This window comes from Bacillaceae bacterium S4-13-56 (assembly GCA_040191315.1).
Lineage (GTDB): Bacteria > Bacillota > Bacilli > Bacillales > JAWJLM01 > JAWJLM01.
In genome coordinates this window covers 1-47,173 of sequence record JAWJLM010000043.1, presented here as the reverse complement: position 1 = coordinate 47,173, position 47,173 = coordinate 1, and the positions used below count along the sequence as shown (strand labels likewise).

The 47,173-nt window shown below is 38.6% G+C and carries 44 protein-coding genes and 1 pseudogene; 4 read left to right on the top strand and 41 right to left on the bottom strand.

Going from position 1 to position 47,173, the window contains the following annotated elements; genetic code table 11:
* Positions 1–660 precede the first annotated feature (660 nt).
* The 9 genes from prfB to flaG form a co-directional block, all read right to left on the bottom strand.
* Positions 661–1,762, bottom strand: a protein-coding gene (gene prfB, locus RZN25_12290) for a peptide chain release factor 2 (GenBank protein MEQ6377595.1) whose coding sequence is annotated in 2 segments (ribosomal slippage) — positions 661–1,689 and positions 1,691–1,762 — 1,101 coding nt in all. Because the reading frame shifts where the segments join, the coding sequence is not laid out codon by codon here.
* A gap of 151 nt (positions 1,763–1,913) precedes the next feature.
* Positions 1,914–4,418 (bottom strand): preprotein translocase subunit SecA, encoded by a 2,505-nt coding sequence (secA, locus tag RZN25_12285; protein ID MEQ6377594.1) that lies wholly within the window; start codon positions 4,416–4,418, stop codon positions 1,914–1,916.
* 706 nt (positions 4,419–5,124) lie between these two features.
* A complete protein-coding gene (locus RZN25_12280; protein ID MEQ6377593.1) occupies positions 5,125–5,313 on the bottom strand; it encodes a hypothetical protein in 189 nt (62 codons plus the stop codon).
* A 507-nt stretch (positions 5,314–5,820) separates the two neighbouring features.
* Positions 5,821–6,378 (bottom strand): ribosome-associated translation inhibitor RaiA, encoded by a 558-nt coding sequence (gene raiA / locus RZN25_12275; GenBank protein MEQ6377592.1) that lies wholly within the window; start codon positions 6,376–6,378, stop codon positions 5,821–5,823.
* Between the two features lie 806 nt (positions 6,379–7,184).
* A complete protein-coding gene (locus RZN25_12270) occupies positions 7,185–7,571 on the bottom strand; it encodes a hypothetical protein (protein MEQ6377591.1) in 387 nt (128 codons plus the stop codon).
* Positions 7,572–7,579: 8 nt separating this feature from the next.
* Positions 7,580–7,933, bottom strand: a complete 354-nt coding sequence (locus RZN25_12265) for a hypothetical protein (protein ID MEQ6377590.1) — start codon at positions 7,931–7,933, stop codon at positions 7,580–7,582.
* The gene (fliS, locus tag RZN25_12260) at positions 7,933–8,331 is read right to left on the bottom strand and encodes a flagellar export chaperone FliS (GenBank protein ID MEQ6377589.1); all 399 of its coding nucleotides are present in this window, start codon (positions 8,329–8,331) and stop codon (positions 7,933–7,935) included. The genes RZN25_12265 and fliS overlap by 1 nt, the downstream gene beginning before the upstream one ends.
* A 12-nt stretch (positions 8,332–8,343) precedes the next feature.
* Positions 8,344–9,894 carry a flagellar hook-associated protein 2 gene (locus tag RZN25_12255; GenBank protein ID MEQ6377588.1) on the bottom strand — a complete coding sequence of 517 codons (1,551 nt, stop codon included), beginning with the start codon at positions 9,892–9,894 and terminating at the stop codon, positions 8,344–8,346.
* A 17-nt stretch (positions 9,895–9,911) separates the two neighbouring features.
* A complete protein-coding gene (gene flaG / locus RZN25_12250) occupies positions 9,912–10,310 on the bottom strand; it encodes a flagellar protein FlaG (protein MEQ6377587.1) in 399 nt (132 codons plus the stop codon).
* A gap of 169 nt (positions 10,311–10,479) precedes the next feature.
* Here flaG and RZN25_12245 point away from each other — a divergent pair, with 169 nt between their 5' ends.
* Positions 10,480–11,529, top strand: a complete 1,050-nt coding sequence (locus tag RZN25_12245) for a DNA endonuclease (GenBank protein ID MEQ6377586.1) — start codon at positions 10,480–10,482, stop codon at positions 11,527–11,529.
* A gap of 388 nt (positions 11,530–11,917) precedes the next feature.
* Here the strand turns inward: RZN25_12245 and RZN25_12240 are convergent, their stop codons facing one another.
* The 15 genes and pseudogenes from RZN25_12240 to RZN25_12170 all read right to left on the bottom strand — a co-directional run bounded on the left by RZN25_12240 (position 11,918) and on the right by RZN25_12170 (position 25,571).
* The gene (locus RZN25_12240) at positions 11,918–13,192 is read right to left on the bottom strand and encodes a flagellin (GenBank protein MEQ6377585.1); all 1,275 of its coding nucleotides are present in this window, start codon (positions 13,190–13,192) and stop codon (positions 11,918–11,920) included.
* 271 nt (positions 13,193–13,463) lie between these two features.
* A pseudogene (locus RZN25_12235) lies at positions 13,464–13,670 on the bottom strand (flagellin).
* 128 nt (positions 13,671–13,798) lie between these two features.
* Entirely contained in the window at positions 13,799–14,029 is a 231-nt protein-coding gene (gene csrA / locus RZN25_12230) for a carbon storage regulator CsrA (protein MEQ6377584.1), read from the bottom strand.
* Positions 14,030–14,032: 3 nt separating this feature from the next.
* Complete coding sequence (gene fliW / locus RZN25_12225; GenBank protein MEQ6377583.1) at positions 14,033–14,473, bottom strand: flagellar assembly protein FliW; 441 nt, start codon at positions 14,471–14,473, stop codon at positions 14,033–14,035.
* A 15-nt stretch (positions 14,474–14,488) separates the two neighbouring features.
* Positions 14,489–15,079, bottom strand: coding sequence for a DUF6470 family protein (locus RZN25_12220; GenBank protein MEQ6377582.1), 591 nt, complete (start codon positions 15,077–15,079; stop codon positions 14,489–14,491).
* Positions 15,080–15,145: 66 nt separating this feature from the next.
* On the bottom strand, positions 15,146–16,030 hold the full coding sequence (gene flgL / locus RZN25_12215; protein MEQ6377581.1) for a flagellar hook-associated protein FlgL: 885 nt from the start codon (positions 16,028–16,030) through the stop codon (positions 15,146–15,148).
* A gap of 8 nt (positions 16,031–16,038) precedes the next feature.
* Positions 16,039–17,553 (bottom strand): flagellar hook-associated protein FlgK, encoded by a 1,515-nt coding sequence (gene flgK / locus RZN25_12210; protein MEQ6377580.1) that lies wholly within the window; start codon positions 17,551–17,553, stop codon positions 16,039–16,041.
* 15 nt (positions 17,554–17,568) lie between these two features.
* Positions 17,569–18,072, bottom strand: a complete 504-nt coding sequence (locus RZN25_12205; GenBank protein ID MEQ6377579.1) for a flagellar protein FlgN — start codon at positions 18,070–18,072, stop codon at positions 17,569–17,571.
* 40 nt (positions 18,073–18,112) lie between these two features.
* The gene (flgM, locus tag RZN25_12200) at positions 18,113–18,376 is read right to left on the bottom strand and encodes a flagellar biosynthesis anti-sigma factor FlgM (GenBank protein MEQ6377578.1); all 264 of its coding nucleotides are present in this window, start codon (positions 18,374–18,376) and stop codon (positions 18,113–18,115) included.
* Positions 18,377–18,449: 73 nt separating this feature from the next.
* Positions 18,450–18,884, bottom strand: coding sequence for a hypothetical protein (locus tag RZN25_12195; protein MEQ6377577.1), 435 nt, complete (start codon positions 18,882–18,884; stop codon positions 18,450–18,452).
* Positions 18,885–19,004: 120 nt separating this feature from the next.
* Positions 19,005–19,694, bottom strand: coding sequence for a ComF family protein (locus tag RZN25_12190; protein ID MEQ6377576.1), 690 nt, complete (start codon positions 19,692–19,694; stop codon positions 19,005–19,007).
* Positions 19,672–21,120, bottom strand: coding sequence for a DEAD/DEAH box helicase (locus tag RZN25_12185; GenBank protein MEQ6377575.1), 1,449 nt, complete (start codon positions 21,118–21,120; stop codon positions 19,672–19,674). The genes RZN25_12190 and RZN25_12185 overlap by 23 nt, the downstream gene beginning before the upstream one ends.
* 1,088 nt (positions 21,121–22,208) lie before the next feature.
* Positions 22,209–23,051, bottom strand: coding sequence for a DegV family protein (locus tag RZN25_12180; protein MEQ6377574.1), 843 nt, complete (start codon positions 23,049–23,051; stop codon positions 22,209–22,211).
* Between the two features lie 298 nt (positions 23,052–23,349).
* Complete coding sequence (locus RZN25_12175) at positions 23,350–24,030, bottom strand: response regulator transcription factor (GenBank protein ID MEQ6377573.1); 681 nt, start codon at positions 24,028–24,030, stop codon at positions 23,350–23,352.
* Positions 24,031–24,404: 374 nt separating this feature from the next.
* Positions 24,405–25,571 (bottom strand): sensor histidine kinase, encoded by a 1,167-nt coding sequence (locus RZN25_12170; GenBank protein ID MEQ6377572.1) that lies wholly within the window; start codon positions 25,569–25,571, stop codon positions 24,405–24,407.
* A gap of 172 nt (positions 25,572–25,743) precedes the next feature.
* Here RZN25_12170 and RZN25_12165 point away from each other — a divergent pair, with 172 nt between their 5' ends.
* Complete coding sequence (locus tag RZN25_12165) at positions 25,744–26,382, top strand: YigZ family protein (GenBank protein MEQ6377571.1); 639 nt, start codon at positions 25,744–25,746, stop codon at positions 26,380–26,382.
* Positions 26,383–26,434: 52 nt separating this feature from the next.
* On the top strand, positions 26,435–27,451 hold the full coding sequence (locus tag RZN25_12160) for an LCP family protein (GenBank protein MEQ6377570.1): 1,017 nt from the start codon (positions 26,435–26,437) through the stop codon (positions 27,449–27,451).
* A gap of 27 nt (positions 27,452–27,478) precedes the next feature.
* On the opposite strand, the gene RZN25_12155 is transcribed toward RZN25_12160, so the two are convergent.
* Positions 27,479–27,634 carry a hypothetical protein gene (locus RZN25_12155; protein ID MEQ6377569.1) on the bottom strand — a complete coding sequence of 52 codons (156 nt, stop codon included), beginning with the start codon at positions 27,632–27,634 and terminating at the stop codon, positions 27,479–27,481.
* 391 nt (positions 27,635–28,025) lie between these two features.
* On the opposite strand from RZN25_12155, the gene RZN25_12150 reads away from it, so the two are divergent.
* Complete coding sequence (locus RZN25_12150; GenBank protein MEQ6377568.1) at positions 28,026–28,814, top strand: zinc ribbon domain-containing protein; 789 nt, start codon at positions 28,026–28,028, stop codon at positions 28,812–28,814.
* Positions 28,815–29,041: 227 nt separating this feature from the next.
* On the opposite strand, the gene RZN25_12145 is transcribed toward RZN25_12150, so the two are convergent.
* The 16 genes from RZN25_12145 to RZN25_12070 all read right to left on the bottom strand — a co-directional run bounded on the left by RZN25_12145 (position 29,042) and on the right by RZN25_12070 (position 46,672).
* Positions 29,042–29,659 (bottom strand): hypothetical protein, encoded by a 618-nt coding sequence (locus RZN25_12145; GenBank protein MEQ6377567.1) that lies wholly within the window; start codon positions 29,657–29,659, stop codon positions 29,042–29,044.
* Positions 29,652–30,230 carry a hypothetical protein gene (locus RZN25_12140; protein MEQ6377566.1) on the bottom strand — a complete coding sequence of 193 codons (579 nt, stop codon included), beginning with the start codon at positions 30,228–30,230 and terminating at the stop codon, positions 29,652–29,654. The genes RZN25_12145 and RZN25_12140 overlap by 8 nt, the downstream gene beginning before the upstream one ends.
* 300 nt (positions 30,231–30,530) lie before the next feature.
* Complete coding sequence (locus RZN25_12135; GenBank protein MEQ6377565.1) at positions 30,531–31,556, bottom strand: MraY family glycosyltransferase; 1,026 nt, start codon at positions 31,554–31,556, stop codon at positions 30,531–30,533.
* Positions 31,557–31,685: 129 nt separating this feature from the next.
* A complete protein-coding gene (locus RZN25_12130) occupies positions 31,686–32,801 on the bottom strand; it encodes an AraC family transcriptional regulator (protein ID MEQ6377564.1) in 1,116 nt (371 codons plus the stop codon).
* Positions 32,802–32,948: 147 nt separating this feature from the next.
* Complete coding sequence (locus RZN25_12125) at positions 32,949–33,851, bottom strand: ROK family protein (GenBank protein ID MEQ6377563.1); 903 nt, start codon at positions 33,849–33,851, stop codon at positions 32,949–32,951.
* A 26-nt stretch (positions 33,852–33,877) separates the two neighbouring features.
* A complete protein-coding gene (locus tag RZN25_12120; GenBank protein MEQ6377562.1) occupies positions 33,878–34,396 on the bottom strand; it encodes a VanZ family protein in 519 nt (172 codons plus the stop codon).
* A gap of 529 nt (positions 34,397–34,925) precedes the next feature.
* Positions 34,926–36,002, bottom strand: coding sequence for a hypothetical protein (locus RZN25_12115; GenBank protein ID MEQ6377561.1), 1,077 nt, complete (start codon positions 36,000–36,002; stop codon positions 34,926–34,928).
* Positions 36,003–36,269: 267 nt separating this feature from the next.
* On the bottom strand, positions 36,270–36,872 hold the full coding sequence (locus RZN25_12110) for a response regulator (protein MEQ6377560.1): 603 nt from the start codon (positions 36,870–36,872) through the stop codon (positions 36,270–36,272).
* Positions 36,856–38,226: a HAMP domain-containing sensor histidine kinase gene (locus RZN25_12105; protein ID MEQ6377559.1), complete on the bottom strand. Its 1,371-nt coding sequence runs from the start codon at positions 38,224–38,226 to the stop codon at positions 36,856–36,858. Before RZN25_12105 ends, RZN25_12110 begins: the two co-directional genes overlap by 17 nt.
* 15 nt (positions 38,227–38,241) lie before the next feature.
* Positions 38,242–38,844: a DUF6305 family protein gene (locus tag RZN25_12100; GenBank protein MEQ6377558.1), complete on the bottom strand. Its 603-nt coding sequence runs from the start codon at positions 38,842–38,844 to the stop codon at positions 38,242–38,244.
* Between the two features lie 254 nt (positions 38,845–39,098).
* The gene (locus RZN25_12095) at positions 39,099–40,007 is read right to left on the bottom strand and encodes an ABC transporter permease (GenBank protein MEQ6377557.1); all 909 of its coding nucleotides are present in this window, start codon (positions 40,005–40,007) and stop codon (positions 39,099–39,101) included.
* Positions 40,008–40,024: 17 nt separating this feature from the next.
* The gene (locus tag RZN25_12090) at positions 40,025–41,029 is read right to left on the bottom strand and encodes an ABC transporter permease (GenBank protein MEQ6377556.1); all 1,005 of its coding nucleotides are present in this window, start codon (positions 41,027–41,029) and stop codon (positions 40,025–40,027) included.
* A 310-nt stretch (positions 41,030–41,339) separates the two neighbouring features.
* Entirely contained in the window at positions 41,340–43,001 is a 1,662-nt protein-coding gene (locus tag RZN25_12085; protein MEQ6377555.1) for an ABC transporter substrate-binding protein, read from the bottom strand.
* Between the two features lie 90 nt (positions 43,002–43,091).
* A complete protein-coding gene (locus tag RZN25_12080) occupies positions 43,092–44,084 on the bottom strand; it encodes a dipeptide ABC transporter ATP-binding protein (protein MEQ6377554.1) in 993 nt (330 codons plus the stop codon).
* Positions 44,081–45,094 carry an ABC transporter ATP-binding protein gene (locus RZN25_12075; protein ID MEQ6377553.1) on the bottom strand — a complete coding sequence of 338 codons (1,014 nt, stop codon included), beginning with the start codon at positions 45,092–45,094 and terminating at the stop codon, positions 44,081–44,083. Before RZN25_12075 ends, RZN25_12080 begins: the two co-directional genes overlap by 4 nt.
* Before the next feature lie 591 nt (positions 45,095–45,685).
* Positions 45,686–46,672, bottom strand: a complete 987-nt coding sequence (locus RZN25_12070) for a DUF2325 domain-containing protein (protein MEQ6377552.1) — start codon at positions 46,670–46,672, stop codon at positions 45,686–45,688.
* Positions 46,673–47,173: the final 501 nt, after the last annotated feature.

Sequence of the window (47,173 nt, the reverse complement as noted above, 5' to 3'; positions counted from 1 at the left end):
GCTTTTGGATGACCTCCCCAATTCTGCGTCAATAGACGGATTCTATTCACTCCTTTTTGGATGGCTTCCCCAATTTTGCGTCAATAGACAGCTTCTATTCACTCCTTTTTGAATGGCTTCCCCAATTTTGCGTCAATAGACAGCTTCTATTCACTCCCTTTTGGATAGCATCACCAATTTTGCGTTAATAGACAGCTTCTATTTACTCCCTTTTTGGATGACCTCCCCAATTTTGCGTTAATAGACAGCCTCTATTCACTCTCTTTTGAATAACCTCCCCAATTTTGCGTCAATAGACGGATTCTATTTACTCCCTTTTGAATGGCTTCCCCAATTTTGCGTCAATAGACGGATTCTATTTACTCCTTTTTGAATGGCTTCCCCATTTTTGCGTCAATAGACAGCTTCTATTCGCTCTTTTTGGATGGCCTCCCCAAGTTTGCGTCAATAGACAGCTTCTATTCACTCTTTTTGGATGGCCTCCCCAATTTTGCGTCAATAGACAGCTTCTATTCACTCGCTTTTGGATGGCATCCCCAATTTTGCGTTAATAGACAGCTTCTATTTACTCGCTTTTTATAAAGAACCATGCAATTTGAGTGAATAAACACTCCATAATAACAAAAAACAGAGCCCCCAAGTAAGCTCTGTCTCCAAAGATTATTTAATTTGTGATCGTAGATAAGCGTCGATGAATGGGTCTAGGTCGCCATCCATTACTCCTTGCACATTCCCAACCTCGACGTTGGTGCGGTGGTCTTTAACCATTGAGTAAGGGTGGAAAACGTAAGAGCGGATTTGGCTGCCCCAACTAATGTCGTTTTTCTCCCCGCGAATGTCATTGACTTCCTGTTGTTGGCGCTCAATTTCTAATTGATACAATTTCGCCTTCAACATATTCATAGCTTTTTCTCGGTTTTTAATTTGAGAACGCTCTGACTGGCAGGTTACCACCGTGTTCGTTGGCGTATGAGTAATACGAACAGCAGAGTCAGTTGTGTTGATATGCTGCCCACCGGCTCCAGTGGAACGGTAGGTATCAATTTTTAAATCCTCCGTGCGAATGTCAATCTCAATATCATCATTTAATTCAGGGATGACATCACATGAAACGAAAGAAGTATGACGGCGGCCTGACGCATCAAAAGGAGAGATACGAACTAATCGATGAACACCTTTTTCAGCTTTTAAATAGCCATAAGCATTGTGGCCTTTAATTAATAAAGTAACACTCTTTACACCCGCTTCATCTCCAGGTAAATAATCGAGCGTCTCCACCTTAAAGCCCTTATCCTCAGCCCAACGCGTGTACATTCTTAGGAGCATGCTCGCCCAGTCCTGGGATTCCGTTCCACCGGCACCTGGATGAAGCTCAAGAATGGCATTATTTTTATCATGGGGTTCACTGAGAAGCATCTGGATTTCAAATTCAGCCAAGGCATCCGATAAAGTTTTCACTTCAGACTCTAACTCTGCTCTTAAATCAGCTTCTTCTTCCTCTTTCAGAAGTTCATATGTCAACTGAAGATTTTCAAACGTTTCTTCATGCTCTTCAAAAACATGTACTTGGTCCTTCAGTGCATTAGATTCATTGATGACCTGTTGTGCTGCTTGCTGATCATTCCAAAAGTCGGAATCCACCATTTGCTCATCTAGTTCTTGAATTCGAGCCTTTTTCTGATCGAGGTCAAAGAGACCCCCTAAAATTCGTAATTTGTTTTGACATACGGTTTAGCTCTTGCTTGATTTCTACTAGATCCATTTCTTTCACCTCGGCAAATAATCTTTCTAAAATTTATCCTAGGAACCGGATAATCCATTTTTCCTTAAAACACTACCCATAATATCTTTTTACCACTAAAAATAAGGGAGCTTTCACCTTTAAACGAAAAGCGAAAGCCAGCCTATCATATCTATTTTCCATGACAATTCTTATACTTCTTACCACTACCACATGGACATGGATCGTTTCTACCAACGTCCTCTGTCTTTACGAATGGCTTACGCTTCTTCTGTTTCGTTTGGTCCCCAGAAACAGCCGTTGCACCCTTTGCCACTTCTTGACGCTCCAGATTCGAACGAATTTGAGCCTTCATCACATACTTAGCGACTTCCTCTTCAATAGCGGCAATCATTTGCTCAAACATCGCGAAGCCTTCCATTTGGTATTCACGAAGTGGATCGGTTTGACCATAAGCACGCAAATGGATACCTTGACGCAATTGATCCATTTGGTCAATGTGGTCCATCCACTTGGAATCTACAGAACGGAGTAGGATAACTCGTTCGAATTCGCGCATTTGCTCATAGCCAAAGTCCTGCTCTTTTTCATCATACTTCTTCTTAACTTTTTCCATAATAAGCTCGATGACTTCTTCAGGTTCCTTGCCTTTAAGCTCAGATTCGTTAAGGTCTTCCTCCTGTAAAAGGGTTGCATGAACAAAATCAACAATTTTATCAAGCTCCCATTCCTCTTCCAATTCTCCTTGAGTATGAGATTCTACCACACGGGAAAGTGTAGATTGGATCATTTGCTCAATGATTTCACGAAGATTTTCGGAATCAAGAACTTCAAAGCGTTGTTTATAGATAATTTCACGTTGTTGACGTAAAACATCATCATAGGCAAGTAAAGTTTTACGAGCATCGAAGTTGTTACCTTCCACTCGTTTTTGAGCAGATTCTACGGCACGAGAAACCATCTTACTTTCGATCGGTTGGTCATTCTCCATACCGAGACGATCCATCATGGACTTCATATTGTCAGATCCGAAACGACGCATAAGCTCGTCTTCCATGGAAAGATAGAACTGGGAAACCCCTGGATCCCCTTGACGTCCAGAACGACCACGCAACTGATTATCAATACGGCGTGATTCATGACGCTCGGTACCAATAACAGCTAGTCCTCCAAGCTCTTTCACACCTTCCCCAAGCTTAATGTCCGTTCCGCGACCAGCCATGTTGGTTGCGATCGTAACTGCACCCTTTTGACCTGCTTCCAAAATAATTTCAGCCTCACGAAAGTGGTTTTTCGCATTCAATACATTATGCTTAATGCCTTTTTTCTTCAGATAATTTGAAATCAATTCTGAAGTTTCAACGGCAACTGTACCAACTAGAATGGGCTGACCTTTTTCATAACGATTTTGAATTTCTTCAACAACCGCTTTAAACTTTTCATCCATCCCTTTATAAATTAAATCAGGACGGTCATCACGCATAATCGGTTTGTTAGTAGGAATTACAACTACGTTCATGTTATAAATATTACGAAATTCTTCTTCCTCTGTTTTTGCTGTACCAGTCATACCAGAAAGCTTTTGATACAGACGGAAAAAATTCTGGAACGTGATGGTGGCAAGAGTCATACTTTCGTTTTGAATTTGCAGACCCTCTTTTGCCTCGATTGCCTGGTGCAATCCATCACTATAACGACGACCCTTCATAAGACGTCCAGTGAATTGGTCAACGATAATTACTTCCCCATCTTGCACCACATAGTCCGTATCACGATGCATGGAAGCATGAGCCTTTAATGCTTGGTTAATATGGTGTGTTAACTGAACATTGGAAAGATCAAACAAGTTCTCAATGGAGAAAAATTGCTCCGCCTTATTGATTCCTTCCTCAGTCAATTGAACACCTTTTGTTTTCACATCATAGGTGTAGTCTTTATCTAGGGTTAAAGTTCTAACAAAAGAATCGGCTGTTCTGTATAGGTTTGCCGATTTAGAAGCCTGACCAGAAATGATTAATGGTGTACGGGCTTCGTCAATTAAAATGGAGTCAACCTCGTCAATAATCGCAAAATTCAGTGGACGTTGAACCATTTTTTCCTTATATAAAACCATGTTATCACGAAGATAGTCGAAACCAAATTCATTATTGGTTCCATACGTAATGTCAGCTTCATAAGCTTCCTTCTTTTCTTCCTTAGAAAGGGCATTTACATTGAGTCCTACCGTTAACCCTAGGAATTTGAAAAGCTCTCCCATTTCGCGAGAGTCACGATCAGCAAGGTATTCGTTAACTGTGATGATATGAACACCTTTTCCAGAAAGGGCATTAAGGTAAGCTGGCATTGTAGAAGCAAGGGTTTTACCTTCCCCGGTCTTCATCTCTGAAATGTTTCCTTCGTGTAAGGTAATGGCACCTAATAGCTGTACATAAAAAGGACGCATTTTCAAAACGCGCTTCGATCCTTCACGAACAACAGCATAGGCCTCCACTAGCATATCGTCTAAGGATTCTCCATCCTGATAACGTTTTTTAAATTCTTCCGTTTTTTTGCGCAGTCCATCATCTGAAAGCTTTTCGATTTCAGGCTCAAGTGCCTCAATTTCATCAGCAATTTTCTCCAAACGCTTGAGCTCACGCTGGTTTCCATCAAAAACCTTTTTTAGTAATGCAAGCATAAACGAACGCTCCTCATTATGAAATAGATGTCTCCATTATTACTCGAGATTATACAAAATACCACCTTTAATCCTACCACTTACCCCCACTACTGACAAGTTATTCGGGAGCCAAATTTGAAAGAACAGGGTATATGTCCCAATTAGAAAAGAGAAAGCGCCCTTTGAAACAAGAAACCCACTTGTTTCAGCGATGAATTTTCTTAGGAGTTTTCCTTATGCTAATCGACGTAAGGAGGGGAGGCTCACAGGACACCGAATGCTACAACAGAGGAAAAATACGGCAAGCAACAGATGAATTTCTCCACACGAAGAAAAAGCTTACTTTTTCGAGGATGCGGGTCACGTAAACGTTACCAATCTTTGCAGGAAGGGGCTGAGTTACCGCAGGCCTAGGACGCTGCGCTTTTAACCGAACCTCCTTCATTGATGTTGACTTATGGCAGCGAAAGGAGGGAACCCTCTAGTCGATAGGCTACCCCTCGAAACAAGAAAATTATTTGTTTCTCCGAAGAATCTCTAAGTAGCTTTCCTTACTGCGATGACTCGCGGCCGCGGCAAAACTGTGATTAACATTAGTGAACCTTTTTTACTGATGCAGAAATGATTATTGGATTGTACCCGGGGTAGAAGCGAAAAAACAGCCCGGGGATGGACTGTTTTCTCTAATGAGGAGTGACACGTGGATTCGGAGGAAAAGGCAGTTTCAATTGAGGGGATTTTTTATTGAAGTCTTTTTGGAATATTGTTCTTGCTGTAACCAGTTCATGATCGTTTTCACATGCTGGTTCGTCATAGCTAAAATCTTTGTTAGCTCTGCTATGTATGCTTCCTGTTGAAGGACTTTGCGTTGTAGCTCTTCAAACTCTTTGTTATTGACCTGTGAAAATGTCATTCTATCCCTCCTATCTCTTCTAGATTCTTTATACCACGCTTGATCCGAAGGTGTAAACTTGCAGAAATGCTTATTATGAATGGGGTTTTTTGTCGAAAAATGAAGATTTACAGTATGGGTTTTTCGTTTTTTGTGGGGAAATCTAGGGATGTTTTTCAAAAATTGTAGTTTTTAAAGTTTTTTTGTGATATTTGGGATGATCCTGTAATGAGGGTGTGCAAATAAAAAAAGTGAACCTTCAATTAGTGACCGTCCCACTGATTGTTAGCACCCACCTGAAAGCCCTTGAAACACCCGGACATTAAGGGCAGCCACCCATGAAGCAAGCTTCACCAACAAGGATGAAAAAATTAATATTTTATTTTCATAGCAGTTTACCCCCAACTACTCTTTTCGTTTCACTTAAGACTTCAGGTTGGGGGTATTGCTGCCGTTCATGCGGATAAACAGTTCTTAATATTGAAAAAGCCACCTCATAATGAGATGGCTTTGGGTTAGAGAATGCTTTTAACTAGGCTCGATGAGACCATAGCGGCCGTCACGACGACGGTAGACAACGTTAGTGTCGCCTGACTCTGCGTTGGTAAAGACATAGAAGTTATGTCCAAGAAGATCCATTTGGAGGATAGCCTCTTCTGAATCCATTGGTTTTAAATCGAAACGCTTTTGCTTAACGAGTTCGAATCCTCCCTCATCGTCACTGTCACGCTCGAAATCACGAGATTCTTTTTCTAACTCAGCAAAAACATATTTAGGTGCATTTTCTTGTTTGAATTTACGGTTTACTTTCGTTTTATACTTGCGGATTTGACGCTCTAGTTTATCAACTACCAAGTCAATAGCCGCATACATATCAGTGTGTTGCTCTTCTGCACGAAGCAGAAGGTTAATCATTGGGATGGTCACCTCAATTTTTTGCTCGTCATTATACACGCTTAGGTTTACATGTACCTCAGAGGATGGCGGGGTATCAAAGTAACGTTCTAGCTTCCCAATCTTTTTTTCAACATATTCTCTGATTGCTGGGGTCACCTCAATATTCTCACCACGAACGTTGTACTTCATAGCAGTGTCCTCCTTTCAACTTATGTATATTTATTTCTATTTTCCCCATCCAAAATCCTGCTTAAACACCCATTTATTTTTTGTCATATATTATATTTCGGTGTCGAAGCAAATATTGGATTGAGGATATCTTACCAAAAGTCTATTCAATATGCTAGTACGGTTATGCCTGATTTCACAAGTTTTTCCAATGCTCGTACAATTTTGTGAACGTTTCCACTGTGAATACATTACTTACGCATATTTCGACACCGAGAACTTCCTAATATAACACCGCTTGGAGACAGTGTTTTTGCAGAAAGGCTAATATTGCAAAGTTGTATTTTTTTTGGGCGTGGAGACAAAGGATTATCTCCTTACGTGAAAATTATTGGTGGATAATGGTTTTCTTCGTTCTAGTTTGATTGCTTGGGGGTTTTCAGTGCTATTTCCTCTAATTGAGTAAAAATTTTATTGGTTTGGTGCTAACTTTTATGGTTAGGTGATGGTTTTAAAAACTTAAGTGCTACCGGAGGGGATTTAAGTGACGGTTTGAAATGGGGTAGTGATGATTTCCTTAGTTGAGTGCTGGCTCAGGGAGTTGAGAGCTAATAGACCTGTTTCCTAAATTCCTATGTGACGGTCGGCATCATTAAAGTGATGATTTTTGATGAGATTTTCTCTTTAAGTGACAAGTTAATCAGTTGAGTGCCAAAAAAGCCATTTTGCGTGTCACCCAAAACAAGTTATGTGACATTTCCCCCTTTTACGTGACGTTTTTTCAATAGAAACCAAAAACTCGCACCACATCGGCACGAGTTCCATTTTTAATGTGAAATATAAGGTTGCAATAGACTTCCAATACTCTGGCGCCAGTCCGAAAACTTTGGGATGACACGTTGAACTAGGGCGTTTTCTTTTTCATGGTTGGTTTCTATCTCCATCCACTGAAACAACTCATTAATCACGCTCTCAAAATCATCTATATAAGGAGAAAATTCAATTCCTTGAGATTTCATTATGTCCTTAATTTGTTTATGACTTTGGTTTAGCTGCTGAAAGGAATGAATGATATCTGTGAGGACTCTTTGCGTTTCAACAGGAGGCATTGGCCCCCATTTCTCCTCTAAATAGTCAAATCCTTCTTGCATGACTTCCAACAGGTAATTGTATTGTCTTAAAAAATATAAGTCTTCTTCCTTGATAGCCGACATGTGATCACCTATTTCTTTTTATCTAAAAACATCCCGTCACTGACAGACACCTGGTTGTAGGGATTGGTATATTTTTTGTTTGATTGCTTGGATCTTTGTAAATTTCGAATATCACCCTTAATTTCCGAAAAAATCTCTTCTAATTTCGGTTTCGTTTCTTTATCCCACAAAATGATTTGTTCCATGAGCTCTCTATCTTCACCTTCAAAAGAGGAAGGGAGGCCTTCTAAAAGTGGGCCACGCTGTTCAATTAGTGATGATATATCACTGATGACTTTTTCACGCTCATTTTTACTTGTAGCATTTGTAATCAATTCTCTTAATTTGCAAGTGACTCTATGAAGTTCTTTAACTGAACTCATCAGGCATGCTCGCTTCCTGTCGCTTCATTAGCACGAACTGTTTTTAAAAGTTCCTTCCAAGTATCTCTGAATTCAACAACAAGCTCTTCCACTTCATCCAGAATGGCAGGATCATTTTTTATATTAGCGTCTATCATTCGACGATAAATATAGTCATACAAAGGTAACATTTCCTTAGAAATTTCCACCTCAGGATTTAAGGTTACCATAAGCTCTTGAATAATCTTTTGTGCCTTTTGGAGATTGATATTTTTCATTTCAATATTTTGTTCTACCATTCCTTTACGAGCAAAACGAATAAATTTCAGACACCCATTATAAAGCATGAGAGTCAGTTCTCCAGGAGATGCGGTTTGTATGGAATTGTTTTGATAGGCTTGATATTGATTTACTGACATTTTCTACACTCCTTAAGCTCCACCGTTGAATTGTTGTAACATGTATGCCGATTGTTCGTTCATACGTTGTATAGCCTTCTCCATAGCAGTAAACTGCTTCCAATAACGATCCTCGACATCGGTTAACCGTCTTGTAAAGGCGGCAATTCGATCATCCATATCCTTTAAGCGACGTCCCATTGTATACTGTTCTTGTGACAGTGTGGATTTTCCAGCTTTCTCTTCAATATTCGATGTTGTTTTTTCAATAGAATCTTCTAATCGATTGATGATCCCTCTACCTTCACCCTTACTATCGTTAGAAAATAGTTTAAAAACTGACTCAGGATTATTGGATAAGGCTTGTCTTAAATCATCTTCGTCAATTAATAGTTTTCCTGCATCTAAGTAATTTGAGCTTGTTGTAATTCCAATCTCTGAAAGATGAGTAAACTCACTAGTATTGTTTACGGTTCCATACCAACTTTGACGCATTCCAGTCAAACCCGAACTCAGAATTGTTTCACCTTTTAAAAGACCACTTTTTGCTTTTTCTTCCCAAAGCTCAATATCCTTATCGGACATCTCTTTTTTCTGTTCTTCGGTAAGAGGTTTATAATCGCGATACTTATCTTCATTCAGCTTTCCATTAATCTTTTCGATGACTTCATTATATTTATCAACGAAGGCCACAATCTTGTCTACAGCAGCATCGACATTATTAGAAACAGTAACTTTTGCTGGCTGCCCGGTAGGTGTAGTATTTGAAAAATTAAATGTGATACCGTTCAATGTATAATTATTAGTAGTGGATTCAAGCTCTAAGGCATTGTTGTATTTAAACCTTGCATTAGATCCACCCGTTTCAGAGGCTTGACTTAAGCCCAGTGTCCCAGTAAAAAAGTCAGACTCCCCAGCCTTAAAGACAATTTCCTTACCACCGTAGTTAGCAGTATCCTTATTAAAATCTCCTGTGGTAGTCCTCTCCATAACCACTTTTCCGGACTGTGTGTCATAAAAAGCACGTACCCCATTGTCAGCTTTAGTAATCCTGTTCAAAACACTGTTTAGTGTATCTGTATTTGAAACAGTTACTTCATGCGGAACTTCTACACCTTTTTCATCAAAGGTATAAAACTTAAAAGTACCGGTTTGAATTCCTCCTGCGAAACTACTTGGCTGCTCTGCAAAGGTTTTGTTTGGGTCTAGAGTCTGACCTGTAGCAACAATAGTACTATCACTCACATTAATTGCTGCCGTCGCTAAATCAGACACCTCAATAGAGTATGTTCCATTGGAAGAACTCGCTGCTGCACTTGCCGTAACAGCCAATGAATTTGTTGAGGTAGTAGATTTAGAGGTGTATGTTTTTTCTAGTTTCATATCTAGAATTTTTTCATCTAACTCTAGTAAAAGTTTATTGACGTCACGGAAGGCATCCCTTTGCCACTCCATCCACGTCTTGTCCTGTTGCAATTTGTCAAGTGGCATTCTCTCAGCCTTCATTAGGTCTCCGACAATTTGATCAATGTCCATACCAGAGGCTAAGCCACCAATTCGCATATTATTTACGCCACCAACCATGTTTTTATCACCAGCCTTTAAATCTTCTCGTCAATAATGAACCCCATGAATTCTGCCATTGCTGCATAAACATCTAATAGTTTCTTAGGTGGAATTTCTTTAATGATTTCTTTCGTATCTGAATCGACTACCTGAACATAATACTTGTCCAACTTATCATGGAGTTCAAATTTCATGGATGTGTGGGTTGGCTTCAAAAAATCATTAATCCCCTCCACCATACTCTTCACCTGTTCACGATCATTTTCCATGGTATTTGCTTCATTTTCCACTTTTTTATTGATAACATTTTGATTCTGAATAGCTACATTTCCTTCGTTCTGAGACCTTTCTCTTGCAGCTGTAGAATACTCGATGTGTTCCGCCTTTTGCAGGAGTTGGGATCCAGAAATCAGTCTCCCCACGTTCATGGCCATTGCCAACCCCTTTAATGGTATTTCTTTTTATATCGGATAAATATTAAAAATATGAAGCAATTATAGTAAAAAATGTCGAAAAAACGTATTGCAAAAAATTAGAGTTCATATGAGGTATATGATACAATAAGATTATCAGAACGTATGTTCTAATTAAGGGGTGAATAACTTGGATGACGAGTTTTTATTGGACTATATTAAGAAACATTTCCCAAATTCAAAAACTGAGGATATAGCTGATTTTTTAGGTATTCATGAATGCACTGTAAGGCGTATTGCAAAAAGAAATAATGTCGTTAAATCAGAAAAGTATCTCAACCAACTTAAAGAAAAATTAGTTAAGGATAGGAGAAAGTGGTACGAAGGCAGTATACCTGATTTTAAGCCGTCTTTTCTACAAGAACAATTAATTTTCGGGAGTTTACTAGGGGATGGGTATATTAGTAAAGGTGCAGCAAGAAGTAAAAACTTTTATTACCAAGAACACTTTTGTAAACAGCAGTTGCCATATCGTCAATGGAAGTTATCCAAGTTAAAGAATTTGGGCTTCTCTATAAATGGAACCTTTTTAAGATCTCCAAGTCATCCATACTTTACAGAACTTCACCCACAAATATATCATAATGGTGAAAAAATACTGACAGCAGATTTCCTTTCAAAATGCACACACCCTATCTTTCTTACATCATTATACTTAGATGATGGCACTTTAGGAATTTCCTACCACCTAAATAAGTCAAAAAAAATCTTATATTGTCATCCTACTATAAGCATATGTACATTAAATTTAACTCCTATGGAAAACAAACTTCTTGCCACTCACATTAATCATACTTTCCAAACATCTTTCGTAGTAACCAATAGTCCTTACGGAAAAGGGAGTCATCTGAAAATTAACAGAGAAGAAGATGTGACTCACTTTCTAAAAATAATAGAGAAATATTCTAAAGAAATTCCTTCTATGCTTTATAAAACAAACCTGGAAGTGAAACTACAATTATTAAGGAAAAAGATTCAAAATTCGTATGGAAAAGATATTTCCATCATTTTAAGTTCGTCCGAAAGACATAAACCTTATTCCAGCCTTGAAGTCTCTAAAATTATTAAAATGAAACTTTCAGGTTCAACGGACCAAGAAATTGCAGATGAATTAGGTAGAACCTATTGGTCAACAGTCTACAAGATAGGCGAAATTCGAAAGTCAGGGTTATTGACTTAGTAAAAAAGAGACCATAAAATGGCCTCTTTTTATTTTGTAGCTTATTGAAGAAGTTGAAGAACTCCTTGTGGTTGTTGGTTGGCTTGCTTTGCCACTATGTCTTTCGATCATAGAATAGACTATATCTTCACCCTTAATATGAGGGGCTGGGCACTTCGAATGGCTTTCGCCACCCTACGAGATTCATAGTCATAGATTAGGTTAGCCTAACCCTTAGACCGTATTCTCTAGTCGTTGAACCTTCTCCAAACTTTCGTTACAGGAGCTTGGCTGCTGATTATCCAAATCACCTTCATTTTCAAACCTACACGCTTGCCGTTTCCAGCTACGTTGTGGTTGAAGGAGCTTAAGGAAGTTCCAGCAATTCACCCAGTTATACTCTTACTCGTTACCAAGTAAGACGCCCTGTTTCCATTTTACTTAAAAAGTTGAGTTTCTTCTTAATAAAGTTGGAAAGTTGAGCCAACATAGATTGTGCCGCTTGAGAAAGGATATTGTTCTTAGTGAACGCCATCATCTCTTTCGCCATGTCGACGTCCCTTATACGAGACTCAGCAGCAGTTAAGTTTTCACTTGAAGTTCCAAGGTTGTTAATAGTATGGTCTAAACGATTTTGGTATGCACCAAGTTTAGAGCGTTCTGCTGATACTTTGTCAATTGCTGATTGGATTGTTGTAATTGCAGCATCTGCTGCTGTTTGAGATGAAACATCAATTCCACCTTGTCCAGAAACGTCTATTAATTGATTGGTTGCTAAAGTAGATGTTGTAGTTAATAAAGTTGTTGCCCCATCTAAAGAAGTGAATGTTTGACTAGCTGTGGCGCTATCACCGACGGCTACTACTTCATTAGTATCAGTGTTTACTAGTACCTGCATTGTAGTACCAACATCAGCTCTAGTAGAACCATCTGCAACTTTATATTCTCCGCTACCCAATTTAATATTTGAATCAGAGAGAGTGTTAGACGCAGTAAATGTTACAGATTCATCAGCGCCAGTAGTACCCACTGAAGCTGCGGTAAATTCAATTGTTCCTGAAGTGATTTTGTCAACTGCAGACGCACTTGAAAGATTTAAAGTTTGTGCTGTTCCAAAAGATGTAGTTGTAATATCATTAGTTGCACTAGAAGTGTCTTGAGCAAATGAATAGGTCTGTCCATCAGCACTTGCACCGACAATTAAACCATCAGCATCTTTCAAAATGTATTGCGCATCATTTACTGAACCAACATTAGCTGTGTTGTCTAGTTTTTCAACTGTAAATTTGGCACCTGCTTGAATTACTGATGCTTCTACAGTACCATCTGGAAGACTACTAATGGTTTGTCCTGTTACTTCTTCTGTTACAGTCTCATTCCCGCCTACTCCTAGAGCAAGAGAATTCATCTTATTAATTGATAAATCTAAACTTTGCCCTTCATTAGCACCAATATGAAATGTACCCTCAAATGTACCATCAAGTAGCTTTTGAGTGTTGAACTCAGTGTTATCAGCAATACGAGTCAATTCCTCTGCTAACTGATCAACCTCTTTTTGTAGCTCTGCACGGTCAGTATCAGTGTTTGTATCGTTCGCAGATTGTACAGCTAGTTCACGCATACGTTGAAGGATTGAATGAGTTTCATTTAATGCACCCTCAGCAGTTTGGATAAGAGAAATCAATTTTGTTATCGCAGTGGTTTTTTATCCTCTGCTTCTTTATGTTTCCATAAAGTTCAGGTCATATCTTCATCCCTGTAGGATGCCCCGCGCTCTTGGGTGGGTTATTGGTACGGTTCCTCACCACCTGACCGTCACACCTTCCTAACTACTTGTTACCGATTCATTAGGCTTGGCTCGGTATTGCCCACCATCCACAAAGTTGGTTTGGGGTTCCACCGAATTCACGGAGTGTTCATCTAAGCATTACTGCTTAGAGCGGCATTTCTAGTCTACCGTCTTGTGCATTCTTAGCAGCCATATCCAAACCACGGATCTGTCCACGCATTTTTTCAGAGATTGCTAGTCCAGCAGCGTCATCTCCTGCTTTGTTGATACGAAGTCCTGAAGAAAGTTTTTCTAAAGAACCTTGTGTTGCTGCATTGTTACCTGTTAGTTGGCGGTACGTGTTAAGCGCCGCAATGTTGTGATTAATTCTCATTTCACTTTTCCTCCTTGAGTTTGTAAGTCCCACATCCTTGTGGTTACCTATGACAAACGAACTAGAGTCGGCCGCCTCTGTCCGTCAGTACTGGTACATTTTTATTATCGGAGGAAAATGTCGGATGTTTAATCTTTTTTTGTATTATTTTTCAATAAATTTAATAAATCTGTCGAAACGCTTGCTGCATCACTATTTTCACGTTGAATTTCTAAATAAATTTCTTTTCGATGGATTTCTACATGCTTAGGAGCAGAAATACCCAATTTGATTTGCTCCCCATCGATCCCAAGCACTTTAATCTCGATATCTTCTCCAATTTGAATGGCCTCATTTACTTTACGAGTGAGAACTAACATTCTTTAGCCCTCCTTCACTGCAGAAGAAGTGATCGGTTCTTTTGTTGAAAAGCTCTTACTATTCGTTATGTATTGCTTACCGATTTTTTTCTTTGCGTTAATAATAATCGGTGCTTGAAGATTTATTGTGCTTGATGCAAAAGGATCCTTTAAGGAAAGAATCGAAAAAATTTTGAGATCAGTTTCTGAATCTACTTCTAGTAACTCTTGAGCAGATTCGTTTAAATTAAATTCATAATCTTTTCGGAAAACATATGGATTTACAACAACAAAAGCCACATAGGACTCTTCCACTGATTGAAGAACCATAAATGGGGGTGTCTCTGGGATTTCTAATAACACAAACTTTTTAAACTCATGGAACCCAGGAATCCCGTGTGGGAAAGTAATTACCTGTTCTTCCGAAACTTCAATCTCACCTAAATATTTTGTTTCTATCTTCATCTATAGAACACATCCTTATAAAGGCATTTCGAAGTTTGGACCACGAAATGCTAGATTTTCAAAATCAATTTCAAGATTAGCTTGCTGTTTTAAACTTGTCTCAATTGAACCAGGTTGATAATTAATAATAGGCTTACTGGCCCTATTTTCAATGATTGGCTGTTGAGTCTTTACATTGATGTTTACCTTAGAGGGTTGATAATCAATCCTAACCGAAAAATGAGAGGGAATCCACCCTATATTAAATTGTTTTTCAGGTCGATGTCCATTTTCAGAAGCTTGCCTTTGAAGTACATTACCTCCATTCTCAATCTCCATCAATTCTTCCCCTTGTCGTACCCGTCTTGCCACACCTTCCATTACTTTTTGCTTTCCTAATTGTGCGGCATCTTCAATTCTTTTCTTTACACTTTTTAGATCCATATCATTCCAGGCCTGCGTTTGATCAATAGTTAACTTCGATGGTGTCTTCTCTATCCTTATCTCCGCTTCCGGCTGCCGAATAGTTTGGGTAGTATTGGGCTGCTGTGTGGTTTGAGACGCAGAGGTTAATTGAATTTGAATCTGAGCCATCTGAGACTCCAATCTAACCTGAGGTAATTTCATTCATTCTCACCTCTTTACAAAATAATAGTAAAAAGGCTTGCCACACAAACGTGACAAGTCTTATGTTTAGCGTAGAAAATCAAGAAGAGTTGGTTGAATGATTCGTGATCCTCCACTTAAGGCCGCACGATGAATACTCTCTTGAGAAGTTAGAGCCACAATGACCTTTTCAATATCTATGTCTTCATTATCAGACATCGTACGAGTAGCAATAACTTCCTGCTCCGCTAATCGATTTTCAATCAATTCTAACCGATTCATCCTAGCTCCTAAGTCTGCTCTTTCATTTACTGTATTATCAATATGTGTATCAAGATTGCCAATAGCTGCTTGTACATTTGCCACATTATCTGACTTTAAAGCATTTAAGAATTCATTAATATCTGCAAACAACTGATCAGTAAATACATTCTGTGGATTAATATTTGCCTGAAGCTTTGTTCCACCAGAAACCTCAATCATTACTGGATTTGTAGTTCCTGATGTTGCGATTATCCCTGTAACCGAATCTACCGTTAACGGTGCATTTTTTGTATCCGTTCCATTGAAAATATATTTATTGTTTACCTTTGTGTTAGCAATGTCAATTAAATGTTCCTTTAATTGATCCACTTCCTTAGCAATACTCTCGCGTTGGTTTTCTTCATACGTCCCATTGCTAGCTTGAACTGCCAATTCACGTAAGCGTTGAAGGGCTTGCGTAGCCTTATCAAGAGCTGAATCAGAATTATCCATCCAGTTATATACTTCTCCAAGGTTCCGTTGAAACTGCTCCACCTCTGTTAACTGAGACCGATAATTCATCCCCTTCATGGCAACCACTGGGTCATCAGAAGGACGGTTTACTTTTTTACCTGTGGAAAGCTGGTCGGAATACTTATCGAGATTGCTATAGCTCCGGCTAAGGTTTTTCAACATATTATTTGTTAGCATACTTTGAGTCACTCGCATCTAGATCCCTACCTTCCGACTAATCCCATTTGATTAATGATTCGATCGAGCATTTCATCGACAGCTGTCATACTGCGAGCTGCCGCATTATAAGCATGTTGAAACTTGATCATGTTCGTCATTTCCTCATCTAGAGAAACGCCACTTACGGATTGGCGACGCTCTTCGACTTGTTGACGTAAGACATCTGCGTTATTTGTCTGCCTTATGGCTTCCTGAGTGATAACTGCCATTTCGCCAATAGCAGATTCATAGAAACTTTTCACCGTTGTGTTCTGACCAAGATTGGGGAGAGAAGTATGCAAAACGTTTGCAAGATCACTTGCATTCCCCCCATCACCACTTTTAGTATCGTTACTTGCTGCAATAAGGTCTCCATTATCTTTAATGGCTTGTACAACATCAAGGTTAGTTGCTGAATAATTGGCACTTACAACGAAGAAATCACCACCTACAGTTCCATTTAAATCATAACCACCTTTGTGGATATGATTAAATTCCGTAGCAAATTCAAACGCCATCTTATCCAAATTATCTAGCATTTCTGGGTATTCACCCTTGATCACACCATTATCTATGTAACCATAGGATTCAATAAGGGCTTGTACCTTTCCTTTAGAAGTGAAGTTGGCTCCACTAAAGGTTTGGCCTCCAATTTCAATTGTCCCAATAGCATTCTGCCCAAGAGAATTATCGAAATTAATGGTCATCTGATTCACTTGGTTAGTAGCTCCGTCCAACATCATGACAGGTGGATTATAGGAAGCTCCACTTGGTCCCACTAGCTCTACCGAAGCTCGGCCTTCAGCAATGGCATTCGGCTGCCCCCCGCTCCCTACATAAGAAACCTTTATATTAGCTAAACTAGAAAGCTTATCCAGTAAAATATCACGTTCATCATATAGATTATTAGGCAAATATCCGTGGGGCTCGATTTCCCCAATTTGCTGGTTAATTCCTTGAAGTTGGCTCAACAAGGAATTGAACTCTGTTTTTGTTACTTCTAGCTCATGCTCAAGATCTGTTCGAATAGATGATAAGGAAGAAGACATGTATTTAAAGGTCTCTGCCACCGATATTCCACGTTGTCGCACAACAGATCGTGCACCCGATTCCTCAGGGTTAACCGCTAAATCTTGAAGAGATTGCCAAAATTGGTCTAATACTTTTGAGAGTCCTTCTTCAGACGGTTCGTTCAAAATATCCTCCATCTGTCTCATAGCAGCTGCCTTAGAATCATAGTATCCTAGCTTACTATTTTCCCCTCGATATTGAATATCTAAAAATTGATCACGAATTCGTTGAACTGAATCTGCTGTGACTCCTGTCCCCATTTGACCTGGAATTTGTTCCCGGTTTCTCGAGGCTGGTGGATAAGGTGAGGTTTGTTCAAAATTGACACGTTGCCTAGTGTAGCCTTCTGTATTGGCATTGGCTATATTGTTGCCCGTCGTATATAAAGCGGACTGCTGTGTTGTCAGTGCGCGCCTTGCTGTTTCTAATCCAAAAAAAGTTGATGACATCGTTGAACTCCTCTCCTATATCTTGGAATCAAAGACTGATCTCTTCGGTTCCACACCTGAGCCTTTCGTATTTGGGTTTCCATAATTCATATTCTTTAAAGTTGGTTGCAGCATGTCCATCGTTAATTCCACAAACTGCAAAGACTGCATCGTTAACTCACGGTTCAACGCTTCTTGTTGCTTAATCTCCGCCATGATCAAGATGAATTCGTCGCTCATAGTTTGGAGCTGCTTTCGTTCCTCCTCATCCTGAACAGTAGGGAGCAAGTTCGAAAGGGTTGGCTCTATCCCAGACGGCCCGTGTTCTTGTATCCATGTCTCTACTAACTCTGATCGCGTTTTTTCCAAGGTTTCGAGGGCTTGGATGTGTTTGCGTTCGTTTGGGAAGAGTTGTTGGAGGGCTTGGATGTTGTTGGTTTTTAGGTATTCGGTTTTTTGTTGGGACAGGTTGAGTAGGCTTTGGTGTATTTTGTAGAGACGTTCCATGGTTTGGAGTATGGGTTTTATGGTGTTGGGCATGTGGTCCGTCTCCTTTCTTTAGTAGTTTTAGTGAGAAAATTTATTTGTTGGTCCAAAAGTCGATCATTTTTTGGGCGGTGGCTTTTGGGTCTATTTGGTATTCGCCGGATTCAATTTGTTGTTTGATTTCTGCGACTTTCTTTTGGCGTGCTTCTACGGCCTGATTAGCTTCTTGCATTTGTTTGGCTTCGCTGGAGATTTCGATTTTATCTTGTTGTTTGCCGCTCTGCTCAAGTTCAGCCTGTTTTTGTATTTGTTTTTTGTATGGGTTCATATTCATATGATTTGGTCCATGAATTTTCATTTCCGATCACCTCTTTCGGTATTCCTCGTTCCTATTACTCTTACTATCGGTTGGTTTCGGAAAAAGTTTAGAGTTATTTTGATTTATCTTTGTCTTTGTTGATGGCGAAATATGTATTTGCTTTGGCGTGTTCTTCCTGTTGGTTCCGTTGTTTAATAGATTCGAGCTGTTCATTGAAGTCCAGTTCTGATTTGAGCCCTGCTTGGCAAGATGTACAGATGACACCTTCTTTAATTGGGGCTCCACATTTTTCACATTCATAGGTTAGGTTGGGAAAATGGGTGCTTCGGATTCGTTTTTCTTTGATAAATTTGATGATAAGGTCTTCCTCGACACCAGTTCCTTCGACCACTTCTGATATCGTTGCTTCTCTATTTTCTCTGCGACGGATAAATTCGTAGACAATGTTAAATGCTTTTTCTTCCTCTTTGGAGCACTCGGGACAGACTGATTTTATTGTTTTTACAAAAAGTGCTCCGCAACGAGGGCAGTTGGATAATTCGCCCATGGGTGGGTTCCTCCTCTTTTGTTTCCCTTTGTGCTCATTATATCGTCAATGGGAGGTGGGGAAAAGAGGGATTGATCGAATTTTGTCGGATTTCTGTCAAATTGGTGGTAATTTTGCAATCTATCCTCGGATCAGTGTAAAACTACGAACTTCCGGGCATCCATTCGATTTAAGTATTGCTGCTGCCTGTCTTAGGGTCGAGCCTGTTGTGTAGATGTCGTCAATGAGGAGGACGGGCTGAGTGATGGAGTGCTGGATTGTGAAAGGATTTTGACTGTGCAGGCGATCATATCTTGTTTTTTTTGATTGCTTTTCCGAAGTGATTCTTTGGAGAGGGTGTTGAATCCTTTTGGGGTCCATACATTCTGCGATAGCCTCTGCTTGATTGAATCCTCTTTCTTTGGAACGTTCCTCGCTTAAAGGGATAGGAACTAGGATAGGCTGGTAGGATTTTGAGAGGAGCTTCTTATAGGCCTTATTGATTTTTTCTTGGAACATTTGAATGAGAACGTAGTCTCCACGGAATTTCCATTTTGCCATGATTTCTTTCATGGAGTCGTTGTAGGTATAAAGGGAATGGTTTGTTGTGAGAAGCCCTTTCGTTTGAGGATTTTGTTCCCACCGTTCACAATCAAAACAAAGTCCTCCGCTTGGATGCTCGCGATTGCAAATAAGACAACGAGTCCCTTGAAGCAGTTGCAGCATGGAATCACATTTTTCACAAATAGGGGATGGGTTTTGGTAAATCAAAAAGGTTTCCCAAGTGATTTGAGGAATGATTTCGATATCACACCATAGGCAATGGGTCATGTTTGATCTTCTCTCCTTTTTTGTTCATTTCATGGATGGACTTCTTCGCGGATTTCATAGCTATAGTAAGACCATTGTGAAAAAAGATGACTTCCCCCGTTGGATCATCAGCACTCCTCCCTGCCCTTCCAGCAATCTGCACGAGGGCTGCTTCATCAAACACCTCATGGCCTGCATCGATAACGGCTACATCAATGGATGGAAATGTTACTCCTCTTTCTAAAATAGTGGTAGTAATAAGAATGGATATTTTTTGTTGCCGATAGAGAAGGATTTTTTGCTCCCGGTCAGGGTCAGCCGCATGGACATTTTCGATAGTTTCGTGAGGGAATTTGTGGATTAGGATCTCTTTCGCCATATGGGCCATTTCAATTTCAGAGACAAACAGGAGAAGGCGTCGATTTGTTGTGCGCTTTTGCTTTATCCATTGAACGATGGCTTTAGGTAGCTGATTCTTTTGAAGAATATTAGAAAAGTTGTAAATGAGTTGAAATTTGGGGACAGGAAGTGGGTGTCCATGGAACCTAACGGGTACAAAGACGACGTCCAGTTTCCTTTGTTGAACTTGATGCTTCAAATCGGATCGTGGGGTTGCGGTGAGGTAGATGGTTGCACCGTTTAGCTTGGTCGCCCTTTTAGTAGCAAACGGGAGCGATGGATCCCCATGAAAAGGAAACGCATCGACCTCATCAATCACCATGACATCGAAGGCTTGACTGAATCGGAAGAGTTGATGAGTGGTTGTAATGATTAGTTGTGCTCCGTCAGGAATGTCCTCTGTTCCTCCATACAGAGCAGCAATGGATATTTGGGAAAATGCTTGCCTTAGGCGCGGAGCCAACTCGCGTACAACGTCACTCCGGGGTGTGGCTATAGCAATTCGTTCCCCTCTTTGGAAAGCATTTGATATTCCCGCGAAAAGCATTTCGGTTTTCCCCGCCCCACACACCGCATGGACCAGCAACCGAGATTTATCATACATTGCCTGTTCAATTTTTTGAGAAGCGTGTTCTTGAGCCTTTGTTAAGCTCCCCTCCCAAGATAATGGCTTTTCTGGTATTGAAAATGAAATATCCGGTCCATTCCATTCATATAGAGGTGTACAAGATTGCACTCTGCCCATGACCACACATTTCCGGCAATATAGACACGGCTTTCCGCAATTCAAACAAGGCATCAACCCAAACTGATGCTTCTTATTAGCACCACATCGCTGACATTGGTACCCTCCTATCGTTTTTAGGATGGGTGGCTTTTCAATTAAATAATGATGTTGTAGGAGTTGTTGAAAAATATCTTCAGGGAGTTGAATTTCTTTTCTTAGTAGAAGACGGCCGGCTAGTTGTGATGTGTAAGGAGAAGGCTGGGTGATTCTGCTGAAGGTTATTGATGGAGTGGGATTTGAATGTGGTTTAATGAGTTTCAATAATAGAGGACCTCCTTGAGATTCATTTTTGATGACATAGTTAATATACGGCATTTGTTAAAAAAGTCCTTCAATTAAAAAAGTTACGTTAATTCATGACTGTCTGGATTTTGTAAGGATATGATTTTTAAAAGCTTATAATTTTTGTAGGCTTTACTTTATAAGCTTCTGATCTTTCTATGCTCATATTCATCGCTCTATGCTCATACAAAAAATGCTATGCGCAGGTTTTTAGGTCTATGCTCGGAATCTTGATGGTCTATGCTCATATTTTCAGGTTTAATGCGCAGGTTTTTTTAGTGATAGCGCACTTCTTTAGCTATATGCTCAAGTATCTATCGATAGGCGCAACTTATCCATCTAATGCTCAGAATTAAATGGTTAATGCGCGGGTTTCTGAAATGAATGTAGCTCAAAATTAACTTTATAAGCTTCTGATCTTTCTATGCTCATATTCATCGCTCTATGCTCATACAAAAAATGCTATGCGCAGGTTTTTAGGTCTATGCTCGGAATCTTGATGGTCTATGCTCATATTTTCAGGTTTAATGCGCAGGTTTTTTTAGTGATAGCGCACTTCTTTAGCTATATGCTCAAGTATCTATCGATAGGCGCAACTTATCCATCTAATGCTCAGAATTAAATGGTTAATGCGCGGGTTTCTGAAATGAATGTAGCTCAAAATTAACTTTATAAGCTTCTGATCTTTCTATGCTCATATTCATCGCTCTATGCTCATACAAAAAATGCTATGCGCAGGTTTTTAGGTCTATGCTCGGAATCTTGATGGTCTATGCTCAAATTTTCAGGTTTAATGCTCAGGTTTTTTGAGTGATAGCGCACTTCTTTAGCTATATGCTCAAGTATCTATCGATAAGCGCAACTTATCCATCTAATGCTCACCATTCACTCATTCAATGCTCAGAATTAAATGGTTAATGCGCGGGTTTCTAAAAGCTCAAAATTAACCCTTTTGGCTCAAGTCAGGAGGTTAACTCTTTTTATGTTCACTCCCATCAACCAAACCACAAAACAAAAATACCCCCACCGAAAATACGATGGGGAAAATAAAAATAAATAAGTTCAGTTTACTTTTTGTACCAACCTAAAGCGAGAGCTCCCTCCCCAAGATGGGTGCCGATAACAGGGCCAAAATAACTTAAGACAAACTCAGCATTCGGAAAACGAGATTCAAGTTCCGCTATTAGTTCCAAGGCGTCCTCTTCACAATTGGAGTGGATCACCGTTGCTCGGATGGGTTCACCTGATTGAGCAATATCTTCAAAAAGACCGGTAACTCGTTTCAAAGCTTTTTTACGAGTCCGGATTTTTTCAAAAGGAACAATGACCTTGTCCACAAAATGCAAAACAGGTTTCACTTGTAACAGACTACCCATAATCGCTTGCGCACCAGATAGACGGCCGCCTCGGTGAAGATGCGTTAGATCATCCACCACAAAATATGCACGAGAGGACTTTTTCATTTCTTCCAATCGTTTGATGATGTCTTCTGGATGGGCACCAGCTGCTGCCATTTCCGCAGCCTCAAGAACATAAAATCCTTGCAGCATACAACTTATTTCTGAATCAAAGGGATAAACCTTAATTTCGTCTACCATGCTGGATGCTGTAATGGTTCCTTGGAAGGTACCGCTTATTCCACTTGACAAATGGATAGCAACAACTGCATCATAATCCTTCGATAATTCTTCCAGTTTAGCTGCCACATCACCAATTGCTGGTTGACTTGTCTTAGGGAACTCTTCTGATTCTCGAACCTTTTGATAAAATTCTTCAGCTGTAATCTCTACTTCTTCTTTATAGGATTTGTCCCCAATTAAGACATTTAGTGGAATCATATGAATATTCTTTTGTTCTCTTATTTCTTGAGGTATATAGGCAGTACTGTCCGTTAAAACCGCAGTTTTCATGCTATTTTTCTCCTTCAAAAAAAACTGATATTTCTTTATATTTTACATGAATCTTCAGCATGTTGCATCACATTCCTTAATAATCATGCATATTTATTTATCATGACATGAAGGAACCTACTTCAGTCGATAGGGCGCTGGAGCTAGACAAATTCTCTAACAACTTGTAAATAGCTGATACTATAAAGAAATCCATAAGGAACATTTGTCTTATTATTCATCTAATAACGTCAAGCTCAACTAAAAGTTATATTTTCTAACCAACCAAAAAAAGAAACCCACTTTAAAAGCGAGTTTCTCATAAGACCTCAACCCAGCCATTTTTAATGGCAGTTACTACAGCCTGGGTTCGGTCATTCACATTCATTTTTTGAAGAATATTACTTACATGGTTCTTTACTGTTTTTTCACTAATGTAAAGGGTATCTGCTACGCCTTTATTACTTTTCCCATCAGCCAAAAGCTGGAGGACTTCACATTCTCTTCTTGTTAATAAATGAAGAGGCTTGCGATATTCTATCACTTTATTCTGTGATACCTTTCCTTCTTCTTGTACTAGGCGGCGATATTCATTCACTAGATTATGAGTTACCTTAGGATGAAGGTATGATCCTCCCTCACTTACCACTTTTATAGCCTCAATAAGAGAATCAGAATCCATTTCCTTTAACAAATATCCTTGGGCACCTGTTTTTAGGGCGTGGGTTACATAACTCTCATCATCGTGAATTGAAAGAATGATCACCTTGGTTTCTGGGAATTTTTGAATAAGATCTGCTGTAGCTTGAACACCGTTCAACTTTGGCATATTAATATCCATTAATACGACGTCTGGACGATGTTGTTCAACTAAGGATATGGCATCTTGTCCATCACTACCTTCTGCTACAACGGAAAAGGCAGGCTCAAACTCTAGTATTCTCTTAACACCTTCACGAAACAATTTATGATCATCAATTAACACAATCTCTACAGCCATACCCATCCTCCTGAATTTTATTAATTAAATTTTTAAGTCATTCACACGGAACCATTTCCTTCTATGGTGACTGTAACGCTGAGTGTAGGAAAAATGATCGTTTATAAAATGAAACTTCAATCAGTGGCCGTCCCTACTGATCGTTAGCACCAAATGGTATGACCTAACCAATTGTACATTTGCGGGCAGTTTATCCCCCACCTACTCTTTTCATTTCACTTAAGACTTGAGGGGTATTGCTCCCATGAAAATAAAACATTAAATTTTTCATCCTTGTTGGTGAAGCTTGCTTCATGGTTAGCTGCCCGTTCATGCGGTATAAACGTTATTAATAAGTAATACGTCCAAATCTATATTCATTATAATATAAAAAATCACCTATTGACAGCCTTTACTTGACTTACTGTTGATAAAGGGACCTGTAGCATAACCATCGTTCCACTATTAATTTTCGAATCAAAAGTGATCTCCCCATTTAACATGTCTACTCGCTCTTTCATCCCAACAATTCCAAAGGATTTTTCCTTTTTTTCAGAAGGATCAAATCCAATACCGTCATCCTTAATGATTAGGGTCACACGTTCTCCTCTAATTTCTACTTTCACTTGAACCATGGATGGCCTTGCGTGCTTCACAGCATTCGTAACCGCTTCTTGTGCTAAACGAAAAAGGGCAACTTCGTATTTGGAATCAAGTCGTCGGTCTGCACCTAAAGAAATAAACTTTATTGGGATATGATTATATTCTTCTACAGTTGCTAAGTATTTTTTTAAAGTAGGAATCAATCCTAAATCATCAAGAGCCATTGGACGTAAGTCATAAATAATTCGACGAACCTCATATAGAGCTGAATGGACCATCTTACGGACATTTTTGATTTCTTTTATTGCTTCCTCTGGTCCTCGTTCTCGAAAAACTTTATCAACAATCTCCGAACGAAGCATTACATTGGCGAGCATTTGTGCTGGCCCGTCGTGGATTTCTCTTGATATCCTACGTCTTTCGTCCTCTTGCGCTTCAATGATTTGAAGACCAAAGGCTTGCTTTTCTCTTGCTGTTTCTAATTCTTCTGTCACCTTTTTGAAGTCATCATTTAAGTAATTAAGGATTACTGAGATTTTCGTCACTAAACCTTCTGCTTTTTCTACCGTATCACCGAGATTCTTAAGTCGGAGTTCAAGTTCATCACGTCTCTGGCGCAATTGTTTTTCTTTTTCACGGTTTACAGAAAGCGTCATTTGTAGTTGATGAGTTTGCTCATAAACCTCCCGAATTTCTTCTTCACTATATTTATCAAAATGCTTACTCACTTCTGATAATCGGATTCGTGAAAAACGAACTCTTTTGTCGAGCGTATCCCCCTCATCGATCATTTGATAAACGAGTTTCTTCGTTTCTTCAAGCTCCATCTTGAGCTGTTCATATTCATTTCGGGACCGTTCACCGATGTGAAAAATCTCATCCTTACTATTGGTCACCGTATCAATCATCTCATTGATAATTGAATCAAGTGCTTTTTCACTATGTTTTTTTTCCGACATGAGAACCGTCTCCTTCATCCATGTTCAAAAAACCTATTCGTAAGAAGCAAGTTATTTTTGGGGGTATTTATGAAAATTCATTCAAAATACTGAGTTTTTTTGGGTACTAACGTTCTATTTGAACATTTAGTCTCTCGACTTTATAATAATTCTTTAGGAGGTTAGAAGCAAGATGATTAAATCATACTATACCGTTAAGGGTGAAGGTGCCCATGAGATACAAATACAAAAGTCACGCTTTATTGGTCATGTCATGCGTACTGAGACAGAGGAAGAAGCACAAAATTTTATCCAAAAAATGAAGAAGAAACATCATGATGCTACCCACAATTGTTCCGCTTACTTAATTGGGGAGCATAACCAGATTCAAAAAGCGAATGATGATGGCGAGCCTAGTGGAACTGCTGGTGTCCCTATTTTGGAAGTTTTAAAGAAAAAGGGGCTGAAAGATACGACAGTTGTTGTCACTAGATATTTTGGAGGCATAAAACTTGGTGCTGGTGGGCTAATTCGAGCTTATTCAAAGTCAACCTCTGAAGCATTAAATGAAATTGGAATTGTTCACCGCCAACTGATGCAGGAAATGAAAGTAATTGCTGATTACACTTTGTTAGGAAAGCTAGAAAATGAACTAAGGAAATCTTCGTATTTTTTAGACCGGATTGAATATTTAGAACATGTGGAAATATATATTTATGTACCTGTGGAGGAAGTTGAGGTATTTACAAACTGGATCATTGATTTAACGAGTGACCAGGCCAATTGTAAAAAAGGAGAGCAAATATATAAAGAATTTGATTATCGTTCATAAAATTCTTCCAACATGCAAAACAACTAAGAAGGAAGACAGAAGGAGAATGTACATGGAAAAGAAACGTCCGAATTGGAGGAAACGTGTTCTTTGGAATGTTTCGATAACAATCCTTTTATTAATAGGAACTGTTATAGGATATGGAGTTTATCTAACTGATCAGGCTAAAAAGGCAGCCGACCAGGCACATCAGGAATTGGACAGAGGAGAGCTTTCCGATAAACGCGAAAAAAATATAACTCCAGGAATGGATAATATTTCTGTATTATTTGTTGGTGTTGATGATAGTGAAACAAGGACTGATCAGGGAAATCCAAGATCGGACGCCTTGATTTTAGCTACTTTCAATGCGGAAAATAAATCCGTCAAACTTTTAAGCATTCCACGGGACTCATACGTCTACATCCCAGTGGAAGGAAAAAAAGATAAAATCACCCACGCCCATGCCTTTGGAGGAATTAATGCAACTGTCGAAACGGTGGAGGAGGCATTAGATATTCCCGTAGACTATTACGTGCGTTTGAATTTTGAAGCCTTCACTGAAGTGGTTGATTCATTAGATGGTATTTATTATGATGTGCCTTTTGATATTCAGGAACAGAACAGCAAAGATGAACAGAATGCGATCTATATCGAAGAGGGCTTGCAGCACCTTGATGGAGAAGAAGCTTTGGCCCTCGCAAGAACCAGAAAATATGATAGTGATTTAGAACGTGGAAAACGACAGGTTGAAATTGTGAAAGCTATCTTTTCAAAAGCAACCACCATCACTTCTGTAAGTAAATATGACGATATCATCCGATCGGTTGGGAATAATATGAAAACTAACCTTTCCTTCGATCAAATGCTTTCATTTCGTGATTTTGCACTAGACAAAGACGTGAAGTTTGAATCCTTACAGCTTGAGGGCCAGGGTGTTTACATTAACCAGGTCTATTACTTCCAGCTAGAGGATGAAAATGTGAAGGATGTTCAATTAGAACTTAAGCATCATCTAGGAATTGAACCATCCAATATAAGTACGTTAGCTAATACAAAAGGAGTCCGTTCAATAAATAAAGAAGGATAAATAAAAAGGCGCCATCTCGGCGTCTTTTTATTTTACCACATCATAATAAGGGAGGTTTTCAACATATATTCCACGATTAATAGTTTCCACAGAATCTTTTGATTTGACAGTGTTCCAAGGGACAAAAACTAACAAAACAATCATGAATAATGTGCACAATACAAAAAATTTAAAATTATTCATCAAAATCATCCCCCTATTTGCCTTCATTATAGATTAAAAAAAAGTAAATCAACGGAAAATCTTTAACAAATATGTGAATAATTTCACTTGATTCTAAAAGGATGTTGTCGAAGGCCGTCTAGATACCTCCTTATTTCCCAGGAAATCTCGAAAAGAATAGTTGATATTGTTTTTGTTATATCAGACAATAGAGGAGTAAGTATCCATAAGAAAAGTGCAAGCGCCCCCCGAAACAAGAAAAGCACTTGTTTCTGCGAAAAAGGTCTATGTAGCTTTCCTTCGTGCGATGACTCGAGGCAAAAACTCCGCCGAAGATTAATCGTTGAAACTTTTTTGCTGGAGCTAGACATATTTTAATCTTTCTATCTGCTAATAAAGGAGAATCTTCTTTATGGAATGTCCAAATTGTTTTACCGAAAATAGCAATTCCCGTTTTTGCGTATCTTGTGGGGAACCTCTCACTTCTACATCTTCTCTCAACCAGAAATTAAAGCCTAAGCAATCCGGCAAGCCTACTTGGACAAGACCCGATCACCAAGATGAGGAGCCATTTTTAGAAGAAAGTCTTTTTGAGGATGAAACAGTAACCGAAGAAGTACAACAAACAATTTCACCCTCCCTATTTCTTAAGCAGGCATGGAAAACACCGAGCACGATTTTTACTGAACAACATCTACCAAAGAAGATAGGTGGATGGATTTTAGGTTTATATAGTTTTCTATTTGGGCTGGTTTTGTACATATTTTCCATAGAATATCATGAGCTGTTTTATAAAGATGCCTTTCTAGAGCTTATTGTTTTTCCTGGAACTGCCCTATTCCTTGTATTTATTGTGGCAGCTATCATTTTGTTACTGTTTCCTTCTGATGATCAAAAACTCAATTTCCCCTTAACCATTAATTATATGGGATGGAGCTATTTATATCCTGCGGTTTTTATGATCTTGGCTTGCGTTTTAGCTTTTTTTGAATCGCCAATCGCACTTTTTGTTCTCGCCATCTCGCTTTTATTAGGTTTTGGATTCTTGGGAGGTTCTTTATTCATCATTAAGAAGCGACTGGATCCTATGTTGCATCTTACTTTGCTATTTTTGGCTGTAGGTATTAGTGGATATTTACTCAAATCTTTATGGCTTGAACCTATTATTTCCATTCTAGATAATCCATTCTTATTTTCATAAAGGGAAACTTCAATCAGTGGTCGTCCCCCGCTGATTGTTAGCACCCAACCTAAAGCCCATGAATCAAATGAACATTTTTACAGACAGTTTGTTCCCCACCAACTCTTCTCATTTTTAGTTAAGATTTGAAGTGGGGGGATTACTCCCATGAAAATAAAACAGTGAACCTCTCCATCAAAATCTATGGATTTAGTTGGAGAGGTTCACTGGACTCTCGTAATCCCTGCCTATTGTTCTTGTCCATATTGATTGTAAAACCGTGAGATTAATTCATTATAACGCTGTCCTGCAAATCGGTAAGGATACCTTAAAATTCCATCAATGCTGTTGAATTCCTCAGGAAAAATCCCCATGTTAAGAAGGTCCTCCTCTTTACTTCCTACATTTCCGAACATAGAAAATAGGGATTGTATTGTGTTTACATAATTCTCATACCAGTAGGAAGTTTCTATGATGAATTGATTTTCTCTCGAATCCCCCCCCGATTCCAACTCATACAAACGATTCCAAAGCATATTCATTCGCTCATAGTGAGTTTTCATGAGGCTCATGGCTTCCTCATTTATTTCATCAAATTGTTTCGTTTTTTTTACATAACTTTCAATTTCTTTTTTCGTTTCACCAAAAATCAATTGAAGTTCTTTCCCGTTTTTAGATTCTGTTTTAAATTCTTTGGGTGCCTCCCAATTAGGATACATACGTCCATTAAACATTTCCACATTATCTTCTTCCGAAATTTCCAGAAAAAAATCATGGGAAACTTCTTCTTTATTTCTTTCCTGTGTAGCCAAGAAAAAGACAAAGACCAACAAAAGAATGACAATGATTGTCTTCCACTTATTCATTTTCTTTCTCCTCCAGAACTTTTACGATCGGCTTGACTTGTATCACGTATTGATACATAACTTGATCAATAATCTCATTGATTGGTCTACTGCCAAAATAATATTCAGATTGTCCCTCTTCCTGGAATTTATCTAAAAATTTCTGTTCTTTTAATTGTACAAGTAAGTAATGAACATTTGATCCGGCACTAATCATAAATCCAATCTCAGGACGAACGTCAAGAATCGATTCCTGTTGAGGACCAATTTGATATACTTGACTTCTTTGAAGAAGATTGTCAATTTCCTCTAGAGTATAAGAGGAAAGTTCTTTATCATAATATCGGTTATACACTTCTAATAGGAGGTTCTTCTGATTGACCATATGAGGAACATTCTCTTCTATAAATTTCTTCTCTTCGTCCGTAAGATTAAAATGCTCCAGGTCCGGCCCATAGAAATAATCTTCATTTGGTCCATTTATGTATTTCTCAGGAATATTATCTAACAATCCATCTTCCTTTTCCTCTTCAGAACAAGCGACAAGAAAAAGAAGAAATAGGATGCTCATAAACATGATTAATTTTTTCATGATTATCCCCCTCTTCCTTTTATCGTCTAACAAGCACAACCAGAATGCAACTATTTTTTAAAAATAAAGTGAACTTCAATCAGTGGCCGTCACCCACTGATTGTTAGCTTAAAGGCACTTGAACCAATCGGACATTTACTGTCAGTTTATCCCCACCCATTCTTTTCGTTTCACTCAAGACTTGGGGAGGGGGTATTACTCCCATGAAAATAATACATTAAATTTTTCATCCTTCCTTCATGGTCAGCTGCCCGTTCATGCGGGATAAAAAAACCCTTGAAGCCACTTTCACTCCAAGGGTTACTGTTTTCGAAACAGGTTTAATATGGGCCGATACTGTAATCCTAATAATCCGGTTATTTCAACCATCAGCTCAATCATAAGGATAAACAGTGCGATGACAATAATTGATCCCCACATTTGTGCCTGTGATAAGATAACCGCCGCTAAACTAAACACAGCACTTATGGCATACATCAAAAGAACCGTTTCTGGATGGCTAAATCCTAATCGGAATAATCCGTGGTGCAAATGCGCTTTATCTGCCTCAAATAGGGGTTTCTTTTGCATCGCTCTTCGTACCATTGCAAACAAAGTATCTGAAATGGGTACTCCTAAGACCATAATAGGGACGATAAAGGAAAAAAGGGTAACATGTTTAAAGCCAAGCATTGAAATAACGGCTAGCATAAACCCCAAAAAGAGTGATCCTGTATCTCCCATAAAGATTTTTGCAGGATAAAAATTGTAAAATAAAAATCCTACAGTTCCACCTAGGAGTAAGAAGCTAATAAGCGTTACAAAGGAATTTCCCATTAAAATGGCAAGACATGAAATGGTTAAAAGCGCAATAGAACTAATTCCAGCCGCTAAGCCATCCAAACCATCAATTAAATTAATGGCATTGGTGATCCCAACTACCCACAACAAGGAAAATGGGATACTGAGATAGCCTAAATCTAAAGGGTCTCCAAATGGAAGATTGATGAAGTCAATATGCACGCCTGAAGCAATGACAATAACTGCAGATACGATTTGCATGAGTAACTTCGTTTTAGGGGATAATCCCCTTATATCGTCCAGCATCCCAGTAATCACAATAATGGAACTAGCTACCACTATCGGTAATACATATGGATGCTGGGGAGAGAAAATCAAAAATCCACTGATAAAGCTTATATAAATGGCCAATCCACCTAACCTTGGCATTTCAACCGTATGAACTTTTCGTGGGTCAAGTTGGTCCATGGCCCCTATCTTATAAGCTAATTTTTTTACTACTGGTGTTAAGAGCACCGATATAACTAACGATAAAACGAAAGCCATATTGAACCCTCCCAATTTTATCTTGCCCTTCTCTCCATTATTTAAAATAGTGAAGGACAGGAAAGAAAAGGTATGTTTATTAATGGGGACGTCTAGATCATATGAAAACCTATCCAAGACAACACTCGCTTACACTTTCCTATACCTTTTGCGGTATTTCTTTGGATTCATGGAAGTATATTTTTTAAAAACTGTCGTAAAATAACTTTGACTATTAAATCCAAGAGATAAAGCTATATCTAATATGGATTGGTCTGTATAAGCTAACATTTTTTTAGCTTCTTCCATCCTTAATGTTGTGATAAAATGTGTCAGACTTGAACCCGTTTCACGATTAAAAATAGTGGATAAGTAATTAGGATGAACATTTAGTATTTTTGCAATGTCGTTTAAAGAAATTTCTTTTGTGATATTCTCCTTCACATACTTAATTGCTCTTTCGACTATCGGTGAATAATTATATTGGCGAGACTTTTTTAGTAAGCTTAAGTATGTATCATAAATATCATATAGTACCTGATTAGCCTCAGACATTTCTTCAATCTCTTCAATTTTGTTAATAAAATAATCACTATATAAGAAGGAATCCTCAGAATTCACCCCTGCTTCAATAACCCTATGAGAAACTACAGTAACTGCACAAATCAAACGATTTTTAATGACTCGTAGCGCGTTTCCACAACCAACAGGAGGTCTATTAAAAATATCTAATTCCCTTAAAAATTTGATGGATATTTCTTCTCCATTTAAAAAGTGTTCAAAAAATCTATTTTCCAATTCATAAGAGTGGATATAGTATTTTTTTTGCGCGAAAACCTGTTCCAGTTCCTTATTAGAATCAAGATTCTCTTTAGCTGTTGAGCTAACACCAATCACATTTTTAAAAAGAGAGGACATGACGACCTTATATGCTTCTAGTTGTTCTTTTGTACAAAAGATTATAGTTGAACTAGATAGTTCCTCGTTAGTGGTGAAAGGGCCTGATACAATAAATGCATTCGAATCCACAAACGAATACGCCAGCAAAATTCTATGTTCTTTTATGGAGAGCTCAACGGCAGTGTCATGCCGATTTTTAAATTCTGCTATTAATGTTTTTAATAATTTCTTGCGGAATTCTTTGGAAGCCTCCAGGTGATTTGGTGGATATGAATTGATGCTTTCTTCATTACCTAACCGAACAAAATAAGTTGCTGAATTGGTTAAATGATAATATGTTTTTAATAATTCACTAATATTGTCCACCCTAATCCCTCCATGACTTTAGGTGCACCTCTTTAGACCTATAATATAGGGGTTTTACCAAATAATAAATTTTATTTTTATAAATGTTAAAAAAACTTAGAAAATAGAATTTATAGACAAGAAGTTCCTACATAATAATATTTGAAGTTATTTTTGATACTTTATTTTCCCTACGAGTGCGGCCCCTATGATTCCCGCATCTCCCCCTAAGCTTGCTTTTTCGATCGAAATATTCATTTCTGGAAAGATATATTGAACAACTTGTCGTTTTAATTCGTTTAAAAACCAATCACCCCCACCCATTACAACGCCACCTCCTAAAATAAATAGTGAAGGGTTTATTACGTGTGCAATATTTGCTATCCCCATCGCTAAGTGAGAAATGGATGTTTTCAATAAGTCTTGCGCACTTTTATCATTTTCTTTTAACGCTAACCGACAAAGTTCTTTTGCTCCTCCCTCAATACCAAGTTGCTCCTTTGCCATTCTCGAGAGTGCTGTACCGGATACTAGTGTTTCGAGCGCACCAATATTTAGGGTCGAGTGCTTATATCCATCCGATTTTATAATCATGTTTCCAATTTCACCAGCGTAACCGTTCAGCCCGTGAAAGATTTCCCTGTTTAAAATAAGCGCACCACCAAGGCCAGTACTTACAGTAATATAATAAACCGAATCAAATCCTTTTCCTGCTCCAAACCACGCTTCTGCCAGCGCTGCCACTTTTGCATCATTCTCGACATGGACCGGTAAAGGGCACACGTCCTCCAGCTTCTCCTTTAATGGAATATTATTCCATCCCGTTAGATGGGGAGGACTTTTTATAATTCCAAGATGTGAATCCAGAGGACCTGGAACTCCTATTCCAACCGCCTGAATCTTTGGATATTGATCAAATGCCTTCTCGATCATTTTATGTATATCGTTTATTATGGCTTCAGGTCCACGTTCTACCCTTGTTTCTATTTGTTCTTTATAAATAAGAGAAGATTCTTCATTTAAAACGCCTATTCTCAGGTTAGTACCACCTAAGTCAACTCCTATCCACACTTTAAAAACGCCCCTTTTATGAAGTATTAATTCTGATTTTCAGCGACTGTAGTTTTGGACATGGCCCGTCTTCTTGTCCACATCCAGATTCCTATCATGGCAAGTGTTATCCCTACTGTATCTAAAACAACATCTCCTGCAAAAGGAGTTCGATTTGGGGTAAATCCTTGATGAATTTCATCTATTGCTGCATACAACACCGCTAATCCCCATGAAATGATTATTTTCCATCTCATCGATGTTTTGATCGTGTGGCTAGCAGAATAGTAGAACAAAAGGCTAAGGACTAGAAAAACCCCAACATGTGCTCCTTTTCTAATGAAAAATTCTATGAATCCAGCGATGCCCTGTGCGGCTACACTAACTTCTGAGTGATTATATGTAAAGCGAATAGGACTAAGGAATGGCTCAAGTACAGATAAGTCCAGCTTATCACTAATTAATGGTCGAAGGTCTTGCTCCTCATAAGGGGTGGAGGACGAAATAAATATGATTCCCATCCAAACGACTGGAGGAATCCAATAGAGTAGCCTAGTTACTTTCAAAAATATCGCTCCTATTTTTTTCTCATATTGTACCATAAGGAAAGGAGCTGGGACATAACCGTCAACAAAGGACATTAAAAACCATTCAGTGAAATAACATCTTGTTTGTTTAGTAAATTTTTGTGCTTTTTTACACCTTTACGTGCTACTAAAAGTCCTTGGGTGGCGATTTTAAAGGTTAAGTGATAATTTTAAAATTCTATGTGCTAAAGAGCCCGTTTTAAGTGACACTTTTTTTATACATAGTGACAGTTTTATAATTTGTGTGCTATTCACTTCACTTGGGTGTTACCAACTTTATTTGAGTGCCATACTCTCCATTTCTATGTGGCGATTTCAAGGTTTTCAGTGACGATTTTTTCCCGTTTGTGAAGGTAATGTGCCCCATTTCTTGGTTGCGCGCCAAAGTGTTCATTTAAGTGTCATCAGTTGAAAAGCATTTCAACAAAAAAGGTGACTCCATAATGAGGAATCACCTTTTTCATTTTCTTGATAAAACAACTTTTGGGCTTGCTGCCACCCTAAATTTTTAATACAAATTCTTTTCCGTTTTTAGTAAAGGATTTGGTTGGCCATATAGATTGAAAATTAGCCATTTTCCATTCTCACATTCGAATTCATGAATGATTTGGTAGGAACCTACCATTTCATCATAAACAGTTTGAATGGCCACAAAATGCTGATTGTCTAGCTTAAATAGATGAGTATCAAATCCGTCCATGTATAAAGGGGGAAATTCCCTTGGTATGACATATAAATGTCCTTCCTTTTCCTCCGCTAGGTAATCCAAATAGCGAGAAGTAATGGATGGAGCTGATGTTTCCACAAATGCTTGCTGAAAATTGCTTTTACTATCATAAGTAGTTATTCGATAGTAATCATCTACTTCATAATCCATGTAAATTTCCGCGAAGCGTGACATAAGTTCTATTGCCTGCTCCTCTGTTAAATCTGTATCTTTTAATGTGTCCGCCTCGTCAGCATTGTAATTTGAAAAGCTAGACAAGCTTATACCAAAAGAGATCGGGTCAACCTTACTAAAAGCCAACATTTCTTGGTAGGCTGAACCAAATGGATTGTTTTTTTCTTGGACAGCTATTTGATTCTTACCTTGATTCTCTAAATGATAAAAGATGGACAAAACGTCCTTTAGAGTTGCCTTCTTCGTAAAGTCATAATATAAAGAAGACTGCTCAAAGAAATGATTTGCATCCGATAAGGATGGACCTTGCCCTAACAAATAGCTTATAGATTGCGCGACAAGTCCTATAGGGATTTCTTCTCTTTGGAAGCTTGGTACAAGAGAGTTATATCCTACTAAAGGAACTTCATAGGATGCTAGAACTGAGTATGGGTCAACATTCGAAGAGGAAGCTAGTTTGTAATAGGTAACCATCATTTGAGCGAAATTCTTTTCTACTACCTTCTCATCTATGTCCAAGGTATCAGAAAATAACCCCTCTTCCTTCGCCCAGTTCACCACTTGGTCTGTATCATCCTGTACATTCTCTCCCGTCACATTGGATACGGGGTAAAACTGAATCAAAAAGATTGGAATAAGTGCAACTACGAGTATAGTCATGAGCATTGCGGTAGCTTTCTTCATAACATCATCCTCCAGGATCTATCGGTCTATCATAGGTTTTGACAATTTTATAAACTTTTATTCAAATATGGTATAAAAAATCTTAAAATTCATAGATTAAAAGATTTACCTTATCACCATTCTATGAAAAAAGGTGAAGCATATTCCAATGCTTCACCTTTTTTCACCGATTTCCGGGAAATTGGGTGAATGTCCCTGAACATGGATCCAAAAAATATTTCCTATACAAATAAAGACGTAAATCCAAGCCTAAAGGTTTCAGAAATGTTACAGGATTTTGTATTTATTTTTGGGCCGGCCTTTGTTGCCGTAATGAGAAATAACTTCAACCTCTCCTTGTTCTGTTAAGTAATTCAAATACCGGTGAACGGTTTGATATGCAACCGGAAGCTCTTGTTGGATTTCTTGAATGGTTAAAGGAGTTGTTTGATTTAGTAAAAAGGATTTAATAGTTTTTAATGTATTCGTATTGATTCCTTTATCCACAAAAACGGATTGGTTGTCCTCTTGAAGACGCGCAATTTTCAAGTTCAGTCGTATACGAGAGATCAAGTCAGGTGCTTTAATTGGTTTTAGTGCAAAATCATTGGCTCCAGCGTCTAAAAACTGATCAGCAATCTCTTGTTTTTCCTCAACCGTTAAAACAATGATTGGAATAGAATGTTCTCTCTTTCTTATTTCTTCAACCGTAGTTAATCCATTCCAGACCGGCATGTGATAATCTACAAGAATCAGATTCGGTTGAACCTTCTCACAAACCTCAAGACCCTCTTTTCCATTCTCAGCCTCTGCTACTTCCCATCCGGCAAACTCGCAAATCTCCCTAATTGTAAAGCGAATATCCGCGTTATCATCAATGACTAAAATCATTTTCTTTCTCCCCTTCCCATGCCGGCAAAACTAACTCTACCACCGTTTCCATCCATGGTTCACTTTTTACATTCACAAACCCCTGATGATTTTCTATTACTCTTTTTACGAAGGATAAACCAATTCCAGACGACGATTTCGTACTAAACCCTTCTTGCCATATGTTTTCATATAATTCCTTTTCAATCCCAGGACCATTATCCTTTACCTGAAAGTAAACCCAATCCTGCTTTTGAAATACAGTAAGAACAATCCGCCCTCCACGTCCTTCTAAAGAAGCTACCGCATTTTCTATAATGTTAGTCAATGCTCTCGCAAATCTGATTTTGTTTACTTTGATATGGGGAAGATCCGTTGGACATGAAACCGAGAAATTGATGTCATTCCGATCAAAAATAATAAAGCTTGTAGCGTATTGGATCATTTCATGAACTGGGATAATGGTTTTAACTTTGTCATAAAGGATTTCAGAAATCATATCCTTCATTTTCTCTATAGAAGATTCCATCTTCTTAAAATAAGTATATTGCTTAGAGTTGGGATCAGTAGTCATCCTCATCAATGAGATTAAACCTTCCACTGATACAAGGGGGGTTTTAAGGTCATGCACAAGAGAAGTGACCTCCTGAAAAATCTTTGTTTCGACTAACTCTCCTCTTGTTTTCTTTAACTCTTCCTCTTTCTCATTCATCTTTCTTAACGTCAGGATTTGCTGAGTGAAGATATAAATTAAGATCGTCAAAATGACAGTGATGACAAAGAAAGCTGTAGAGAAAGTCACTCCAACCGTTGAGAATAGCTTGTACTCTGTCAGGTAAGCATCCGCTGTTTTTAAGCTAAGAGATAAATCATCTACTCCAAATCCGAACTTGGTTAAACCAGGAATGACATTGAGCCATAAAAAGGAAAGCAGTAACAAACTAAGAATCACAACAAAGGACAGATAGAAACTCTTTTGGTAGGGAATAAAGTTTTTCAACAATAACAAAATGCCCAAAATAAAAAAGTGGTTAATCCATCCGAATTCTAGTTGATAAAAATATTTATATATAAAAATGGTCAATAAAACAATCAAGACAAACAGCAGTTGAAACCATATAGAGCTTTTTGAACTTGTAATATAGTCAGCAATGAGCATTGCAGATAAGTAAATCATAACGAATAAGACTAAGTACCATGTTATGTATGAAAATGCGGTAGAGATTAATTGGCCACTGTCTCCCTCTAGGATGCTTTGATCAATTTGTTCCAGGAGATCAGCAAGCCATTCTAGGGACACCATTGGATAAAACACTGCAAACAATAAAAGCAAAAGACCAGAGAAACCATACCAATGATTTAATTTTTGAACCAATTAACATCACCACCTTTAGCGAAATGCGGAATTAAATGGAGTAGCAAAGTCGTTAACAGAATTTACTAAAGTAATAGGAACTCGATATTCCGAAAAAATCTTTTGAAGCTCCATTTGATTTTCCATCGATTTCAATCCAAGGAAATAGGATGTGTAAGGAGCAATCATCTTCATAAATTCCATTGTTTGTGGGTCCAATCTGCCTGCACCATCTAAGTGAATCATAATCAATGGAATTTCTCGGAACCTAACTTCCTTTAATATCCCCTGAATACGATCCTTTTCCTCCTGCAACGTTCGACCACTATCATAGACTCCCAGCGGGCTATATCCCACGGCAACGACAATGGTTCGATAGTCATATACATCTGTTCCGAGTACCATCGGTCGATAATCTGCATCTAAATGCAATTGACGAGCTAATTCGTCTATAATTCTTCCCTCTGAAGGTTGTCCAGCTAACGTTAACAAAACTCGTTCATGTCCGATTGGCGCAGGTAAGTTGGGCCAAGTATACATCATTTGTTCCTTTGGCTTTTCCGAGTGCCAAAACATGAGAAAAACACCGATAGAAAAAAGAATTAAAATAACACCATAAGACATAAAAAATTTTCTCATAATAAATAACACCTCTTAATAGAAAAGTGCAAGCACCCTGCCAGCGGCGTATGGCCTAGAACTCACCAACTAAGATAATGAAAGCACGAAGAGCTAGAAGCGATTCGATGTTGACTTATCGTAAGACGGAGAGTGAAGGACACAAGTCGCTAGGGTGCCGGAGCTAGACATCATTTTAAAACAGTAAAAGGACAAAGCCTATCGCTTCGTCCTTAGTGTAACTGATTCCTATGAAATTTCCTATCCATATTTCCTCACTGCTTGAGGCGAGGGTCTAAAGCATCACGTAATCCATCACCAAATAAATTAAATCCTAACACGAAAAGGAAAATAGCAATACCCGGGAAAGTAACGACCCATGGTGCATATTGAAGAGCCGACCTTGCATCAACAAGCATAGCTCCCCACTCTGGAATTGGTGGTTGAGCACCAAGCCCTAAGAAGCTTAAACCTGCTGCATCTAAAATAGCTGTACCAATACTTAATGTGGCTTGAACTATAATAGGAGCCATACAGTTGGGAAGCACATGGCGAAATAATATTCTGTGGCTCTTCGCCCCTATCGCCCGCGCTGATTCTATATATTCGGTTTCCTTGATAGATATAACGGTTGATCGAACAATTCTAGCAAAATGAGGAACACCGACGATTCCAATCGCAATCATTGCATTCGTTAATCCTTTTCCAAGTATAGTAACCATGGCAATAGCTAGTAGAATACTAGGAAAAGCCATTAAAATGTCGACAAATCGCATGATGATCATATCAATCCATCGTCCAAAGTATCCAGCGACGCCACCTAGAATGACTCCAATGATCATGGAAATCCCGACAGCAATTAATCCGATTTGAATGGAAATCCGTGTTCCATATACAATTCGGCTAAAAATATCGCGACCAAGTTCATCAGTCCCAAGGTAATGCTCTGCCGAAGGCTTTTGATATCTATTTAATATATCCTGCCCATCTATTGGATCGTGAGTAGCGATAAGGGGGGCAAAAATTGCTACTATAATGAGTACAAGAATAATAAATAAACCCACCATAGATGTTTTACTTTTAAGAATCCGTGAAAGGGCATCCATCCATAAGCTAGATTGCTTAGGAGATGCAGGAGTAACGGGTTCTTGAGGATCTGGGACAGGCTGTAATTGTGCAGACATTTTTGTCACTTCCTTTCCTAATCGTAACGGATTCTTGGATCAATATATTTGTAAAGAATATCCGTAAACAGATTTACTAATACAAAGATTATGGCGATGATTAATATACTTCCCTGTACTACTGGATAATCTCGTCCTAATACAGCTAAAAGAACGTAACGACCAATTCCCGGCCATGAAAAAATAGTTTCCGTTAAAACAGCCCCACCTAATAAAAAACCAAATTGTAAGCCAATGACCGTTAGCACTGGTAAAAAAGCATTTTTTAAGGCGTGTTGAAAAATAACCAATTTGGTTGCTAGTCCTTTTGCATTTGCTGTGCGAATATAATCTTGTTTCATAACCTCTAACATACTAGAACGTGTCATACGTGCAATGATTGCCATTGGAATCGTACCAAGTGCAATACCTGGCATTAATAAATGAACAAAACTATCTTGCAGTGCCTTCCAATTCCCCGTTAAAACACTATCTAGCATATACATATTCGTTATGGTGGTTAATTCTACTGTATCTGCCAAGCGTCCGGAAGGTGGAAACCAATGTAGGGTTACTGAGAAAAGCCAAATCATCATTAACCCCAGCCAAAAGATCGGCATCGATAATCCAAACAAGGCCCCGGTCATACTAATGTTATCAAACCAGGAATACTGTTTGACTGCTGCGATTACTCCTGCAAGCACCCCAACTATGATAGCCAGACCCATAGCAAAAATGGTCAATTCTAATGTAGCAGGTAAACGATGAGAAATCTCAGACAAAACCGAATCATTGGATTTGATCGATGTTCCAAAATCCCCCGTTACTACATTACCTATAAACCGACCATATTGAACAATATAAGGATCGGTTAATCCCATGTCCTTTCTTAGCTGTTCTAATTGCTCTTCCGAAGCCTTTTCACCAAGCATACTTCTTGCTGGATCACCTGGAATCAGATGAATTAGTGCAAATGCCAGGATAGAAACCCCTAGCAAAACAGGGATCAGCATCACCAAGCGGCGTAAAATATAATTTAGCATGATCCATTCCTCCATCTAAGTAAGAAAAGCGCAAGCGCCCTTGATCATCGACGTAAGGCGGTGAGGCCCACAGGATGTGGGTCACGTAGGCGTTGCCACACGATGTGGCGGTTTTAGCCTACGATCCTCCGAGATAAATGAAACACGGTTCACGAAGTGAATCGATGTTGACTTATCGATGGAGAGGAGGGAACCGTCTCTAGTCGATAGGGCGCTGGAGCTAGACAAATTTTATACTTTCTTATCTTTTAAGAAAGGGCTTGCTTTCTATCCGCAAGCAAGCCCTTCCCTGAAATTAAAATCTGACCTACTATTCTACAATATCCAGATGATTAAATGGTTCACTACCTGTTGCATGTGGAATGTAGTCTTTTATTTTCTTGCTTGCACCAAGTGGTGGTGTTGTATGTGCAATTGGTACCCAAGGTGCATCTTCATGGATGATTTTTTGAGCTTCCATATAATACTCCGTGCGAACGTCTTGATCCATTTCTGTTTGGGCCTTCTTCAATAGCTCATGAACCTCGTCATTCTTATAGAAAGCAATGTTACCTGCTGAACCTTTCTTTGCATTATCCTTATCTAAAAGGACATATAAGAAGTTATCAGGATCACCATTGTCTCCAATCCATCCCATGAATCCAAGTTCATGATCTCCATTTTGAGTTGCAGTTAATTGAGTATCCCAATCGTTTTCAACAATTTCCACAGTAATGTTAACGTCTTTCAACATTTGCTGAATAGCTTGTGCTAAAAGCTTAGGTTGTGGCATGTAAGGACGTGGATTGGACATGCTGTATAGAGTTAAAGTCATGCCATCGCCATATCCTGCTTCGGCAAGCAAACGCTTGGCTTCTTCTACATCATAACCATAATCCTCGATCTCATCGTTGTAACCCCATAGGGATGGTGGCATTGGGTTCTTCGCTGCTTTTCCAATACCTTCATAAAGAGTTAAAAGTTTTCCCTTATCGATTGCTAGGTTAATAGCTTGACGAACTCGCTTATCAGATAACTTTTCCTTATCATTGTTCATAGCCATGTAAGCTACATTCATAGATGGACGACGAATAACCTGAAGGTTCTCATCTTCCTCTAGTGTAGATAGGTCTTGCGGATTTAATCCAACCATTAAGTCAATTGATCCTGCTTGAAGTTCCATGAAACGTGCTCCGTTATCAGGAATAACACGGAAGATAACTTCGTCAACTTTAGCAACATCTCCAAAATATTCCGGGTTCTTTTCAACTACAATTTTGTCATCCTTAGACCAAGATGCGAACTTAAATGGTCCAGTTCCAACTGGCTCGTCCCCATAGTTATCGCCTGCAGCCTCTACTGCTGTTGGACTAGCAATGGCAAATGGTGGCATCGCTAAAGTAAATAGGAATGGTGCATTAGGCTCTGAAAGGGTAAATTTAACTTCATAGTCACCAACAGCCTCTACACTATCAATGATTCCTTTCATGTTATCCTCAGAAGCACCAAACATGTAACCGTAGTAAATGAACTCACTAGAAGTCGTCCAACGCTCAAAGTTGAAAACAACAGCTTCCGCATTGAAATCAGTACCATCATGGAATTTCACTCCTTCACGAAGCTTAAATGTCCATTCTGTACCATCATCACTAGTATTCCACTCTGTTGCTAAAGCAGGTACTACTTCTGTGTTTTCCTCTTTGTAACGAACTAGAGTGTCATAAATTTGGTTCGTTACGTAGATAGATTCTCCATCTGTTACCTTTGAAGGATCCAAACTTACTGAGTCAGCACCTCTTCCGAATACTAATCTCTTAGTGCTCGAATCTTCTCCATCAATACTTCCATCGTTCCCGTTGTCTGTAGTGTTATCACCCGTATTGTTTTCGTTGTTTTGTGCACTGTCTGAATTCGCATTATCAGAACAACCAGAAACTACTGCAATAAGAAGTAACATTAAGGCAAACACAGACCATAAAACCTTCTTGTTCAAAGTAAAGCCCCCTTTAAAATTGTTTTATTTTACATCCGATCTACTAGAAACATAAATATGTATTTTAATAGATCGAAAGTGTAAACCTAATTAAATAGTCAACTCAGGAATTTCTTCCTTTACCAAATGACAAGCAGCTTGTTGTCCACTTTTTGTTACCTGACGGATCACTGGTTTTTCTTGTCTACAAATTTCCTCTGCAAAAGGACAGCGTGTATGAAACTTACATCCTGTTGGAGGATTTGAAGAACTTGGTAAATCCCCGGTTAAAAGAATGCGTTCCCTTCTTTCTTCGGGGTCTACTTCCGGAATCGCAGAAAGCAATGCTTGGGTGTAGGGATGTTTTGGATTCTCATATAGTTCATCTGCCGTCCCTATTTCTACAATTTCTCCAAGATACATGACAGCCACTCGATCACTGATGTGGTAAACGACACTTAGATCATGAGCGATAAATATATAGGTTAGATCAAACTCCTTTTGGAGATCCTCTAATAGATTAATAACCTGAGCTTGAATGGATACATCTAGTGCAGACACTGGCTCGTCACAAATAATCAGTTCAGGTTCAAGTGCCAACGCCCTTGCTATTCCTATTCTTTGTCTTTGTCCTCCACTAAACTCATGGGGATAGCGGACTTTGTGATAAGAGCTCAGTCCAACTACATCTAGTAGCTCTTCTACCTTTTTTTTGTGTAATTTTCTTGGATATCCAAAGACCTTCATTGGCTCACTGATTATTTGTTCTACTGTCATACGTGGATTGAGAGATGCGAATGGGTCTTGGAAGATAATCTGCATATCTCTACGCAATTTACGTAGTTTTTCTCCCTTATAATCAATAATGGATTCACCTTTATAAAGAATATCTCCACTTGTTGGTTCGATTAATTTTAAGATGCTTCTTCCTGCCGTTGACTTTCCACAACCACTTTCACCAACTAAACCTAGAGTTTCTCCTCTTTCCAGTGTGAATGAAATCCCGTCTACCGCCTTTACTGTACCTATTTGTTTAGGTAGGAGTGAGCCAGATGAAATCGGAAAATGCTTTTTTAAGTTTTTAACTTCTAATAATGGCGTCATGTCGATTCCACCTTTGCTTTTTCGTCATAAAGTAAACATTGAACCTGGTGATTTTCATCTATACTGATTAAATCAGGATCAATATGTTGACAAGCATCAATCGCATGCCTACATCTTGGCGCAAAATTACAGCCTGTTGGCAATGCTCTTAAATCCGGTGGAGTACCCTGAATCGCTTCTAATCGATCCTTTTTCTCCTTGATTTGAGGGATAGAGTTTAATAATCCCCATGTATATGGATGTTTAGGTTCGTTAAATAGTGTTTTAACATCGGTATATTCAACTGGTCGTCCAGCATACATGACCATCACTCGGTCACAAACCTCAGAAACTACCCCTAAATCATGCGTAATCATAATAATGGACATCCCTAATTCTTTTTGAAGCCTGTTTAAAAGCTCCAATATTTGCGCTTGAATCGTTACATCTAGTGCCGTTGTTGGCTCGTCTGCAATTAAAAGCTTAGGGTTACACGCAAGAGCCATCGCAATCATCACTCTTTGCCTCATCCCCCCACTAAATTCATGAGGATAGCTTTTTAATCGATTTCTCGCATCTGGAATGCCAACTAAATCAAGTAATTCAACAGCACGATCCTCCACTTGTTTTTTTGAAAGTTTTTCATGGGTCAAAATGGTTTCTACCATTTGTTTTTTAACCGTAAAAACTGGATTTAAGGAGGTCATGGGATCCTGAAATATCATGGAGATTTGATTACCACGAATCGATCTCATCTGTCTTTCTGATTTTTTCAGAAGGTCCTCTCCTTCAAATTCGATTGTACCTGCAACTATTTTTCCTGGAGGAGATGCGATTAACCGCATAATCGACATCGCTGTTATGCTCTTTCCAGAACCAGACTCACCTACAATTCCGAGGGTTTCACCAGGTTTGATATCAAAGGAAACTCCATCTACCGCCTTTACCACACCGGATTTTGTGAAGAAGTGAGTCTTAAGTCCTTCCACCTTCAATAATGCTTCTTGCTCCAATTTAGCTCCCCCTTTCATCCGTTATCATGATATCACTGCGACGCTGTTATGTAATAAACGCGTGTGAATTTTTTGATTATTTATTATTATACAATTATTTAAGCAATTTTGAAGTTTTTCTCTTTTTTCTCAAAAAAATTTCTGGATAAAAAAATTATAAATTTTTACTGAAGTTAGTTGTCAGCTTGGGTTTAGTGGACTTCCGTGCTATTTGATCGCATTAGGTGCTACTCATTGTAGTTGGGTGGCGATTTAATGGGTTAAGTGCCGACCTCAATATTTTCAGTTGTAAAGACCCGGTTTTTAGTGATGTTATTTTTGTTCATAGTGATGAGTTTAAGAATTGTGCGCTACTCTCTTTACTTGGGTGTTACTATCTATATTTAGGAGCTATACTTCATATTTCTATGTGACGTTTTCTAGCTATAAAGTGACGCTTTTCTACTGGTTAAGAAGGATGGGTGAAATTTTTCTTGTTTGCGTGCCGAATTGTTCACTTAAGTGCCACCCACCCACGACTGTAAACATTCCTAACAAAAAATGATTCCTCGAAATAAATGAGGAATCATCTTGCTTGTTGTTTTTCCCTGTGTCTTTCACATAGGTGTACTATATTAATTCTTCTATCGATCGAAGGATACTTGCAACACCCAAACTATCAATCACCTTATATGGTTTATGCATTTCTTTGCACAATTCAACTAATAGATAACTAGCCCGATGGCGGATAAATGGCTGAAGGACAATGATGAAATGAGATTTCACAACAGCTGCACGGATTCTATCTTCGTCTTCCGTTCCTTCAAACCATAAAAACTCCCCTCCTCTTTCTTCTATGATCTGTTTATATATGGCTTTTCGAGGCTCACATCCTACAATTAAAATAGAATACCCATCTAACCATTTCTCTACTCCTTTTGAGGATGATGAATTGGATTGTTTATAAAATCCAGATTTTATAGGACGTGGAGGAATTTCATCCTCAATCTGATGTTTCCATACGACTCGAAAATAATTAGGGTTATCTGGATCATAAGCTATATCCACAATATCTCCATCCTCGAGCTGCATTTTTTGTATATCCTGTTCGCGTAGCAAAAATGTATAAGGCATGTCATCGATTTTAATGAGCTTCATTCCTTCTTGAAGGGTGGTATCCACCAATAATAAATCACCATCTCTTCTAACAATACCGTATTGAATTTCCTCACGCTTTACAGGGATGTTCTTTTTTTCTAATAAATGAACAAAGTATTCTTCTTTTTTTGTATCTTTTCTTTCAAGAGAGATTTTGTCGCCATTGGAAATTCCAGCTGTACGAACCACATATTCAGGAAGATAAACATCTCTTTCGGGTACATATCCACCAACTAGCTTTCTTTCAAATGTATAGGCCTGAGCATTTTCTTTTGGAAGGGGGTCTATTTGTGAAGGTCCCTCAGAGGATATGTCGAGCTCTGGTAATTCAACCATGTTTTCTAAAAATATTAGATATTTCATAATTTTATTTTTTCTTTCTTCAATCGTTTCAATTGTTATTTCATCGACTTCCTTTTTTAAGATTTCTTTTGTATGTTCTAAAATTTTTTGTCGCATTTTCCACCTCTCCAATCCCTATATGAGTTTTGAATTTGATAATTTAAGCTTTATCCCTGCTCTAACAATATATGTAGACACCCCTATCCCCATGTCCATCAAGTTGGTTTTGTCACCCAAGAGGTTCGGATAGACATAAGTCAATCTATGCCAGGGAAAAGTGTCACTTAAAATTTAAAGCGGCATGTTTGCACTTAAATTTTCAGGATCGTCACCCAACCCCTCTGATCATCTCTTGAAGTATAAAAGTTTCACTTAAATCTCAAAAAAAGCACATTACCATAAAGCGAAACTTCAATCAGTGACCGTCCCACACTGATTGTTAGCACCCAACGTATGACCTAAAGGCCCTTGAACCAATCGGACATTTGCGCACAGTAATTACCCCCACCTACTCTTTTCGTTTCACTTAAGACTTGAGGTGGGGGTAGGCATGCCCGTTTATACGGGATAAATAGCTTATACTATTAGAAAACTTGGCATTCGCCAAGCCTTTGTGGC

Excerpts from the sequence above, each read along its gene's own strand:
- RZN25_12270 (MEQ6377591.1), bottom strand. The coding sequence starts at position 7,571 with ATGTCGGCTATCAAGGAAGAAGACTTATATTTTTTAAGACAATACAAT.
- RZN25_12165 (MEQ6377571.1), top strand. The coding sequence starts at position 25,744 with ATGATTAAATCATACTATACCGTTAAGGGTGAAGGTGCCCATGAGATA.
- RZN25_12160 (MEQ6377570.1), top strand. The coding sequence starts at position 26,435 with ATGGAAAAGAAACGTCCGAATTGGAGGAAACGTGTTCTTTGGAATGTT.
- RZN25_12080 (MEQ6377554.1), bottom strand. The coding sequence starts at position 44,084 with ATGACGCCATTATTAGAAGTTAAAAACTTAAAAAAGCATTTTCCGATT.
- flgM (MEQ6377578.1), bottom strand. The coding sequence starts at position 18,376 with ATGAAAATTCATGGACCAAATCATATGAATATGAACCCATACAAAAAA.
- flgK (MEQ6377580.1), bottom strand. The coding sequence starts at position 17,553 with ATGTCATCAACTTTTTTTGGATTAGAAACAGCAAGGCGCGCACTGACA.
- RZN25_12190 (MEQ6377576.1), bottom strand. The coding sequence starts at position 19,694 with ATGACCCATTGCCTATGGTGTGATATCGAAATCATTCCTCAAATCACT.
- fliS (MEQ6377589.1), bottom strand. The coding sequence starts at position 8,331 with ATGTCAGTAAATCAATATCAAGCCTATCAAAACAATTCCATACAAACC.
- RZN25_12170 (MEQ6377572.1), bottom strand. The coding sequence starts at position 25,571 with ATGTCGGAAAAAAAACATAGTGAAAAAGCACTTGATTCAATTATCAAT.
- RZN25_12090 (MEQ6377556.1), bottom strand. The coding sequence starts at position 41,029 with ATGCTAAATTATATTTTACGCCGCTTGGTGATGCTGATCCCTGTTTTG.
- csrA (MEQ6377584.1), bottom strand. The coding sequence starts at position 14,029 with ATGTTAGTTCTCACTCGTAAAGTAAATGAGGCCATTCAAATTGGAGAA.
- flaG (MEQ6377587.1), bottom strand. The coding sequence starts at position 10,310 with ATGGCCATGAACGTGGGGAGACTGATTTCTGGATCCCAACTCCTGCAA.
- secA (MEQ6377594.1), bottom strand. The coding sequence starts at position 4,418 with ATGCTTGCATTACTAAAAAAGGTTTTTGATGGAAACCAGCGTGAGCTC.
- RZN25_12070 (MEQ6377552.1), bottom strand. The coding sequence starts at position 46,672 with ATGCGACAAAAAATTTTAGAACATACAAAAGAAATCTTAAAAAAGGAA.
- fliW (MEQ6377583.1), bottom strand. The coding sequence starts at position 14,473 with ATGAAGATAGAAACAAAATATTTAGGTGAGATTGAAGTTTCGGAAGAA.
- raiA (MEQ6377592.1), bottom strand. The coding sequence starts at position 6,378 with ATGAAGTACAACGTTCGTGGTGAGAATATTGAGGTGACCCCAGCAATC.
- RZN25_12100 (MEQ6377558.1), bottom strand. The coding sequence starts at position 38,844 with ATGAGAAAATTTTTTATGTCTTATGGTGTTATTTTAATTCTTTTTTCT.
- RZN25_12205 (MEQ6377579.1), bottom strand. The coding sequence starts at position 18,072 with ATGCCCAACACCATAAAACCCATACTCCAAACCATGGAACGTCTCTAC.
- flgL (MEQ6377581.1), bottom strand. The coding sequence starts at position 16,030 with ATGCGAGTGACTCAAAGTATGCTAACAAATAATATGTTGAAAAACCTT.
- RZN25_12140 (MEQ6377566.1), bottom strand. The coding sequence starts at position 30,230 with ATGAAAAAATTAATCATGTTTATGAGCATCCTATTTCTTCTTTTTCTT.
- RZN25_12075 (MEQ6377553.1), bottom strand. The coding sequence starts at position 45,094 with ATGAAAGGGGGAGCTAAATTGGAGCAAGAAGCATTATTGAAGGTGGAA.
- RZN25_12265 (MEQ6377590.1), bottom strand. The coding sequence starts at position 7,933 with ATGAGTTCAGTTAAAGAACTTCATAGAGTCACTTGCAAATTAAGAGAA.
- RZN25_12135 (MEQ6377565.1), bottom strand. The coding sequence starts at position 31,556 with ATGGCTTTCGTTTTATCGTTAGTTATATCGGTGCTCTTAACACCAGTA.
- RZN25_12115 (MEQ6377561.1), bottom strand. The coding sequence starts at position 36,002 with ATGAAGAAAGCTACCGCAATGCTCATGACTATACTCGTAGTTGCACTT.
- RZN25_12280 (MEQ6377593.1), bottom strand. The coding sequence starts at position 5,313 with ATGACATTTTCACAGGTCAATAACAAAGAGTTTGAAGAGCTACAACGC.
- RZN25_12155 (MEQ6377569.1), bottom strand. The coding sequence starts at position 27,634 with ATGAATAATTTTAAATTTTTTGTATTGTGCACATTATTCATGATTGTT.
- RZN25_12145 (MEQ6377567.1), bottom strand. The coding sequence starts at position 29,659 with ATGAATAAGTGGAAGACAATCATTGTCATTCTTTTGTTGGTCTTTGTC.
- RZN25_12110 (MEQ6377560.1), bottom strand. The coding sequence starts at position 36,872 with ATGATTTTAGTCATTGATGATAACGCGGATATTCGCTTTACAATTAGG.
- RZN25_12095 (MEQ6377557.1), bottom strand. The coding sequence starts at position 40,007 with ATGTCTGCACAATTACAGCCTGTCCCAGATCCTCAAGAACCCGTTACT.
- RZN25_12220 (MEQ6377582.1), bottom strand. The coding sequence starts at position 15,079 with ATGAAATTACCTCAGGTTAGATTGGAGTCTCAGATGGCTCAGATTCAA.
- RZN25_12195 (MEQ6377577.1), bottom strand. The coding sequence starts at position 18,884 with ATGGGCGAATTATCCAACTGCCCTCGTTGCGGAGCACTTTTTGTAAAA.
- RZN25_12255 (MEQ6377588.1), bottom strand. The coding sequence starts at position 9,894 with ATGGTTGGTGGCGTAAATAATATGCGAATTGGTGGCTTAGCCTCTGGT.
- RZN25_12150 (MEQ6377568.1), top strand. The coding sequence starts at position 28,026 with ATGGAATGTCCAAATTGTTTTACCGAAAATAGCAATTCCCGTTTTTGC.
- RZN25_12175 (MEQ6377573.1), bottom strand. The coding sequence starts at position 24,030 with ATGGCTGTAGAGATTGTGTTAATTGATGATCATAAATTGTTTCGTGAA.
- RZN25_12180 (MEQ6377574.1), bottom strand. The coding sequence starts at position 23,051 with ATGAAAACTGCGGTTTTAACGGACAGTACTGCCTATATACCTCAAGAA.